The sequence below is a fragment of the Flavobacterium sp. genome, assembly GCF_031422135.1.
Classification (GTDB): Bacteria; Bacteroidota; Bacteroidia; order Flavobacteriales; family Flavobacteriaceae; genus Flavobacterium.
In genome coordinates, this window is sequence record NZ_JANOQD010000116.1 from 1 (window position 1) to 52,148 (window position 52,148).

At 32.4% G+C, this 52,148-nt stretch carries 42 protein-coding genes, 1 tRNA gene and 1 pseudogene; 28 read left to right on the top strand and 16 right to left on the bottom strand.

Annotated features, from left to right (window positions below):
- The 4 genes from RMO70_RS15000 to RMO70_RS15015 form a co-directional block, all read left to right on the top strand.
- The coding region (locus tag RMO70_RS15000; protein ID WP_409025096.1) for a DUF6705 family protein at window positions 1–294 on the top strand (294 nt) is incomplete at its 5' end.
- Between the two features lie 96 nt (window positions 295–390).
- A complete protein-coding gene (locus RMO70_RS15005; protein ID WP_310557255.1) occupies window positions 391–1,014 on the top strand; it encodes a DUF6705 family protein in 624 nt (207 codons plus the stop codon).
- Between the two features lie 149 nt (window positions 1,015–1,163).
- Window positions 1,164–1,382: a hypothetical protein gene (locus RMO70_RS15010; protein ID WP_310557256.1), complete on the top strand. Its 219-nt coding sequence runs from the start codon at window positions 1,164–1,166 to the stop codon at window positions 1,380–1,382.
- The gene (locus RMO70_RS15015) at window positions 1,366–1,806 is read left to right on the top strand and encodes a hypothetical protein (RefSeq protein WP_310557257.1); all 441 of its coding nucleotides are present in this window, start codon (window positions 1,366–1,368) and stop codon (window positions 1,804–1,806) included. Before RMO70_RS15010 ends, RMO70_RS15015 begins: the two co-directional genes overlap by 17 nt.
- Window positions 1,807–1,996: 190 nt before the next feature.
- Here the strand turns inward: RMO70_RS15015 and RMO70_RS15020 are convergent, their stop codons facing one another.
- Window positions 1,997–2,794 carry a DUF2797 domain-containing protein gene (locus RMO70_RS15020; protein WP_310557258.1) on the bottom strand — a complete coding sequence of 266 codons (798 nt, stop codon included), beginning with the start codon at window positions 2,792–2,794 and terminating at the stop codon, window positions 1,997–1,999.
- Between the two features lie 135 nt (window positions 2,795–2,929).
- Here RMO70_RS15020 and RMO70_RS15025 point away from each other — a divergent pair, with 135 nt between their 5' ends.
- From RMO70_RS15025 to RMO70_RS15040, 4 genes are all read left to right on the top strand, one after another.
- Window positions 2,930–4,447: a GH3 auxin-responsive promoter family protein gene (locus tag RMO70_RS15025; protein ID WP_310557259.1), complete on the top strand. Its 1,518-nt coding sequence runs from the start codon at window positions 2,930–2,932 to the stop codon at window positions 4,445–4,447.
- Window positions 4,448–4,537: 90 nt separating this feature from the next.
- A complete protein-coding gene (locus tag RMO70_RS15030; RefSeq protein ID WP_310557260.1) occupies window positions 4,538–6,727 on the top strand; it encodes an outer membrane beta-barrel family protein in 2,190 nt (729 codons plus the stop codon).
- A 215-nt stretch (window positions 6,728–6,942) separates the two neighbouring features.
- Window positions 6,943–7,473: an ankyrin repeat domain-containing protein gene (locus RMO70_RS15035; RefSeq protein ID WP_310557261.1), complete on the top strand. Its 531-nt coding sequence runs from the start codon at window positions 6,943–6,945 to the stop codon at window positions 7,471–7,473.
- A 1-nt stretch (window position 7,474) separates the two neighbouring features.
- Window positions 7,475–8,257: a T9SS type A sorting domain-containing protein gene (locus tag RMO70_RS15040; RefSeq protein ID WP_310557262.1), complete on the top strand. Its 783-nt coding sequence runs from the start codon at window positions 7,475–7,477 to the stop codon at window positions 8,255–8,257.
- 77 nt (window positions 8,258–8,334) lie between these two features.
- Here RMO70_RS15040 and polA read toward each other — a convergent pair whose 3' ends face one another.
- Window positions 8,335–11,181, bottom strand: a complete 2,847-nt coding sequence (gene polA / locus RMO70_RS15045) for a DNA polymerase I (protein ID WP_310557263.1) — start codon at window positions 11,179–11,181, stop codon at window positions 8,335–8,337.
- 124 nt (window positions 11,182–11,305) lie between these two features.
- On the opposite strand from polA, the gene RMO70_RS15050 reads away from it, so the two are divergent.
- Window positions 11,306–12,544, top strand: a complete 1,239-nt coding sequence (locus RMO70_RS15050) for a metallophosphoesterase (RefSeq protein WP_310557264.1) — start codon at window positions 11,306–11,308, stop codon at window positions 12,542–12,544.
- 49 nt (window positions 12,545–12,593) lie between these two features.
- The gene (locus RMO70_RS15055; RefSeq protein ID WP_310557265.1) at window positions 12,594–12,890 is read left to right on the top strand and encodes a thioredoxin family protein; all 297 of its coding nucleotides are present in this window, start codon (window positions 12,594–12,596) and stop codon (window positions 12,888–12,890) included.
- 21 nt (window positions 12,891–12,911) lie between these two features.
- On the opposite strand, the gene RMO70_RS15060 is transcribed toward RMO70_RS15055, so the two are convergent.
- Together RMO70_RS15060 and RMO70_RS15065 are read right to left on the bottom strand one after the other, a co-directional pair.
- Window positions 12,912–13,562 carry a polysaccharide deacetylase family protein gene (locus tag RMO70_RS15060; protein WP_310557266.1) on the bottom strand — a complete coding sequence of 217 codons (651 nt, stop codon included), beginning with the start codon at window positions 13,560–13,562 and terminating at the stop codon, window positions 12,912–12,914.
- 74 nt (window positions 13,563–13,636) lie between these two features.
- Window positions 13,637–16,837, bottom strand: a complete 3,201-nt coding sequence (locus tag RMO70_RS15065; RefSeq protein WP_310557267.1) for a DUF2723 domain-containing protein — start codon at window positions 16,835–16,837, stop codon at window positions 13,637–13,639.
- Between the two features lie 144 nt (window positions 16,838–16,981).
- Between RMO70_RS15065 and RMO70_RS15070 the strand changes: the two genes are divergently transcribed.
- Window positions 16,982–17,052: transfer RNA gene (locus RMO70_RS15070), tRNA-Gln, on the top strand.
- Window positions 17,053–17,092: 40 nt separating this feature from the next.
- On the opposite strand, the gene fbp is transcribed toward RMO70_RS15070, so the two are convergent.
- A complete protein-coding gene (gene fbp / locus RMO70_RS15075; protein WP_310557268.1) occupies window positions 17,093–18,100 on the bottom strand; it encodes a class 1 fructose-bisphosphatase in 1,008 nt (335 codons plus the stop codon).
- 118 nt (window positions 18,101–18,218) lie between these two features.
- On the opposite strand from fbp, the gene RMO70_RS15080 reads away from it, so the two are divergent.
- The 11 genes from RMO70_RS15080 (at window position 18,219) to RMO70_RS15130 (ending at window position 28,845) form a co-directional block, all read left to right on the top strand.
- Window positions 18,219–19,046: a M48 family metalloprotease gene (locus RMO70_RS15080; protein WP_310557269.1), complete on the top strand. Its 828-nt coding sequence runs from the start codon at window positions 18,219–18,221 to the stop codon at window positions 19,044–19,046.
- 6 nt (window positions 19,047–19,052) lie between these two features.
- Window positions 19,053–19,523: a GNAT family N-acetyltransferase gene (locus RMO70_RS15085; protein WP_310557270.1), complete on the top strand. Its 471-nt coding sequence runs from the start codon at window positions 19,053–19,055 to the stop codon at window positions 19,521–19,523.
- Between the two features lie 100 nt (window positions 19,524–19,623).
- Entirely contained in the window at window positions 19,624–20,877 is a 1,254-nt protein-coding gene (locus RMO70_RS15090; RefSeq protein ID WP_310557271.1) for an aspartate kinase, read from the top strand.
- A 327-nt stretch (window positions 20,878–21,204) separates the two neighbouring features.
- Window positions 21,205–21,576: a helix-turn-helix domain-containing protein gene (locus RMO70_RS15095; RefSeq protein ID WP_310557272.1), complete on the top strand. Its 372-nt coding sequence runs from the start codon at window positions 21,205–21,207 to the stop codon at window positions 21,574–21,576.
- 10 nt (window positions 21,577–21,586) lie between these two features.
- The gene (locus RMO70_RS15100) at window positions 21,587–21,838 is read left to right on the top strand and encodes a hypothetical protein (protein WP_310557273.1); all 252 of its coding nucleotides are present in this window, start codon (window positions 21,587–21,589) and stop codon (window positions 21,836–21,838) included.
- Window positions 21,838–22,116 carry a type II toxin-antitoxin system RelE/ParE family toxin gene (locus RMO70_RS15105; protein WP_310557274.1) on the top strand — a complete coding sequence of 93 codons (279 nt, stop codon included), beginning with the start codon at window positions 21,838–21,840 and terminating at the stop codon, window positions 22,114–22,116. Before RMO70_RS15100 ends, RMO70_RS15105 begins: the two co-directional genes overlap by 1 nt.
- Before the next feature lie 681 nt (window positions 22,117–22,797).
- Window positions 22,798–23,013 carry a helix-turn-helix domain-containing protein gene (locus RMO70_RS15110; protein ID WP_310557275.1) on the top strand — a complete coding sequence of 72 codons (216 nt, stop codon included), beginning with the start codon at window positions 22,798–22,800 and terminating at the stop codon, window positions 23,011–23,013.
- A 465-nt stretch (window positions 23,014–23,478) separates the two neighbouring features.
- Complete coding sequence (locus RMO70_RS15115) at window positions 23,479–23,781, top strand: hypothetical protein (RefSeq protein WP_310557276.1); 303 nt, start codon at window positions 23,479–23,481, stop codon at window positions 23,779–23,781.
- A gap of 231 nt (window positions 23,782–24,012) precedes the next feature.
- On the top strand, window positions 24,013–27,417 hold the full coding sequence (locus RMO70_RS15120; protein ID WP_310557277.1) for a hypothetical protein: 3,405 nt from the start codon (window positions 24,013–24,015) through the stop codon (window positions 27,415–27,417).
- A gap of 59 nt (window positions 27,418–27,476) precedes the next feature.
- Window positions 27,477–28,184 carry a hypothetical protein gene (locus RMO70_RS15125; RefSeq protein ID WP_310557278.1) on the top strand — a complete coding sequence of 236 codons (708 nt, stop codon included), beginning with the start codon at window positions 27,477–27,479 and terminating at the stop codon, window positions 28,182–28,184.
- A gap of 34 nt (window positions 28,185–28,218) precedes the next feature.
- Complete coding sequence (locus RMO70_RS15130) at window positions 28,219–28,845, top strand: hypothetical protein (protein ID WP_310557279.1); 627 nt, start codon at window positions 28,219–28,221, stop codon at window positions 28,843–28,845.
- Window positions 28,846–28,993: 148 nt separating this feature from the next.
- Here RMO70_RS15130 and RMO70_RS15135 read toward each other — a convergent pair whose 3' ends face one another.
- From RMO70_RS15135 to rplM, 7 genes are all read right to left on the bottom strand, one after another.
- Window positions 28,994–29,857: a hypothetical protein gene (locus RMO70_RS15135; RefSeq protein ID WP_310557280.1), complete on the bottom strand. Its 864-nt coding sequence runs from the start codon at window positions 29,855–29,857 to the stop codon at window positions 28,994–28,996.
- Window positions 29,858–29,890: 33 nt separating this feature from the next.
- Window positions 29,891–31,147: an MFS transporter gene (locus RMO70_RS15140; RefSeq protein WP_310557281.1), complete on the bottom strand. Its 1,257-nt coding sequence runs from the start codon at window positions 31,145–31,147 to the stop codon at window positions 29,891–29,893.
- An 83-nt stretch (window positions 31,148–31,230) separates the two neighbouring features.
- On the bottom strand, window positions 31,231–32,310 hold the full coding sequence (locus tag RMO70_RS15145) for an exopolyphosphatase (RefSeq protein ID WP_310557282.1): 1,080 nt from the start codon (window positions 32,308–32,310) through the stop codon (window positions 31,231–31,233).
- 302 nt (window positions 32,311–32,612) lie between these two features.
- Window positions 32,613–33,437 (bottom strand): translation elongation factor Ts, encoded by an 825-nt coding sequence (tsf, locus tag RMO70_RS15150; protein WP_310557283.1) that lies wholly within the window; start codon window positions 33,435–33,437, stop codon window positions 32,613–32,615.
- A 110-nt stretch (window positions 33,438–33,547) separates the two neighbouring features.
- Window positions 33,548–34,351 (bottom strand): 30S ribosomal protein S2, encoded by an 804-nt coding sequence (rpsB, locus tag RMO70_RS15155; protein WP_310557284.1) that lies wholly within the window; start codon window positions 34,349–34,351, stop codon window positions 33,548–33,550.
- A 249-nt stretch (window positions 34,352–34,600) separates the two neighbouring features.
- Window positions 34,601–34,987 (bottom strand): 30S ribosomal protein S9, encoded by a 387-nt coding sequence (gene rpsI, locus RMO70_RS15160; RefSeq protein WP_310557285.1) that lies wholly within the window; start codon window positions 34,985–34,987, stop codon window positions 34,601–34,603.
- Window positions 34,987–35,442: a 50S ribosomal protein L13 gene (gene rplM / locus RMO70_RS15165; protein ID WP_310557286.1), complete on the bottom strand. Its 456-nt coding sequence runs from the start codon at window positions 35,440–35,442 to the stop codon at window positions 34,987–34,989. Before rplM ends, rpsI begins: the two co-directional genes overlap by 1 nt.
- Before the next feature lie 300 nt (window positions 35,443–35,742).
- On the opposite strand from rplM, the gene RMO70_RS15170 reads away from it, so the two are divergent.
- Window positions 35,743–36,783: a LacI family DNA-binding transcriptional regulator gene (locus RMO70_RS15170; RefSeq protein ID WP_310557295.1), complete on the top strand. Its 1,041-nt coding sequence runs from the start codon at window positions 35,743–35,745 to the stop codon at window positions 36,781–36,783.
- Between the two features lie 153 nt (window positions 36,784–36,936).
- Here the strand turns inward: RMO70_RS15170 and RMO70_RS15175 are convergent, their stop codons facing one another.
- The 4 genes from RMO70_RS15175 to RMO70_RS15190 all read right to left on the bottom strand — a co-directional run bounded on the left by RMO70_RS15175 (window position 36,937) and on the right by RMO70_RS15190 (window position 45,672).
- A complete protein-coding gene (locus RMO70_RS15175) occupies window positions 36,937–39,849 on the bottom strand; it encodes an alpha-amylase family glycosyl hydrolase (protein ID WP_310557287.1) in 2,913 nt (970 codons plus the stop codon).
- Window positions 39,850–39,911: 62 nt separating this feature from the next.
- Window positions 39,912–40,988 carry a SusE domain-containing protein gene (locus RMO70_RS15180; RefSeq protein ID WP_310557288.1) on the bottom strand — a complete coding sequence of 359 codons (1,077 nt, stop codon included), beginning with the start codon at window positions 40,986–40,988 and terminating at the stop codon, window positions 39,912–39,914.
- Window positions 40,989–41,008: 20 nt separating this feature from the next.
- The gene (locus tag RMO70_RS15185) at window positions 41,009–42,571 is read right to left on the bottom strand and encodes a RagB/SusD family nutrient uptake outer membrane protein (protein ID WP_310557289.1); all 1,563 of its coding nucleotides are present in this window, start codon (window positions 42,569–42,571) and stop codon (window positions 41,009–41,011) included.
- Window positions 42,572–42,582: 11 nt separating this feature from the next.
- A complete protein-coding gene (locus tag RMO70_RS15190; RefSeq protein WP_310557290.1) occupies window positions 42,583–45,672 on the bottom strand; it encodes a SusC/RagA family TonB-linked outer membrane protein in 3,090 nt (1,029 codons plus the stop codon).
- Between the two features lie 225 nt (window positions 45,673–45,897).
- Here RMO70_RS15190 and RMO70_RS15195 point away from each other — a divergent pair, with 225 nt between their 5' ends.
- The 5 genes and pseudogenes from RMO70_RS15195 to RMO70_RS15215 form a co-directional block, all read left to right on the top strand.
- Window positions 45,898–46,917, top strand: coding sequence for a LacI family DNA-binding transcriptional regulator (locus RMO70_RS15195; RefSeq protein ID WP_310557291.1), 1,020 nt, complete (start codon window positions 45,898–45,900; stop codon window positions 46,915–46,917).
- 207 nt (window positions 46,918–47,124) lie between these two features.
- A complete protein-coding gene (locus RMO70_RS15200; protein WP_310557292.1) occupies window positions 47,125–48,483 on the top strand; it encodes an MFS transporter in 1,359 nt (452 codons plus the stop codon).
- 5 nt (window positions 48,484–48,488) lie between these two features.
- Entirely contained in the window at window positions 48,489–49,145 is a 657-nt protein-coding gene (pgmB, locus tag RMO70_RS15205) for a beta-phosphoglucomutase (RefSeq protein WP_310557293.1), read from the top strand.
- 123 nt (window positions 49,146–49,268) lie between these two features.
- Window positions 49,269–51,572, top strand: coding sequence for a glycoside hydrolase family 65 protein (locus RMO70_RS15210; protein ID WP_310557294.1), 2,304 nt, complete (start codon window positions 49,269–49,271; stop codon window positions 51,570–51,572).
- A gap of 54 nt (window positions 51,573–51,626) precedes the next feature.
- A pseudogene (locus RMO70_RS15215) lies at window positions 51,627–52,148 on the top strand (glycosyl hydrolase); the annotation flags it as partial.

Sequence of the window (52,148 nt, forward strand, 5' to 3'; positions counted from 1 at the left end):
GAACACGGTATAGTTGGAAATAGCATCTTAAAAAGCACCAGTAAGCCTCCTTGCCCTGACTGTAGTATGAATGAAAAAAGACTTAGACTGAGCATTTCACAAGGTTCAGCATATGGTGTTCTTGTTGTTAGAAAAATTGTCAATAATGGACAAGAGGCTATTAAAATTCACATACGGCAAACAAGTAATAATATTACAACATCTCGTGATTCACCAACTCAAATTAATGGTTTGGTATCAACTCCTAGTTATTTAAGTATTCCTAGTGGATACTATATTTTGATAAAACAGTAAATAGAGCTTCTAAACAAGGTAAAAAGCAGTTTTAGAGTACTCCAAAACTGCTTCTATTGATTATATTATAAAATTGTGTACTCAAAACTAAAAGATATGAAAAACTTATTAAAATACCTTATTGTATTAATTTATGCATCTTGCGTTGCCCAAACACCCATAGTCAATATTAAAGATAAAAATGGCACAAGAGTAGATGGAGCCTATTATAAAGACGTAGACAATTTACTCAATCCGTTTGAAGGGGAATATATCTATTCTGAAGGAGGGAAATATTTAAAAATTGTTTTGCAAAAAAAAATTCTTACTAACCACGGGAACTATTATGAAGATTTAATGATTGGAGAATATGAGTACAAAGAAAATAATATTACAAAAGTGAATACGCTTAACAAACTAACTGAAAACTTTCTTTATAAGCGGATGCATAGCATAAATGGAAATAGTATCTTAAAAAGCAGCAATAAACCACCATGTCCTGATTGTGGCGTTGATGAAAAAAGGCTTAGACTCGGTATTCTAGAAGGCGCAGCCTATGGTGATATTGTGATTAGAAAAATTGTTCATAACGGTCAGGACGCTATAAAACTATTCATACGTCAAACCAGTAATAACGTAATGTCATCTCGTAATTCAGGATTAGTTCTAATTAATGGTACGGTATTAACTCCAAGTTATTTGAGTATTCCTGCTGGATACTATATTTTGATAAAACAGTAAAAGTTTTCAAGGAAAATACAAAAGCAGTTTTAGAGTGATTTAAAACTGCTTTTTTTGCTCGTATTTCAGTGTTAATACTGAATGTAAGTAAAAAGTTAAGGCTGAATTTTCAAAACTACAATTTTATACACAACTATAAATTACTATATATGAAATATATTCTGTTAGTTACTTTATTCCATTTTATCAATAACATTTCTGCGCAAAACATTCAAGTTGGAAAAAATTTTCAAAGCCAAAGAGATGACTTTGAAAAGGCTGAAAAACATCTTAAAAATTCTGACGAATTGGAAGCTTTGTATTTTTATCATTATGTTTATTCAATACATCTGAATACTGAAATTGAATCTATTGCAAAAAAAAATTGATTCGCTTCTACCTTTAATTCAAAAAAAAGAAATTCAAAAATGGAAAGGAAAATGGAAGCTTGAGCAACTTAGAACAAATCATTTTGATTATAAGTGCATTGAAATAATGGAAAATAAAATTTTGTTTTATGATAAAAGCGATCTTGATATTCCTTCAAGAATCGAAGACATTAAATTTGTAGCCTATAATCCTCTTGAATTTATTAGATATCCTTTTACGTTGGTATTTAAAAACAAAGAGGTTTGGGAGTTTGGTGCTGAAAAAGTAAAATTTGAAATAAGACTTTTCCCATATTTAAAATCTAGCTCAGATGGCAGAATATACTTATCAATAGACCATAGAGGAATTATGAAAGACCCTGTTAAACGAAAGGAAGCTTTAGCTCGAGAAATTAGGACTTACTATGCACTTGAAGAAAAATAAAATAAATAATGAGGTTTATAATGAATCCTTAAGTATCTTAAAAAGAATATATATCGAAAACAGTGATATATATTCATAAATTATGTAATGATAAAAACCTATTATAGGTGAAAGGGAAAATAGAAATTGAGCCTTTTTATAATCTAACGCCATAATTTTAGCATATTGTAGGAACAATCTAAAACTAATTTCACCCCAAACCAATTCGCACCACATATCCTTCAAAAGTTCTGACATTAAAAACGGTTCCGTCTTCAAAAATCAAATATTGTCCTTTTATACCTGAGAGTTTGCCTGAATAATTTGGCAATTTATCAAGGTTTAAGCTTGTTACTTTTTTTGGATAGTGCAAAACTGGGAAATACAATTGTGTTACTTCATTTTTATTAATATCATAAAATTCTTGCACTTCTTTTGGAATCAAGTATTTTAAACTAGCGCGTTCTTTGACTAAATCAGATTCAGGGACTTCATTCTTAAGCATTTTTTGCCAGTTGGTTTTGTCAGCATAATGATTTTTGAGTGCTACTTCGGTAATTCCAGCAAGATAACGGTTTGGGACTTCAACAATAGGAATCGCTTGAACAGCACCTTGGTCAATCCAGCGTGTAGGAACTTGTGAACCACGTGTTACCCCTACTTTTATCTCGCTTGACAATGCCAAATAGACAATGTGTGGTTGCAATTGCACTCGTTTTTCATAGTCTAAATCACGATCTTCAATATCCAAATGCGCTGTACTCAATTCAGGTTTCATAATCCAATCACCAGCTGATGCACTTCCCATAAAACAATCATAACAAAAACCTTGACGAAAAATCTTCTTCTTTTTCTTGCAATTCAAACATTGGTAACCCATAAACTGAATTTCAATAGTTTTACCCAACAATTGATTTACATTCAAAAAATCAGTTTCAAAAATCAAGTAGTATTGAATAGGATTGCCTATTTCAGTTTGCATTTTGGTTAAAACACCTTCATATATCATTTGGGAATTGAGATTTAAGCGTTAGGATTTTTAAATTTTTTGATTACTTTTGATAACGATGTAAAGTTATGGATTTGAATGCAATTTTTTCAAATCAAATGACGACTATCTAAAATTTAATATTTTTAATCAAAAATGTCATTACCAATAATTAATTCGATTGCCTCTTGGGTTTTGAAACAGCGCATTCATCAAATTGAGCTGTTTTTAAAATATCCAAATGAAGTACAAGAAGAATTGTTGATGGGTTTGATGAAATCAGCTGAAAATACCATTTTAGGGAAAGAATATGAGTTTGAATCTATAAAATCCTACCAGACTTTTAAGGAACGAATACCCATTTCGACTTATGAAGATATAGAACCATTTATTGAACGAACCCGAAAAGGTGAGCAACATGTGTTTTGGAACGAACCTATAAAGTGGTTTGCAAAATCTAGTGGAACTACCAATGCTAAAAGCAAATACATTCCTGTAAGCAATTCAGCATTAGACAATTGTCACTACAAAGGAAGCAAAGATTTGTTGTGTATGTATTTGAACAACAATGAAAATTCGCAACTCTTTACGGGCAAAAGTTTACGTCTAGGTGGAAGCAAGCAATTGTACGAAGACAACAATTCTTTTTTTGGAGATTTGTCTGCAATTCTAATAGATAATTTACCTTTTTGGGCAGAATATAGTAGCACACCGAGCAATAAAACATCGTTGATGAGCGAATGGGAAACCAAGCTTTTAGCCATCATAAACGAAACTAAAATCGAAAACGTGACTAGTTTTGCTGGTGTGCCTTCATGGATGTTAGTTTTATTAAACAAAGTGCTAGAAGAAACGAGTAACCATAATTTATTTGAAGTCTGGCCTAACCTTGAAGTTTATTTTCACGGTGGTGTGAGTTTTGATCCTTATAGAGAACAATATAAAAAAATACTACCCAGTTCAGATTTTAAATATTACGAAATTTATAATGCTTCCGAAGGATTTTTTGCCATTCAAGATCTGAATAATTCAAATGATTTATTGTTAATGTTGGATTATGGAATTTTTTATGAATTTATTCCAATGGACGTTTTTGGAACTGAAAATCAAAAGTCAATCCGATTGTCAGAAGTCGAATTGAATAAAAATTATGCCATTGTTATAACTACAAATTCTGGGTTGTGGCGTTATTTAATTGGTGATACGGTTCGTTTTACATCCTTGAATCCGTATCGAATTCGGGTTACGGGTAGAACCAAACATCACATTAATGTTTTTGGTGAAGAATTGATGGTTGAAAACACAGACAAAGCCATTGCAAAAACCTGTAAAATCACCAATGCGGAAGTTATTGATTATACTGTTGCGCCAGTATTTATGAAAGACAAAGACAAAGGAGGTCACGAATGGATTATAGAATTCAGAAAGCAACCCGATAACATAGCTCATTTTACCAAAACACTAGACGAATCCATTCAAGCCATAAATTCTGATTATGAAGCCAAACGTTATAATAATATGACTTTAAATCAGTTGACTATAAATGTAGCAAGAAACAATCTTTTCTATGATTGGCTTAAAGAAAATGACAAACTGGGTGGACAACACAAAATTCCAAGATTGTCAAATAATCGAGATTATTTAGAGCAATTATTGTCTATTCAAAACGGATAATTTTAAAGATAATAAAAATCGTGTAAAATAAATTGTAACATTTTTTGATTCGATGAGTCTTACTAAAAATCATCATAATCAAGAATTAAAATGAAATCACTTTTTTTAACGGTATCACTTCTAGTGACATTCTTTTCTTTTGCACAAGAAAATCAAAACATCAAAACCGAACAAGATACTGTTAAGTCAAAAATCAATTCGCTCGACGAAGTAGCTATTTATGGTAAAAGAAAGCAATTTCTAAAAGTAGAGTCTGACAAAACTACAGTCAACGTTAAAGACAATGCAATGCTAAACAGTGGAAGTAGTCTCGATGCAGTAAAAAGATTGCCAGGAGTAATCACTTCGCCAACAGGAGGCTTGAGTTTAAATGGTAAGAATGTTCGAATTTATATTGACGGTTCGCCAAGTACTTTAACGGGTGAAGATTTGCAAAATTACCTGTCTAGTTTGCCAGCAAATGCAATCGAAAAAGTAGAGTTGATATACAATCCTGGCGCTTCATTTGATGCCAATTCTAGTGGTTCGGTAATCAATATTGTAACCAGTTCAAAACGGTTAAAAGGAGTTAATGCCAGTTTTAATATGAATTATAATTTTAATAAATACCAAAAACCAAGTCCGCAAATTTTATTAAACGGAAAAGAAAAATCATTTTCTTGGCAAACAATGTTGGGATACAATTATATTGAAAGCGAGGAACGATCTATAAACAGTCAAAACTTTACTTTTTTTAATCCCATTAAAAGTTTAAAACAGGATAATTTCAGAGTCGATACCGATAGAAATTTATACTTCAGAGCAGGAACAAATTTTAAGATTAGCACTAAGTCGAATGTATTGTTCAATTACAATTTAACATCAAGTAACGATAGAAGCGATTTTAGCTCCGCAGTTACAGGCGACATTCCAGATTTTAATAATTCGGGAGTTTCTAAAACCAAAAGTAAAAACAACGAAATCAGTTTGCAGTACAAGACGAAACTGGATACTTTAGGCAGAACATTTGATATGGTGGCGTTTACAAATATTTACGAGCGCAATCCAAACAATAGATCGAACGGTACTGGAAATTCGTTTAATAATTCCACCATTGATTTTGGGTTATTGAATTATTATTTGAAATATGATTTTAATTTTCCATTCAAAAAAATGGATTTATCTATCAATACAGGAGGAAAATACAACACCATTCAAGTCAATAACAACGGGAATTATTTTTCAGACCTATCAAATAGTGCCACAACTTTCGATTATACAGAAAATAATCTAGCGTTTTATGTCGAAGCCAGAAAGAAAATTAAAAAGTTAAACTTAACTGCAGGATTGCGTTTTGAAGATTTTAAAGTAAATCGGGAAGCCCAAACAACAGGAAATCCAAATGATAAAATCAAGTATAACAATGCTAATTTTTTTCCAAATGTGAGTGCGCTTTATGAAATAACAGATAAAATTAATGCAAGTGCTTCCTATTCTAAAAAAATCCAACAACCAAGTTATAGTTCGATAGATCCTAATAACGGCTCGAACAATCAATTCAATGCGGCTATAGGAAACATAAATTTGAAACCTACTTTTTTTGATAATTTTGAAGTAAAACTCTCCGCGTTTGATTTTGTGCAACTTGGTGCAAATTATACTGTTGGGAAAGACGATAGTCGTTTTATATTTAATGCAAAAGACAATGAATTTATAAGCAATCAAACCACACAAGGATTTGATAAAATTAAAACATTTAGTGCTTTTTTCTCTTTCCCGTTACCATTGGATTATTTCTTACAAAGCAAGGAAGAGTTTAACAAACGAATGAATACTATTGATAAAATGAATTATATATTTTTTAATATCAATTATGTAAAATCCAGTATTGATGGGTTTGTCTTGCCATACGGGAACAAAGCAATTACTAACTATAGTGCACAATCTCAAATCATATTGCCTTGGGGAATAACCAACACAATGGTTTATTTTATATTGCCTAGAGGAACTTGGGAGATTTATAAAATTGAAAAACCAATTCAGGAATTTGACATTTCGTTCAATAAAAATTTGATGGATAAAAAACTAAAATTGGGGCTTCACGTTTTTGATGTTTTTAACAAAAATGAAATAAATGCTTTAATAGCAGGAAACAATTTAGATACTAGATTTTATCAAAAACGCGATTCTAGAACTTTCAGAATTTCGTTAACCTACAATTTTGGTAACTTAAAACTCGAAAAAGACAACACAAAAATCGATACGGATAAGGTCAAAAGCGGTGGTGGTTTGATTAAATAAAAGGGGATTTATGACCAACTATAGAAACTATTGATGGTAAAATACATCGAAAGAAATTAATCAAAAACTAAATTTTTAAAGGCTAATCGTAATAGGTTGGTCTTTTTGTTTTGACAGTGTATAAAACTTTGATTATCACGTATTTTTCCAATAATATTTTTTTTATTATTAAAAAAAAACTGTACTTTTACATTTTACATTTTACATTTTAAATTATGAATTATAAATATTGTTTGATTGTTTTTTTATTATTTCTAAATTGTATCCATTCACAAGAAATAAGTAAAAATATTTATGATATAGCTAGAAAAGGCTCTGTTGCAGAAGCAAAAGAATTAATTGTAGCAAATCCAAAGATAGTACTTGAAGCAAACAAAGATGGTTTTACCGCACTAGTGTTAGCCACCTATAGAGGCAATAATGAAGTAGCAAAACTGCTTATCGAGAGCGGAGCGGATATTAATAGTTCTAGCAGTATGGGTTCGCCATTAATGGCAGCGGTGGTTAAAGGAAATAATGAAATTGCAAAAATTTTATTAGAAAAAAAAGCCAATCCAAACCTTGCTGATGCTAATGGAATGACCGCCTTGATATATGCAGTTCAATTTCAAAATGTAGAAATTTTAGATTTACTTTTAAAATATAATGCAAATAAATCTCATAAAGACAAACAAGGAAAAACAGCTTTTGAATACGCTGCTTTTTCTGGAAATGAAAAAATTATTAATAAACTAAAACTAAACTAAAATGAAAAAAATTATTTTATTATTATTAAGTTCAATTAGTTGTTTTGCACAGCAAAAGACAACAGGAGATATAACATTGACTCAAAATTTGGGGGTTATAGCTAATTTTACACTTAACAATTCTACCTCAAAAGTCACGTTAATATTGAAAGGACCTTCTGATAGATGGTTTGGTATGGGAATTGGAGTAAGTGCTGGTTTTGGAATGGCTGCACCTAATGATGTTGTAGTTTTTTCTGATGTTACTTCACCTAAACTTACAGATAGAAATTTTATTGGCTTTACACAACCTGCAATTGATGTAACACAAAATTGGACAATAGTTTCAAATTTAATTCAGGGCTCGGTAAGAACTTTGACATTAACTAGAGATTTATCTACAGGCGACTCTAACGATTATCAAATGCCTTATGCTACCACAAACTCCATAAGTATTGCTTGTGTTAGACCTTCTTCGGCTACTCAAACAGTTGCTCCTCACGGTGGTACAGCTAATGTAGGTTATGCTGCTAACGTATCTTTTTCTACACTAGGCGTAGAAGATTTTTCTTTAAATGCCTCATCAGTATACCCAAATCCGTCTTCTGGGGATTTTACAGTAAGTACTAAAACGGCACTGAATGAAATTAACGTGTATTCACACACAGGAGCATTTGTTCAAACAATTAAAGTAAACAATGCTACTAAAACAAATGTAAAAGTAGACGGTTTGCAAACTGGCATATACTTATTGGAACTAAAAAATGAAACTGATAAATCTTGGAAAAAAATTATTGTTGAATAAATAAGATAATTTTTTGTATTAAAAAAGTGCTATGTAATGTAGCACTTTTTTTGTTTTTAATTATTTTTTGTCGTTTTCTAATGCGCTTCCAACCAATTTTTTCCAATTCCAATTTCTACATCCAACGGAACATCCATTTTAAAGGCATTTTCCATTTCGTGTTTAATCATAGGTTGAATTTTTTCTAATTCAGAGTTGTGAACATCAAAAACCAATTCATCATGCACTTGCAAAAGCATTTTTGATTTCCATCCCGAACCGTCGGGATTCTTAGAGATTAGTTTTTTATGAATGTTAATCATCGCAATTTTAATAATATCGGCAGCCGAGCCTTGAATTGGTGCGTTTACGGCATTTCGTTCTGCACCACTTTTAACCATCATATTGGCTGAATTAATGTCTTTCAAATAACGGCGACGCCCTAAAACCGTTTGAACATAACCGTTTTCTCTAGCAAAATCGACCTGTCCTGACATATAAGCTTTCAGTTTAGGATAACTAGCATAATAGGCATCGATCAATTCAGCACTTTCTTTTCGAGAAAGCGATGTTTGATTGCTTAATCCAAATGCTGAAACACCATAAATAATCCCAAAATTCACCGTTTTGGCATTGCTTCGTTGTTCCTTGGTAACTTCGTTCAAGGGCACATTGAATACTTTTGCAGCCGTCGATTTGTGAATGTCTTCGTTGTTTTGAAATGCTGCAATCATAGTTGACTCGCCAGAAAGTGCTGCAATAATTCGTAATTCTATTTGCGAATAATCCGCAGAAACTAAGGTGTGATTTTCATCACGAGCAATAAATGCTTTTCGGATTAATCGTCCTCGTTCGGTTCGAATTGGAATGTTTTGCAAGTTGGGATTATTAGAGCTCAAACGTCCAGTTGCGGCCACAGTTTGCATATAATCAGTATGAACACGTCCCGTTTTTGAATCGACTTGGTTTGGTAATGCGTCAATGTAAGTGCTTTGCAATTTTACCATTTGTCGCCATTCTAGAATGTCTTTTACAATTGGATTGTCTTTTTCTAGATAACTTAGAATTTCTTCGCCAGTGGCATATTGCCCCGTTTTGGTCTTCTTTTGTTTGGCTCCGCCAATTTTTAATTTGTCAAATAATATGTCGCCCAATTGTTTTGGTGAGGCTAAATTGAATTTCTCGCCAGCCGTTTCGTATATTTTTTGCTCTAAAGCATTGCTTTCTAATGCCATTTCAACTGACATTGCTTTCAAAAATGGAACGTCAAGATTAATTCCTTCTAATTCCATTGCGGCCAAAACTGGAATCAGTGGAATTTCGATTTCATCAAACAATTTTTTGGTTTCGGCTTTGTCAAGAATTGGACTGAAATTTTGCTTTAATTGATATGTGATATCAGCATCTTCGGCAGCATATTCTTTGATTTCTTCCAACGCAACATCACGCATTGATTTTTGATTCTTACCTTTTTTGCCAATTAAATCTTCAATCGATTTTGGAGAATATTTTAAATAGGTTTCTGACAAAACATCCATATTGTGACGCATATCTGGATTGATGAGATAATGTGCAATCATCGTATCAAATAATTTTCCTTTGATTTGAATTCCGTAATGTGATAGAATTTTCAAATCATATTTTATATTCTGACCAATTTTTTCGATGCTTTCGTTTTCAAAAAACGGTTTGAATTTATCGACTAAAACTTGTGTTTCTTCTTGATTTTCGGGAAACGGAACATAGAATGCTTTTCCTTTTTCGTAAGAAAATGACATTCCAACTAATTCAGCATTTAAAGCATCGATTCCAGTAGTTTCGGTGTCAAAACACACCGAAGTTTGGTTTTGTAAGTTTTGCAACAACAATTTTAAACCCAGTTCTCCTTGAATTGTTTGATAGGAATGCTCTGTGTTTTCAAGAGTTGCATAGTTTGAATTCAATTTTACTTCGCCGCTTACTTCGTCAGAAAAACCAAATAAATCGAATTGTTCATCATTGGTTTTTTTGGCTACAACTTTTTTAGCATTGGTTGTTGTTTCTTGAGTTTCTTCAACAGCATTTGGATTATATAATTTATCAAACTGGGTTTTCATTTGTCGAAACTCTAATTCTACAAATAAAGCATCTGTTTTTTCAATATCTGGAGTTGACAATTCATAATCTTTTTCATTGAAAGTTACTGGGCAATCGAGTAGGATAGTGGCTAGTTTTTTAGATAGAATTCCTTTGTCCTTATTTGCTTCGATCTTCTCTTTCATTGCGCCTTTTAGCTTGTCGGTATTGGCTAAAAGATTTTCCATTGAACCAAATTCTTTCAATAATTTTTTGGCCGTTACTTCACCAACGCCTGGTAATCCTGGAATATTATCGGCTGCATCGCCCATCATCCCTAGAAAATCGATAACTTGCTCTGGTCGTTCAATTTCGAAACGTGCCAAAACTTCTGGAACACCCCAAATTTCTATTCCATTGCCCATTCTGGCGGGTTTGTACATAAAAATATTTTCGGAAACCAACTGTGCAAAATCTTTATCAGGTGTAACCATAAAAACCTGATAATTTTCTTTTTCGGCTTGTTTTGCAATGGTTCCAATTAAGTCATCGGCTTCAAAACCTGCCACTTCAATAATGGGAATGTGCATGGCTCTAAGAATTTCTTGAATATATGGAACGGCGATTTTTATGGCTTCGGGTGTTTCATCCCGATGCGCTTTGTATTCTTGGTACATTTCGTATCGATAGGTGCTTCCGCCTTTGTCAAATGCCACCGCCAAATGATCTGGTTTGTCTCGTTTTATTACGTCCATCAAGGCATTCATAAATCCCATAATGGCAGAAGTATCCATTCCAGTAGACGTGATTCTTGGGTTTTTTATAAAAGCAAAATAACCGCGAAATATTAGGGCGTAAGCATCGAGAAGGTAAAGGCGTTTTTGTGACATTTTAAATTAATTTTGACGTAAAAATAAACATTCTAATACGAACAATTTATATTTAAGTTAAAATTTGATTAACACTATTTATTTACCACAAGTTTCTTCGTTATTTTGTGTAAAATTTTATAAAATGATTTTTAGATTTCTAATTCTTTGTTTGCTGATTTTATTTGTGGAGTTCTATGCTTTTCAAGCCATAAGAACAGTTGTTAAAACGAAATGGATCGTGTTCCTTTACATTGTAGTAAGTTTTGTTGTGGTAGTTTATGTTCTTTATTCCGTTATGCAATACGATCGAACCGTGGGACAAACCCAAAAAAGTTTGTTTACAATGGGTATTCTGCTACTTACTTTACTACCTAAATTAGTCATAACCTTTGTATTGTTTAGCGAAGATATTTTCCGTATTGGATCAGGAGTTATTAATTTTTTTATTAATAAGAATGAGATACGAACTGCTTTTTTACCATCCAGAAGAAAATTTGTTTCGCAAATAGGATTGGGTTTGGCGTCAATACCTTTTTTATCTTTAATATATGGAATTGCCATTGGTAAATACAATTTTAAGGTCATCAAACAAAACATATTTTTCGCTGATTTACCAGATGCTTTTGATGATTTCACAATCACACACATTTCAGACATTCACAGTGGAAGTTTTGATAATTCGGAGAAGATAAATTATGCTATTGATTTAATTAACGAACAAAAATCAGACATTTTACTGTTTACAGGCGATATTGTGAATGCTAAAGCAGAGGAAATGCATCCTTGGATTGAAACCTTTAATCGAATTGAAAAACCTGCTTTTGGAAAATTTTCTGTTTTAGGAAACCACGATTATGGAGCTTATTTAGAATGGAAATCAGAGAAAGCTAGAGCGCAAAATTTTATTGACATTAAAGATCTGCACCGTCAAATTGATTTTAAATTATTATTGAACGAAAATGTAAAAATCAAAAAAGGTCAAGATGAAATTGCACTTGTTGGTGTTGAGAATTGGGGAAAACATTTTGGGCAAATGGGGGATGTCATAAAAGCCACAGATGGAATTGAAGCAAAAGATTTTAAAATATTAATGAGTCACGATCCTAGTCATTGGGAAGAAGAAGTGAAACATCACGACAAAAACATCCAATTGACATTAAGTGGACATACGCATGGAATGCAATTTGGGATAGAAATTCCAGGGTGGTTCAAGTGGAGCTTAGCTCAATATGCCTACACTCAATGGGCTGGTTTGTATGAAAATATGGGTCGATATATTTATGTAAATCGTGGTTTTGGTTTCCACGCTTATCCTGGAAGAGTGGGGATTATGCCTGAAATAACTGTAATTCGACTAAAAAAGGGACAAAATGTGGCTTAATATGTCAAAAACACTATATTTGTATCACAAAGTTTAATACTATTTCACTATGTCAAAATTTGGAGAGCTTATAAGTGCACAAGTTCCAGTTCTAATCGATTTTTACACCGATTGGAATGAGTCTTCACAATCGATGCACCCAGTTATTAAAGATGTGGCTGCAGCACTTGGAGACAAAGCTAAAGTAATTAAAATCGATGTTGATAAAAATCAAGAATTAGCAGAGGCACTTCGCATCAAAGGTTTGCCTACATTAATGATTTACAAAGATGGTCAAATGATGTGGAGACAATCTGGAGAGCTAGATGCAAATTCAATTATATCTTTAGTACAAGAGCAAATTTAATTTTTTATTTCCTCAGATAATTTAGGGTATCACATCAAAAGAAAAGCCTTTTTTCTTTAGTATTTCAATCACTTTAGGTAAAGCGTACTTTAGATTTTCAGCTGCTTTTATACTATCGTGAAATACAATTATGCTTCCCGAACTTACTTTTTTAGTTGCATTTTCAATACATTTTTCAGGCGAAATAGTTTGGTCGAAATCGGCTGAAAGAACATCCCACATAATAATTTTGTATCCTAATTTTCGTAATTGTCTAGATTGCTTTGCTTTTATTTTGCCGTAAGGCGGACGGAAAATTCTAGATTTTATAGTTAAAATTTCAGATTTCAGATTTAGAATCTGCTTTTGGCACAATTCAACATTTTGTATGTAGTCGGCTGTTGTGGTTTTCCAACCATTTGTGTGATTGAACGTATGATTTCCTATCGAATGTCCTTCTGAGATTACTTTTTTGAAAATTTTAGGATGCTTTTCTACGTTTTTGCCAATACAGAAAAAGGTAGCTTTACTATTGTTTTCTTTCAAAATTTCTAAAACCCATTCTGTAATTTCTGGAGTTGGACCATCGTCAAAAGTAAGGTATATTTTATTCTCTGAATTTGGAATGTCCCAAACTTGATTGCTAAACAATCGTTTGATGATTTTTGGAGTTTTTATCCAGTAGAATTTCATGCTACAAAAATAGGGCTTTCTAAATTAAATTTCGAAAGCCCTATCTAAAATATTAAGTCTAAATTCTAAAATCACTATTCCATATCTCTACCAAAACGTTCAAAACGCTTGTTGTAACTATTGAAAATTGCTTTTTGCTCGTTGTAGAAAGTATCGTCTTTATGGTCTTTCATAACCATTAATAAACTTCGGTATCTTTCTACATCAGTTAATAAATCTACAGCTAAATCATCTTGATTACTTGATTTCAAGGAACTGTAATATTTCAAATTGTCTTGGTACTTTGCTGCTAATTGTTTTAATAATTTTCGAGCATTTTCTTTTTCGCCTATTTTGTAATATCCAGATGCAAAAGGCTCTACCATAGTATAAAATTCATAATAATCCAAAGGCATTTTTGTTAATGCAAGTTCAATTATTTTTTTAGCCTTATCGTTTTTGCCTTCAATAATGAGTTGATTCATCAATCGGGTCAAGTTGGTTCTGTATGAAATGCTGTTTTTACGAGTTTCTGGATCGTGGTATATTTTAGTGCTTTCTCCATTGCCCCAATCCCATTTCATTACAATTCCATACATCACATCAGAATCGATTCTGCCCATATCAAATGCAGATTCGTCTTTGTTAATAGGTGTTTTTATTGGAACTAATCTATAAATCATACCATCCAGTTGTAAGAAATCTTTCATCCAGATGTAATCTTCATCTGCGAAAGCTCCCGGAGAAAAATAAATAGGACGTTTCCAGTTGTTGTTTCTCACGATATCAAGCATCATCAATCTGTTTTTGTATAATGCATCGCCTTTTATATCAATATCTATATAAGGTACAATTGAATCGTTGTATTTTGGACTTACGACTTTATTCGCAATTACAGCATTTCTATCTACTTGCAATCTCACTTTATTGGTTGGATAAAATTGAATTTTTTGTCCGTTTTTCATTTCTACCAATGTTCTTTCGTCATCACTGGATACAAAATTCATAAATTCATTAATATCTAAACGGTCTTTGGTTTTTTCGTCAAAAACGAGGTAATCCCGTTTTCCATCCACATAATCTTTGTGTGTAAACGAAATGGGAACAGGTTCAGATTCGTACGCTTTTGCTTTCATTTGGTCAATGTACCAATCGGTCATTAATAGGCTAGTGTTCACAATTCGAACATCGGTTCTGTATCCTTCTATTTCTTGTAGGTACCACATTGGGAAAGTGTCATTATCTCCTATTGTAAATAAAATGGCATTTTTCTTGCAAGAATCTAAATAGGCTTTCGCCGAAGCAACCGCAGTTCGTTTTCCAGAGCGATCGTGGTCGTCCCAGTTTTGAGAAGCCATTAAAACGGGCGCAGCTAATAAACAAAATCCAATGGCTATTGGTGCTGCTATTTTAGGCTGGATGTATTTTTTTATAAAATCGAAAATAGCATAAACGCCTATTCCAATCCAAATGGCAAATACATAAAACGAACCAACTAAAGCATAATCGCGTTCACGAGGTTCAAATGGGCGTTCGTTCAAATAAATTTTTAAAGCAATTCCTGTAAATAGGAACAAAGCGAGGAGTACATAAAAGCTTTTTAAATCTTTTTTTGCATGAAAGAAAAATCCAATAAGTCCTATAATGAAAGGCAAAAAGAAATAGGTATTTCTTCCTTTGTTGTTTTTCATATCCTGCGAAAGATTGTCTTGTGATCCCAATCGTATTTCATCAAGCATATTGATTCCGCTGAGCCAGTTTCCTTCAGTTAGTCCATATTCACCTTGCTTGTCGTTTTGTCTTCCTACAAAGTTCCACATTAAATAACGCCAGTACATATATCCAAATTGATATTGAAACATAAATCCAATATTATCAGCGGTTGATGGTTTTTCAACAATCAAATAATCGCCATAAGATTTCAGGAACGAATCGTAGTCTTCAATTTCTAATTTTCCAGAATTATAGTCAGTTCTGAATTCAGAAACAATATCAGTAAGTTCTTTTTCTTCGGAATATTCAGGATTTACAGTAAAGTTTAGTGGATTAGTAAACTTCATATAATTTTCGGCATGTTCTGTACTCCACATTCTTGGCAAAATAGCTTTGTGATTGTCGTCCGTATTTTGTCCTGCATTTATGTAGTTGTTTACAATCACATATTCCCCAGTTTTGTAATCTCTCTCGTAATTTGGTTTTTCATCAATGTAAGGATTATCTTCGTCTAATCCAGCATACGCATCAGAAAATTGTGGACCATAAAACAAAGGGTTTACACCGTATTGCTCTCTATTGTAATACGCTAAAACTTCACGGGCATCAGATGGTTTATTTTCGTTGATAACCGTATTGGCGTTGGCACGAATAGGCAACATCATCCAAGTGGAGAAACCAATCAAAATGAATAAGACGCATAATAATAAGGTGTTGTAAAAAACTTTTCCTTTTTCTCGAGTGTGTTTTAATCCAAAATAAAAAGCAGCAATAATAAGTAAAGTAACCAGTATTGTGCCTGAATCAAAAGGTAGTCCTAAACTGTTAACCATAAATACTTCGGCTGTACCAAAGAAAGTCATAGTCCAAGGCAATAGCAACTTGAATATAAAAAGCAAAACAGCTACTACGACTATGTTTGCAATGATGAAACTTTTAAGTGTAATGTTTTTATAGTTTTTAAAATAATATAAAAAACCAATGGAAGGTATAGTTAATAACGCCATAAAATGCACTCCAAAAGACAACCCTATTACTAGTGATATAATAAGCAACCACTTATTGCCTCTTTCAGTATGCATTTCCTCTTCCCAGCGTAATCCCAACCAAAAAAGTAAGGCAATAAATAAAGATGCCATAGCGTACACTTCAGCTTCAACAGCGTTAAACCAAAAACTATCTGAAAAAGTATAGGCTAAAGAACCCACAAATGAACTTCCTAAGATGACAATAGCATTAGTTTTATTAATCTCTGCAAAACCAGAAACTATCTTACGTAAGATCATTGATGTAGACCAAAACATAAACAAGATGGTAAAAGCACTCGAAAACACAGACATCATATTTACCATTAAGGCAATATGTTGTTTGTCCAAGGCAAACATTGCAAAAAAAGCTCCAATCATTTGGTATAATGGAGCGCCTGGTGGATGTCCCACTTCAAGTTTGGCCGCTGTTGCGATATATTCACCACAATCCCAGAAACTCATAGTAGGCTCGACAGTCAATGAATAAACCACAAGCGCAACAAAAAAAGCAAACCAACCAAGGGTTGTATTCCATTTATTAAAATTGAAAGACATATAATTTTAAGGTATTTAATTACAATACAAAGAAACTATTTTTTTGGGTAAACGAAAGAGAAAAATAAAATTTTAATTTTTTTAGTCATAAAACTTGCAGAAAATAAAATTTGTAGTAAATTTGCACTCGCAATAAAGAATTATTGGTCTATGGTGTAATGGTAACACAACTGTTTTTGGTGCAGTCTTTCAAGGTTCGAGTCCTTGTAGACCAACAAAAAAGCTCTCATAAAATGAGAGCTTTTTTTATATAATCTATTTTGCTTTTTCCATAAATTCCTCTGCTTTTTTTACCATATTGTAGCTTCCACAGAAGAATGGTACACGTTGATGCAATTCCGTAGGCTTAATTTCCATAATTCTTTTGAATCCGTCAGATGCTTTTCCGCCAGCTTGTTCTGCAATGAATGCCATTGGGTTGCATTCATAGAGTAAACGCAATTTTCCATTAGGTGATTTCATACTTGTTGGATAAATATAAATACCTCCTTTAATCATGTTACGATGAAAATCAGAAACCAAACTACCAATATATCTTGAAGTATAAGGTCTGTCGCCTTCTTCGAGTTGGCAATATTTGATGTAATCTTTAACCCCTTGCGGAAAATGAACATAATTTCCTTCATTCATAGAATAAATTGTACCATCTTTCGAGAATTGCATGTTCGGGTGCGAGAGATAAAAAGTCCCAATAGCAGGATTTAATGTAAAACCGTTCACGCCGTGCCCAGTTGTATAAACTAACATTGTCGAAGTGCCATATATTACATAACCCGCCGCAACTTGCTGAGTGCCAGGCTGCAAAAAATCTTCAATAGTAACAGGAGTTCCAACAGGAGTAATTCTTCTATAAACCGAAAAAATGGTTCCAACAGAAACATTAACATCAATATTAGAGGAACCATCAAGTGGATCCATTAGAACTACATATTTGTTGTTGTGATTATTGTCTGAACCAGCTACAGTAATAAAATCATCGTTTTCTTCCGATGCAATTCCGCAAACAATTTCACGGTTTATTAAAGTTTGTATAAAAACTTCATTGGCATACACGTCTAATTTTTGTTGGTCTTCTCCTTGGATATTCTGATCCCCAGCGGCACCAACGATATCCACCAAGCCTGCTTTGTTTACCTTGTAATTAACTACTTTAGCAGCCAATCGAATAGAGTTTATAATTCGAGATAATTCCCCTGAAGAATATTGAAAAGCGTTTTGATTTTCGATGATAAATTCACCAAGAGTTTTGTTGCGTGATTCCATTTATATAACGTTGTAGTTGTTTTGGCAAATATCGTTTTTAATTTAATATGAACAAACAAAAAGGGTATTACAAAAAAGTTATTTATATTTGTTCCCAACAATTAAAAAAATGATACTTATGAGAACAAAGTCAATATTAATGGGGATTTTACTGGCGTCAATTGTTTCGACTTCTTCAAATGCACAACTTAAACTAGGAGATAAAGCTATTGGAGCATTAGGTAAAGGAGTTAAAGGATTTACATTTAGTGATGAAGAAGCCGCTTCGATGGCAAAAGCCGCAGTAGATCAAATGGATAAAGAAAATCCTGTTGCTGGTGCTAAAGATAAATATGCCATTCGATTGAACAAATTATTTGGTAAACATAAAAGTGATAACGGTCTGGCTTTAAATTTTAAAGTATATCTGGTAAAAGATGTGAATGCTTTTGCTTGTGCTGATGGAAGCGTTCGTGTTTTTGCAGGATTGATGGACATTATGGACGACAACGAAATTTTAGCTGTGATAGGACATGAAATAGGTCACGTTGCGAATCATGATACCAGAGATGCAATAAAAGCAGCATACAAAAAAGAAGCTTTGATGGATGCTGCAGCTTCACAATCAGATAAAGTGGCGTCGGCAAGTGAAAGCACTTTAGGAAAACTAGGTAATGCAATGATTGATAGCAAACACTCTAGAAAGCAAGAATCAGATGCTGACTTATATTCTTACGATTTTATGAAACGCAATGGTTATGATGTGAATGCAGTAGAATCAGCCTTTACTATTTTAGCTAAAATGAGCGAAGGAGCAGAAGCTTCAGTTCTAGATAGAATGATGAGTTCACATCCAGATGCTAAAGACAGAGCTGAAAAATCAAGAAAACGTGCCGAAAAAGACGGACTGTATAAAGAATATGTAAAAAAAGTAGCTAAACCTGCTGCAAAAAAGAAAAAGAAATAATCTATAATGATTGTCAGAAAAGGAAATCAGAAGGATATGCCAGCTGTTTTAGATTTAATAAAAGAGCTGGCAATTTTTGAAAAAGAACCTAATGCAGTTGTAGTCACTGTTGATGATTTGATACGTGATGGGTTTAAAGAAAATCCGCTATTTTATACTTTTATAGCAGAAGTAAATTCCGAAATTATAGGAATAGCATTGTATTATTATCGCTATTCCACTTGGAAAGGCAAAACCATTCATCTAGAAGACTTAATTGTAAAAGAGACTATGCGTGGAACGGGTGCTGGATATGCATTGTACTCTGAAATTATAAAACAAGGCAAAAAAGACAATGTTCGCCGCATTGAATGGGCAGTTCTAGACTGGAATCAAAACGCCATTGATTTCTACGAAAAATCGGGAGCCAAAGTTTTAAAAGATTGGTATCAAGTGCAAATGGATGAGTTCGGTATTGATGAGTTTTTAAACAAATAATAATTATAAAAATCGAATTTCATAGCGCAAAGAGCAAATAATCATCAAAAATTGTGATTTATTTATTCTTTGTAATATGAAATTTGGAACTTTAAAAAAAATGAGAATTTTTAAATTTGGTGGTGCATCAATTAAAGATGCAGCGGGTGTCAAAAATGTGTTTGACGTTTTACAAAAAGTAGGTTACGAAGAAGTTTTACTTGTGGTTTCGGCAATGGGAAAAACAACCAATGCACTCGAATTAGTAATCAAGAATTATTTTGACAAATCAAACGAGCTGTTTGCTTCGATTCAAGAAGTCAAAAAATACCATAACGAAATTTTACTTGATTTGTTTGCTGATGAGAATCACGAAGTATATTTTGATGTAAACAATCATTTTGCCGATTTCGAGTATTTTATCAGAAGCAATAAATCACCAAATTATAACTTTGTTTACGATCAAATTGTGAGTTTTGGCGAATTGATTTCGACGACTATTTTAAGTCATTATATGAACTATTCTGGTGTAAATTCACAATGGTTAGACGTTCGTAATTATATAAAAACAGATACTAATTATCGTGATGCTGAGGTAAATTGGGAAGTTACTCAAAAAAATATTTCTAAAATAGCTAAGAGAAAATCATTATTTGTCACACAAGGATTTGTAGGTTCAGACGAAAATGGATTTACCACTACACTTGGTCGTGAAGGTTCAGATTATACTGCCGCCATTTTTGCCTATTGCCTCAATGCAGAGAGTGTGACCATCTGGAAAGATGTTCCTGGCGTGATGAATGCTGATCCACGCTATTTTGAAAATGCTACTTTACTAAACCAAATTTCGTATCGTGAAGCGATTGAATTGGCATTTTATGGTGCCAGTGTGATTCACCCGAAGACATTACAGCCTTTGCAAAAAAAAGAAATTCCATTGTATGTGAAATCTTTTATAAATCCGCTTTTGGCAGGTACAAGCGTTTCAAAAGGAGAAGATTTGGAGCCAAAACTACCTTGTTTTATTGTCAAAAAAGACCAATTATTGCTATCGCTTTCGTCCATAGATTTTTCGTTTATTATGGAAGAAAACATTAGTGAAATATTCAATTTACTGCATCAGTATAAACTTAAAGTGAGTTTAATTCAAAATTCAGCGATTAGTTTTTCAGTTTGTATTGAAGACAAGTTTGATAATTTTAATGAATTAAAAAAAGTATTGTCCAAAAAATTTAAAGTTTCTTTTAACGAAAATGTATCGTTGTATACCATCAGACATTTTGACGAAAAAGCAGCGCAAATGGTTGAAAAAAATAAAAATGTATTGTTAAGACAAATCAGTCGCGAAACAATGCAAATTATAACCAAAGAGTAGTTTTTAACAAATTTTAGTTCAGATTAAAGGACGTGTTTTTTATCATAGAATGCGCTATCGTTCGCGAGAATGTTTGTCATATTCGAGCGATCGGGTTTATTTAAAAAAACAAAACCACAACTTTTTATGATTGTAGTTTTGTTTCTTCACTTTGTGCTATTCTTCTTCTCTTTGTGGGCACGGAATGCAATTCCGCGCTATCGTTCGCGAGAATGTTTTGTCATATCCGAGCGATCGGGGGATGTTTAATTTTCCTTTTTTATATTTTTATTGCTTATTTTTTCCTTTTTGACTAATTTTGTACAGTAACCACAATATTATACTTCAATGGATATAGGAAAGAACATAAAGAAAATTAGGGAACAGAAAGGAATGATGCAGAAAGAAATAGCTTCAATAGCTAATATGCAAGCTTCTAATTATTCTAAAATAGAAAGTGGTCAAAGAGATATTTCTGTAGAAGCCTTGGATAAAATATCCAAACTATTTGGAATGACTGTTGATGAGATTATATATTTTGAAGACAAAAAAACGCCAAAACCTATAACTGTAGAAGACAAAACAGTCAACGAAAAGATACATTTAATTTCTCAATTGGAAGAAGAAGACAAACATGCTGTTTATCGTATTATCGACGGAATGCTTACCAAAAGTAAGTTTCAAAATTTCTTTGAGCAAAATTTACAAACTACTAAATAATTATAACGCTATGGCTACTATAACCGCTTCACAGCTTAATCAAAAAATAAAATCGCTTCCTATAAATCTTTTGTATGAAGTAGATAAATATATCGAGTTTTTAGCTTTTAAATCTTCTCATTCTGATTGGGCGGAAGAATTGTCCGAACAACAAATTTCACTCATCGAAAAAGGCAAAAAAGATATTGAAGAAAACAGAGTAATGTCACACACAGAAGCCAAAGAAAAAATAAAGAATTACATTAAAAACAAATCGCTTTAATGGAAATTATTTGGACTGATACTGCCCTAGAAACTTATCTTAAAGTAATCGATTATTTATTTGATTATTGGACTATAAAAGAAATAGAAACTTTCGAACTTGATGTTGACCAACTTATTGAAAGAATCTCTTCCTTTAACCAAATTTGTCCAGAATCTAAACTATTTAGTTATAGAAAATGTGTGATTGATGAGCATAATTCGCTAGTATATCATACTGTAAACAATAAATTATTACTCGTTACTTTTTTAGATAACCGTAGCCAACATTCTTATTAAGTTTTACTTTAAAACAACAAAAGCAACAATTTTACTTGTTGCTTTTTCTTTTTTATTCGCTACAAAGTCGGGAGACTTTGCAGAGCTACCCGTTTTTATGGAACACTTCGAACAGCTGGGGTCGGGAGACCATCGCAGAGCTTCCCGCTATTTATGGAACACTTCGATCAGCTGGGATGTCTTTCTTGTTTTTTAGCACAACTATTATTGTTAATTTAGCGTGCAAATGTAATTATTTTTTTAAGACTTAAATATTTTATTTTATTTTGAAAATTGTTTTTTTTAAAACAGCTGGGAATAGCTATTTATAAACCGCCAAAAGTTTTTTACTAGTCTAGTTGGCTTTTTTGTCCACTTTTCTTTCACGTTCTAAAAATCTCACCACGAATTTGCTTCGCCAGTAACACTTTCAGGCTCTAGTCACGAATTTTCACAAATGTATTCGTGCTAATTTGTGCAATCTGGGTTATAAAATCAAGTTTTATAACCTTGCAGACTGAAAGTCTGCAAAACCAAATCTATATACTTTCAGTTCTTAGTGTTTTAGTTAATAAAAAATACGGCGTAATTTTTGTGATTAAATTTTTGTGACAGAATTATTTGTCACAATAAAAATGTCACAAATGTTGTGATAAAATTTGTAATAGTATAAAAAAGTCACAATTGTAACAAACTAACTTGATGATAAACGACAATATAAAAGAAATCTTGGGAATGAAACAAGAAGATATGGCGATGCTCCTTCAAATTAATCGCAGTCAATGGGCGATGTATACCACTGGTAAACGTGATTTGCCAGTTGCTGCAAAATTGAAGTTGGCTGAAATATTGGGTTTTTTGCAACAAAAAGACAATGCGGTATACAAAAATTTTGAGCACCAAAAAACGAAGATTTAAAAGTAACACAGTTTTTAGAATCGGAACAACTGTTGAATGCCAAGCTGCAAATTTTTTTTTAACAAAAAATTAAAACGATTGAGAAGAAATATGAAACTGCTGTAACCGCTTTACAATTTATTCGTTTTCTAGAAAGCAATGTTCAAAAACAAACCAAAGAATACCAACTTTTGCTACAAACGATAAAATTAAATGCCGAAACTGAAATGGATGAAAATGGTTTAGCTGTTCAAACCCAACTTCAATTTAAATATAAAAGGCTTCAGTTGGAAGAAAAATTGCTGAATAAAAAAATTCAAAGGCAAGGATAACGCTACGGCTAATGATTTAGTGTTTTTTTTAACTAACAATTGTGTTTTCTTCCTACAAATAGTTAAACTTATTTTAAAAATTATTTTTGGAGGAGATTTCGGCATTTGGTTTGCGATGTGATTTGTAATATTAATCTTCAAAATATTTAAAATTATGGCGTATTTAGTAAACGGAATAACACAAGTAGCAGATTGCGATGTGTTATTGACTTGGGCACAAAAAGAGAAAGCGGAATTGAGTTTCAAAAAGCTTTCAGAAGATCGTTTGACTACTAAATTTGAGACTTCGGCTGTCGAGATTCAAGCAATTTTGCAAGGTGTACTTGCGGAATTATCGGCAATAGACACTGTAATAGCGGTCTTGCCAGAAGGTCCAACTAAAGTCAGCGAACTAAAAAGAAAAGTAAAACTAGAGTATAAAAAATTCTTGCTCGAAAATCGCAAAGAAAGTTATTGAGCGGTGGCATTGTTGCGAAAAGAGCTTGATTTTGAACGTATTAACAATGAACTGGAAGAAGTTGATGGTTTCATAACCGAAATTACAGCTCACAAAGCCACTCTGTAATACATTGTTTTTCTAAAAAAAGGGTTGTCCTAAAATGGGCAACCTTGTTTTTGTAAATTGTAACCAAGGTGCATTTTTGAAAATTATAAATACTACTTTTACCATTTGAGAGTTATAGTATTTATGTGGAGACAATTATTTTTTATAATTATTTTTTGCAGTGTTTCTGGGGTTTACGCTCAAGAAATCAAAACGCCCTATTTATCAAAAAAAATTCTAGTTTCTCGTGATACCATTCAAATAGATAGTTTGAGTATTAATGCTAGTTTTTTTAAAATTCAAGATATAAAGGGAAATGCTATTGACACAACATTCTATAAAGTAAATTTTCAGAAAGGGCTCCTAGTTTTTAAAAAAGATTTTCAAACTTCGGACACACTTGTAGTACGGTATTTAAAATTCCCAGAATTTTTGACTAAAGAATATACAGTTTATGATAAAAGCAGAGTTGTTAGTTCTGCTTCAGGGAATTTATATAAAACGACTTCAAATGGGGTCAAAAAATTCATTCCTTTTGAGGGATTGACTACCACTGGAAGTATTTCAAGAGGAATATCGATTGGAAATAATCAAAACGCTTCTGTCAACTCTAATTTAGATTTGCAAATTACGGGAAAACTGTCAGACAAAGTTAGCCTTCGTGCTTCTATTCAGGACAGTAATATTCCCTTACAAGAAGGAGGATATTCCCAAAAATTAGACGAATTTGATCAAATTTTTATAGAGTTATTTAGCGATAAATGGAGTGTGCGAGGTGGGGATTTATTTCTTGAAAATAGAAAATCACGATTTTTAAATTTTAATAAAAAAGTACAAGGACTAGCCACTCAATTTACTTTTGGAAAACCAGAAAACAAAACAGAAATATATGCTTCCGGAGCACTAGTTCGCGGGCAATATGCAAAAAGTAATTTTGTAGGGCAAGAAGGAAACCAAGGGCCTTATAAATTACAGGGGCCTAATGGGGAATTATTCATTCTAGTTATTTCGGGTTCAGAGCGTGTTTTTGTAAACGGTATTTTGCTAACTCGTGGCGAAAACAATCAGTATACTATTGATTACAATGCGGGCGAAATTACCTTTACATCGCTTTATCCTATTACTTCAGAAATGAGAATTGTGATTGAATACCAATATTCTGATAGAAATTATTCAAGATTTGTGACCTATGGTGGTGCAAATCACGAGCAAGAAAAATGGAGTTTAGGAGGTTACATCTATTCTGAAAACGATGTCAAAAATCAACCGTTGCAGCAAAGTTTATCTACCGAAAGAGCCTTAATTTTGGCTTCTGCTGGTGACAATCAAGACTTGATGAATACCACTTCGGCAGTACTAGATACCTATTCTGAAAATAAAATTTTGTATAAAAAAGTACTAGTTAGTGGACAAGAAGTATTTGAATTTTCATCACTCGCTACTGATATCCTATTTAATGTAAAATTCAGTTTTGCTGGTACTAATTTAGGAAATTATGTGGTGTCAAGCACAAATGCAAATGGTAGGGTTTTTATGTATGTTGCGCCAATAGCTGGTATTTTGCAAGGAAATTATGAGCCTAGAATTAAGCTTGTGGCGCCAACAAAGTTACAAATTGCTACCGTTTTAGGAAAATACAATCCTAGCGAGAAAACTGGGATTGATTTTGAATTGGGGATGAGTAACAATGACAAAAATTTGTTTTCAGGAATAGATGATAATGATAATCAAGGCATTGCTGGAAAACTAAATCTTAAACAACGATTGCTTTCAAAAAAATGGCAAATAGATGCTTTTGGAAATTATCAATTTGTAAACAAAAATTTCAGAACTATCGAGCGATTGTTTTCGATTGAATTTGATAGAGATTGGAATTTAACGACCGTTTCATCTGGGAATCAAAGTTATATTACTACAGGTTTGTCTTTTACTTTGCCTGAAAAATCAAATTGGAGGTATCAATTTGAAAACCTTGATTTTACGGATAGCTTTTCAGGAAACAGACAGGTTATTTCAGGTTATTTTAAAAATAAAAATTGGTTTTTTTCAAACGAGGGAAGTGCTTTAAACAGTGATGGTAGTTTGTCCTCATCAAAGTTTATGAGAAATCATGCACAAGTGAAATATAATTTTAAAAAAAGCTGGATCGGTAATAGCATTCGTTTTGAAGATAATCAAGAAAATATTAAAGCAACAAGACAGTTATCTAGTTTAAGCCAACGTTTCAAAGAGTTTGGAGCTTTTCTAGGACGAGGAGATTCCACCAAGGTATTTGTGGAAATTGGATATTTGAATCGGACTAATGATAGTTTGCAAATCAATAAAATTCAAAGAGTAAACCAATCCAATTCCTATTATTTAAAATCAAAATTAATTCAAACGGACAAAAGTGATTTGTCTGTTTTTGTAAATTATAGGAATTTAAAATTTCAAGATCCTACTCGCAAAACGGAACCTTCATTAAACTCACGATTGTTGTATAATTCAGTTTTTTTAAATCAGTTAATTCAATCTACAACGGCCTACGAAACGTTGTCGGGAACAATTCCGCAACAAGAATTTAGTTTTTTAGAAGTGGAGCCAGGAAAAGGAATTTTTACTTGGAATGATTATAACGCTAATGGAATTCAGGAAATTCAAGAGTTTGAAATTGCACCATTTCCAGATCAGGCAAAATATGTAAAAATATTTTTGCCCAATCAAATTTTTATCAAAACGCATCAAAATAAATTTTCCCAATCGCTTGTTTTAAATCCATTGCAATGGCAAAATGAAAAAGGATTCAAAAAAGCACTATCTTATTTTTACAATCAAACCTCGTATTTGATTGAAAGAAAAATAAAACGAGAACAAGATAATTTTGATTTGAATCCTTTTTCGAGTTCAAATCAGGATTTATTAGGACTAAATTCAAATGTACGAAATGCGTTATTTTACAATCGAGGAAAACAGAAACATTCCGTAACTTATACGTTTGTATCCAATAAACTCAAAATTCTGCAATCTTCGGACGAACAAGAAAGTGAGAATACTTCACATCAGTTGCAATACAATCATCTTTTTAGGCAAAGCTGGTTGGTTTCATTTTCTGGAAAAAAACTCGAATCTAGAATAAATTCAAAAAATTATGCAAGTAGAAATTTTCAGATAAATGGAAATCAATTGGAACAAAAAATTTCGTATTTGTTTTCAAAGAATATCAGTTTAGACGTTTTTTACGAATTTCAAAACAAGAAAAATAAGTTAGGTGATTTAGAATCTTTAAAACAACATAAACTGGGTACTTCATTTAATTTTGCTAGCGAAAAAAAGTTGACTTTTAATGGCGAATTCTCCTATTTTGACAATAAATTTATTGGTAACGAATTTTCGCCTGTAGCCTTTCAGTTGCTGGAAGGATTACAAGCTGGTAAAAACTCCACTTGGCGGTTGTTGATTCAAAAAAATCTGACACAGTTTTTAGATATAAATGTCAATTATCAAGGAAGAAAAAGCGAAAAATCACAAACTATTCACACTGGGAATGTGCAATTAAGAGCCTATTTTTAAATTTTGGTGCGATTTTTGAAAAAAAAATATTATTTTTGGTTTAGTTTAAAAAAATAATTTTGATAATGAAAAAAACACTTATTCTATTTGTAATACTTTTTTATTCAATCAATTACTATGCTCAAGGTAGATCTACAGCATATAAAAACGATTCTAGATCTGAAATTGAAAAAGAAGCAGACAGAATAGCTAATCAAGAGAAAGAACAAACTAGACAAGCTAAAGAAGACTCAAAAGCCGAAGAAAAAAGGATTAAAGCGGAAATTAAAGCAGAAAAAAGGAGATTAAAAGAAGAAAAGAAGAAAGCAAAACAAGAGAATTTGAATTTAAATAATGCGGAAATAACTCCAGTTATTGAAAAAAAAGCAGAGGTAGTTATTCTTAGATCTTCAGAAGAAACTGTTTTACCTGAAATCAAAAAAGCACTTCCTAGGAAAAAGGAGGTTGTGAAAAAGCCTAAAGCTAAAATCACAACGGATAAAAATAAAGTTGCTTCAAAACCCGTAAAAACTCCTGAAAACAATTCAGCAACCAAAATTGCTGTTAGCCCTAAAACCATTATTGAAAAATCGCCAACGGAACAGAATAATGTAGTGGTAAATAAACTTTCTAAAAAAGAGGAAAAACCTATCATGAATAGCCGAGTGATTGCAAATAAAGCGACAGCTAAAACTAATGAAAAAAAGCCCGAAAGAAAGATATATATAGGAGCCAGAGGTAGTAAATATTATTTAAATTCTGACGGAAGTAAAACCTATGTAAAATAATCGAATCCCAATAATTAACTTAACAAACAATGCTATGAAAAAAACCCTATTACTATGTATAATTTTTATTTTTTCAAATAATTTTTATGCTCAAGAAACTACATCAAAAACTAGTAAATCAAAAACTGAAAAATCTAGTGCATCCAAAGAAAAAGCAGAAGCTAAAAAAGCGGCTTTAAAAAAGGAAAAAGCAGAAGCAAAGAAAGCTAACGCTAAAGAAAAAGCTGAAGTAAAGAAAACGACGGCTAAAGAAACCTCAACTAAGCCTAAAAAAGAAACTAAAACTACCAAAACTAAAAAAGCAGATGCGGTTGCTGTAGAAAAAGTGACTAAACCAAAAAAAGAAACTAAAACTGCTAAATCAAAAAAAGCAGATGAAGCTGTAGTTGAAAAAGCGGCCAAACCAAAAAGTGAAACTAAAACTGCCAAATCTAAAAAAGTGGATGCAGCTGAAGTAGAAAAGGGGACTAAACCAAAAAGTGTAACTAAAACTACCACAAAAAAGGAAAGAGTTTCTAACGAAAAAGCAAATCCAAATTCAAAAGATAAAGTTGCTGGAGAATACAAAGGAAGAAAAGTATATGCAGGACCAAGAGGAGGGAAGTACTATATCAATAAAAATGGTAATAAAACCTATATTGATGAGGAACAAGTTGAATAGCGCCATTTAGGATAGTGTTCTTATTGAATTATTCATTAATATAAAACGGGGCTTGTAAGCCCCGTTTTATATATGTATTGTTTATCACTTTTATGGAATAGTGTTCATTTTGAACTTGCACACTTTATGGAATACTACCTAAATAAATTTACAATAAAGTAAAAGAGGTATGTAAAACAACTTTTGATTTGTCAAATACATTCACATAAAACAAGCCTTTTTCTAGATTTTCAACAGCTAATTCTTTCTCAATTGAAATTGTTTTGTTTATGTATTTTACATCAGTAGCAAAACTATATGTTAGATTGTCTTTGCCAAATTGTTCTGTTTTTTTACTGCCAAGAACATTGTTTTTACTATCGATAATTTGGATAAGTAGCTTGTTGTTTGAGGCTTTAACAAGATTGTTTTGAGCTATAGAAAAACTTATTTTTAGGACATCAGTTTTACGTGCTTTTTCGGTTTCTATTTTGTCTCCAGAGTTTTTTAATTTGTATGCTGATGCTTTAATATTATAGTAATATAAATTTGAAGCTGATGAAATCTTGTTAGATAAAATCTTGTTTGAATTTAACAAGGTGTCATTTACAACTCTTTGATTGTCCAATGCTAAAGCTGTACTATCTGATTTTTTTTTATAATAATCCAATTCTTTTAATAGACTGCTAATTCTAAAATTTATATTGTCTGCGCCTTTTTTGTATTGGGTAATTTGTGTTTTGTTTAGGTTATTATTTTTAATTTTTGAAATTAGATTTTTTACTTTTTCCTTTTCCAAATCCAGTTGATTCGATATTGCAGATTTACTACTCAATGCAACTTCTATAAAAAGCTTTGATTTTTCTAAATCTTTTAGCAGTGTTAATTTTTCTTCTCTTAGTGATACAATAATGTTTTTAGAGCGATCTGACATTTTATAAATATAAAACATACTTCCTAAAAGACAAATCGTTAGCAAAATGATTATAATTTTGAAACTTTGATTGTTATTGCTTGCGATTTTTTTTGGCATAATTTTATTTTAAGTAGGAAGTTTTTTGAGTTGTTAGCTAATATTTACTTTTTTTAAATCTTTATTATGGGATTCAATCCTAATATTTTTATCTAATTTATAGTACATCCAAATCCCAATTAAACCTATTATCACCATAAATAACCAGTTGGAAAAATAGCTAAAATGGTCTATTATTGTAAAACTAATTTTAGGACTCAGTATTTGAGCAGCACTAAAACTCATAGCATAATGCGCCATATATTGTCCTTCTTTTCCTTTGATTGCCCTGGAGAGTGCAAATATATTCGAGAATGAAAAAAGGAGTATTTGTCCTGCGGTTATTAGTGCAATGCTGATTATTAAGATAACAATTGATTTTGAGAAAAGTATACATAAAAATCCACTTGCCATAAACACAGAGCCTAACAATATTATTTTTGTGGATTCAATGTTTTTCTTTTCCAAGAAGCCAATCATAGGCATTTCAAAAAGGAATATAATTAAACCGTTTAATGATAATATAAGCCCAATTTGCAATTGTGTTAGATTTAATTTTTGGCTATTATACAAAGGGATTGTGGTAAACAATTGAAAGAATAAAAAAGCAGTTAAAAAACTAGCAAACAAGAAAAGTATATAATTAGTATCAGTTGAAATTTTTTCTTTAATTAGGAGTTTTGCAGCTCTATTTCGATATACTTTTTTTCTAGCTTGATAAAATTTACTTTCATCAATGAGTAACATAAATACTGAAATAGCAACTAAGCAGCTTATTCCATCTATCCAAAATAATAAATCGTAATTGTTTTTTTGAATTAATAATCCAGCTAAAACAGGACCGGATATAATTCCAAGATTAGCGGCTAATCTCACAAGTGTTAATGCTCTAGTTCTGTTGTCTTTTTTAGAGAAATTTAAAACGGCTACATACATTGCAGGTTTGTACATATCAGCTATTGCTGTGATTATGAATAAACCAATACATACTTCTGTAAAATCATACAAAAACATTATGGCAATTATACCAAAACCAGTCAGTAATAGACTGCAAAGCATAACAGTATAAAATCCTATTCGGTCTGTTAATTTGCCTCCAATCCAATTTCCAAATAGCGAACCGAAGCCAATAGAAGCCATCATCCAGCCTATTTCTGTAAAATTAAAAGAAAAATTTTCGTTTAAATAACTTGTTAAAAAGGGCATGACCATTGCGCCAGTCCTATTGATATAGGTTATCAGGGTTAGAACCCAAATTTCTTTCGAGAAGCCTTTAAAGCTATTGAAGTAGGTATTTATATAACTTTTCACGTATCTAATTTTTAGTAATAAAACAGTATGGGGGAATATTGTTTTATTATAATCTTTACTAAAGAAATAATTCTTTTATTGGTTTAGTAAACTTTTTTAACTTTTTTAGATCGATCTGCAATATAAGACACCAACCATGCAATTTGCCCTTCTTTAGCAAAATATAATTTTTTATCATTAATGGAAGGAATTGCCTCTAAACATACAAGCAGAAGAGTACTTGCGGAAATTAGATATTTTTGAGAATATGTTTTCAAAACACGTTCCACATCTTTGTCAGTTTTGGCTAATTCTTCGAATTTTTTAAAGTTATTTTTTAAGATGGCATCATAGTAAATAACATCCTCCAACTTAAATTCGCTAAAATTTTCTTTAGCCACACCGTTATAAAGGGTGTAAAATGCCCAAACAGCACCTCCAGACATAAAAACTTTTTCTTTTTCCAATGCTACCGGACTAGTTCCGTACATCTTGTTGATTTGATCTCTCAATACAGGTAAGAAACCAAAAGATTTGGTGTTAAATTCTGATAAGCTAGTTCCGGTTGTAACCTTATTTACCGCTTCTGTCAAAGTTACTGTGCCATAATTTAAGCTCAAAGGGAAGAACACAAAATTATCATTATTGTATACATCAACATAACCGCCTTTTGTGTTTCCACCACCTATGTCCAACACCATTGATTTTAAGTAATCTACAGGTGGAATGCATCCTTTTAAAAGCATTTTGCCTTCGGTTTGAACATCTATAAATTCTAATTCCTTATTGGTTGCTTGTTTGACTTTGTCAATTAATTGCTGAGTGTTTTTTGCCATAGCAACCCCAGACGAACCTACGATAAAAATATTGCTATCTGGAATATTAAACTCTGTTTTAATTTTGTTAAGATTTGACAAAACTACTTCAGATGCTCTATCCATATCAGCTTTTGCAAGATTACCATCAATAGATATTCCTTTAGCAATCCCAACATTTTCGGTCCAAAAGGATTTAATTACGTAGTTTCCTTTTTTAATATTTATAACATCTAAAACAGACATTTTAATTCCTTTACTCCCAATTTCTATTCCAGCATAAAGATTTGCTTGTGCTAAAGATTTGATGGGTAAAAATACTATTATTAGTAACAGTAAGGTTTTAAGTAGGTTGAAATTTGATTTCATAGTTTTAATTTAAATATTAATGCTAATTAACATGCGGAAAAAATTATATTGGGGCAAATACAATCTTTTTTTAAATTGTTGATAAGGATCAATTCTATTTTTATCTAAGTATTTGTTTTTGTTAAAAAAAACATAAAATTTAGCCAACAAATGTATAATTTTGAAACTATATATCCAACAAAATGTTAATTTAAATTTTGTGTCGTTATTTGAGTATATGAAAATAGATTAAAAAAATATCCCGGTTCAAAATTTTTGAATCGGGATATTTATATAGAATAGTTAAAATAGTTTAGAAAGAATTATCCTAAAGCGGCTCTTTTAAAACCTGTAACAACTAAATTAGCGTCAACTGATTTTGCATAAGCAGCAACACTCATTGAGCTATCTTTGATGTAATCTTGGTTCACCAAAGTGTTGTCTTTAAAGAAACGTCCTAATTTTCCTTTGGCAATGTTTTCAATCATAGCTTCTGGTTTGCCTTCTTGACGAAGTAAATCTTTTGCAATTTCGATTTCTTTAGCAATAACCTCTGCATCAACTCCAGCTTCGTCTAAAGCAATTGGGTTCATCGCTGCTGCTTGCATTGAAATATTTCTTGCAACTTCTTCTGCATCAGCAATATTTGCTGAAAGTGCTGTAAGTGTAGCAATTTTGTTTCCTGAGTGAATATAAGATCCAACGAAAGCACCTTCTAATTTCTCGAAAGTTCTAATCTCTAATTTTTCTCCAATAACTCCAGTTTGCTCGATTAATTTATCAGCAACAGTAATTCCGTGAAAATCAGATGCTAAAAATTCTTCTTTAGTATTGAAATTTAATGCTAAATTAGCCATTTCAGTAGCCATTTTAACAAAATTCTCATTCATACCTACGAAGTCAGTTTCACAGTTTAATGTAATAACTACTCCAGCAGTTTTTGAATCATTTACCACGGCGATTGCAGCTCCTTCAGTAGATTCTCTATCAGAACGATTTGCGGCTACTTTTTGTCCTTTTTTACGTAGGTTTTCAATAGCTAAATCAAAATCTCCGTCAGATTCTACTAATGCTTTTTTACAATCCATCATTCCAGCTCCTGTGATGGTTCTTAATTTATTTACGTCTGCAGCAGTAATTGTTGCCATTTTTATATTTAATTTAAGTTTATTATTTTTTTAAAAGAAATTACGAATTACGAATTACGAATTACGTGTTAAGAGTAATTCATAAATTCATAATTCGTAATTATTTTGATTTACTCTTCTGTTTTAGCAGCTTCAGCTACAATTGCAGCTTCTTCGGCTTTTGTGTCAGCAACTTCTACTTCAGCAACAACTTCTTCAGTTGTAGCATCAGCATCTTTATCTGAAGTTCTGTTTGCAAGACCATCGATAACGGCAGCAGTTACATAAGATAAAACTTTGTCAATTGATTTAGAAGCATCATCATTTGCAGGGATTACATACTCAACTAGACGTGGATCTGAATTGGTATCAACCATTGCAAAAACTGGAATGTTTAATTTTTGAGCTTCTTTTATTGCGATGTGCTCAGCTTTGATATCTACTACAAATAATGCAGCTGGTAATCTTGACATATCAGAAATAGAACCTAAATTCTTTTCTAATTTTGCACGTAAACGATCAACTTGTAAACGTTCTTTTTTAGACAAAGTCATAAAAGTACCGTCTTTTTTCATTCTATCGATAGTTGCCATTTTTTTAACAGCTTTACGAATAGTAACGAAATTTGTCAACATACCACCAGGCCATCTTTCAGTGATGTAGGGCATATTTGCAGCGGCAGCTTTTTCAGCTACAATGTCTTTTGCTTGTTTTTTGGTAGCTACGAAAAGTATTTTTCTACCTGATGCTGCAATTTTTTTCATGGCTTCACTAGCCTCTTCAATTTTTGCAGCTGTTTTATATAGATTGATAATGTGAATTCCATTACGCTCCATATAGATGTAAGGAGCCATATTTGGATCCCATTTTCTAGTCATGTGTCCGAAGTGAACACCTGCTTCTAGTAATTCTTTTACTTCTACTTTATTTGCCATTTTGTAATAGTTTACGTTCTGTTGTATTAGCAATGTTTTTTTTCAATTTTTCAATTTTTCGATTTTTCAATTTTTCAATTTTTTCAAATCTAAAAATCTAGTAATCGGGTAATCTAATAATCATTAAAATCATTTAGATGCTAAACTAATTCCTACCTCGGTAGGAGAGCAACAATAACTTAGTTTTTTAATAAATAAATACACTTCGATTATGCACATAGTGCTACAAACGATGTTTTCTTTTTTAGATTAACGTTTAGAGAATTGGAATCTCTTACGAGCTTTCTTCTGTCCGAATTTTTTACGTTCCACCATTCTTGGGTCTCTCGTCAATAATCCTTCAGGTTTCAAGATGGCTCTGTTTCCTTCTCCAACTTCACACATTACTCTAGCTAAAGCCATACGTACAGCTTCTGCTTGTCCTGTGCTTCCGCCTCCATAAACATTTACTTTTACGTCAAAGTTTCCAACATTTTCTGTCAATGACATTGGTTGTAATACTTTGTATTGTAAAGTAGCTGTTGGGAAGTACGTTGCAAATGCTTTTTTGTTTACAGTGATTACTCCTGTTCCTTCTGAAACATAAACACGTGCAACAGCGGTTTTTCTTCTACCAATTTTGTGAATAGTCGCCATTATTTTAAATCGTTTAAGTTAACTGTTCTTGGTTTTTGAGCGCCTTGTTTGTGCTCTGACCCAACAACAACATTTAGATTTCTAAAAAGTTCAGCTCCTAATTTGTTTTTAGGTAACATACCTTTTACTGCTTTTTCTACTAAAAGAGCAGGGTTTTTTGATTGCAATACTTTTGCAGTCAAACTTCTTTGTCCTCCTGGGTAACCTGTGTGACGGATATACGTTTTCTCGTCAAGTTTGTTACCTGTAAGGTTGATTTTTTCTGAGTTGATAACAATTACGTTATCTCCACAGTCCACGTGCGGTGTATAACTTGGCTTGTATTTACCTCTTAAAATCATTGCGACTTTAGAAGATAAACGACCTAAGTTATGACCATCAGCATCTACAACAATCCACTCTTTTGTAACAGTGGCTTTGCTTGCTGACATTGTCTTGTAGCTTAATGCGTCCATAATATTATTTTAATTAAACATTCCATTCCCAATAAAGGGAGTGCAAAAGTACAATTATTTATTTACAATGCAAATAGCATTGCGAAAATTCTTTTTTTGTTGCTTATCAGATATTTACAAAAGGTTAAAAGTGGTGTGCTAATGCTCATAAAAGCCCTATTTTTTTGAGAAATGAGTAATAATAATATATTGATTTGAAATGTATTTGTATAAAAAACTCTTATCTTTTGTTTTTAAATTATTAAGTCTGATTTCGTTTTGCGGTTTATTTTGTTATTTTTACATTATATATATGTATTGATGAAATCTAAACTGACTTTAAAACAAATTGCTCTTGAACTTGGAGTCTCTGTTTCTACAGTATCAAAAGCTTTAAATGATAGTGCTGAGATTAGTGATCCCACTAGAATTAGAATCAAAGAGTTTGCTAAACTTAAAAATTACAAACCAAATAGTCTCGCTAAAAATTTAAAGTACCAACGTACTAACACCATAGGTGTTATTATACCTAATATATTGAATCCATTTTTTGCAAAAGTATTTAGTGGTATCGAGAAAGAAGCAAATAAGAATGGTTTTAATGTGATTACATGTATTTCAAATGAGTCGTTTGAAAAAGAAAAACAAGCTATTGATTTATTGAGTAATGGTACTGTTGATGGTTTTATTGTTTCTGTAGCTGAAGAAACAGAATTAAATAAAGTGACTTCTCACTTTAAGGAAACTATTTCTGAGGGAATTCCTATTGTTATGTTTGATAGGATTTCAGATTTTGTTAACTGTGATAAAGTTATTGTTGACGATTTAGAATCTTCATTTGAAGCCATAAATTATTTAATAAAAACGGGCTGTAAAAATATCGCATTGCTTTCTTGCATTGATAATTTAAGTGTAGGAAAATTACGTGCTGATGGTTATTTAAGAGCGTTAATGGAAAATAACATTCCTATTAATGAAAATTTTATAATTAGAAGAAATTTCACAGATGACTTTGATGATGCGTTAAAAAAGTTAATAGACGCTAAAGGTATAGATGCTGTTTTTGCAATTGACGAGCATTCTTCCACAATGGCTATGAAGATGGCTATACAAAACGGATATGCTATCCCTGAAGATATTTCAATTATTGGTTTTGCAGATGGCGTTTGGTCTCGAAGGTTGACTCCTAGCTTGTCTACAATTAGTCAGCATGGACCAGAAATTGGACAAGAAGCTGCTCGATTATTGATCTCAAAAATTAAGAATAAAAAGATGGATGATGATTATGAGTATAAAACCGTTGTCATTAAAACCGAATTACGACAACGGGACTCTACTAAGAAATTGACTAGTCTTAAATAAGCTGTATCGATTATTTGGGATTAGCCTATTGGATTTTTGTTAAAATAAATTTCTAATGTAAAAGCAAAAAAGAGGGAGTTAAACAAAAAAAGCAATAAAAAAGGCGTTGCAATTGCAACGCCTTCCTTCTTTAAAATAACTAATCTCGAAAACTTATTCTTTAACTAACTTTGTTGTAGTTTGACGTTTATTGTCGTCATTAATTCTAACCAAATATATTCCTGTATTCAAATCATCGATTAAAAAAACATGACTGGTTTCAAAATTCCCTTTGAACGTTTTAACGAGTTGACCAGTTAAATTATACACCTCAACATTTGAAGCTGAATTAGACAATACAAATTTATCATTTGCAGGATTTGGATACAATGTAATTGATTTTGCAAGTTCAAAATCGTTTGTGGCTAATGTTGTTGCCAACTGATTTCCATATACTCTAAATTCCCCAGCTGGAATATTTATAACTGTTGCTGTATTTGTAACATTTATAGATGTGTTATCCATCAAATTATACCAAGTTCCCGTATATGGGAAATCTGGTTTTACATTTAATGCCGCTACAGAAAAATTAGCTAATACCACTACATTTCTAAGAGAATTCGCTGGTAATGAATTGTCGTAAATATACATTCGTTGTTTGACTCCTGTAGTTGCTGGAGATACTACATCTGGAATAATATCATAATTACCCTCAAAGACAGGCTCGTTAATTTTCAAAGCATTCATTTTTGCCCAAGTCGAATATAAACTAAATCTGTTTGCGTCTAGAAGCCAATTGTTAACCCATTGCGGTTGCGGTTTTTTATCCAATTTACAATCCCCAGGCGCTGGATCTGTAGGGAAGTTTGTTGTTCCGTTGTTGCACGTAAAAATAGAAGATTCCCAACCTAACGCACCAAAGTGCCATATCATTTTAGGCCCAGGAACTAGAATATGCATTGCTCCCATAGCTTTCATTCTTGATAAAGCTACATTTAACAATCTAGCATTATGACCTGCAGTATTTCCTTCGGTCAAATTTTTGTACATTACTCGTTCTTCGTCATGACTTTCTGCATATCCGACTAATCGTTTTGCTGTAAAACCATGGCTAGAATGCCCAACTCTTTTAACATCATCAACGAAACCTTTGGTTAAAGTTGCATAGTTGTCCGTCATTTTACCCCACATCATTATTCCTTTAGGTATTCCATCAACTTCACCTGTCAAACGATAATTTGCCCATTTTTGCTCTTCACTATCAGTACCTAAATGTTCAAAAATAGTGTAATGAGTTGGGTCAAGCGACCAACCATAATCAGCATAGTCTTTTAAGATTGGAACTCGATCTGTTGGCTCTCCATTAGTACAACCATCATCGCCAGAGGTGCAATTTTGTGTAAATCCTTTTGTTAAATCCCAACGAAAACCATCAATCTTATATTCTTCGATCCAATGTTTTACGACTCTTTTTACATAATTTTTAGTTAATGCTGATGTATGATTAAAATCTGAACCCACACTATAACTATGTCTAGCCACTGTATTAAAATAAGGATTATCTGAAGCAGGATCGCCCCAACCATCATTGTCTGGATCGTTCATCCACATTCTATTCATAGGGTTACGACCAAAAGCATGATTCAGGGCAACATCAAGAATAACTGCTATTCCATTAGTATGACACAAATCAACAAATTCTTTGAACTTATTAGAAGTTCCATAAAATTTATCTAAAGCCAAATGAAATGAAGTATTATAACCCCAGCTTTCGTTTCCTTCAAATTCCATAACTGGCATTAATTGAATGGCATTCACTTTCAAGTTTTTGAAATAGGAAATTTTATCAATTAAGTCTTGGAAATTTCTGTCAGAATCAAAATCTCTTACTAAAGCTTCATAAATAATAAGATCTTCTTTTTTGGGTTTTGCAAAACTGGAATTTATCCAGGAATATGGAGTTTGACCTGTTTGCAAAACGGTAACTTCTCTATCTTGACCCGCAGGATATAAAGGTAAATTTGGATATGTAGTTGCAGGAATAAAAGGATCATCAAAGGGAGAAAGAACTAATGTTGAATATGGATCAGCTGTTTTTACTAAAGATGGTGAATTAGCTATTGGTGTAGTATCTACTACCCAATATTGATATAAATTATTAACTCCAGATGTAAGCCCCATTAATTCCAACCAAAATTTTCCCGAAGCAGGGTCTTTTTTCATTGAATAACTTGTTCCTGGTTGCCAATTGTTAAAACTTCCTGCTACATAAACAAAGTCTTTTCCTGGTGCATCAAGTACCAAAGTAGCTTTTGTAACATCACCAGAGTTATAATTAATTCCATCTATCATTCCAGAAGGCATAGCCGCATTTACGGTTCCTGGATTAACTATAACATTAAATTTTTTAATTTTTGTAACTCCACTTTGCGTTACCTGTAATTCATACGTTTGATTTGAACTTATTGAAGTGTGATTGTATGCATAGGATGCAACACCATTTACATTGTTAAGTAATACTCCATTTGCATACAAATTATAATCTGAATTACCATTTGTACTATTGGCAGCAATAGATAAACTACCTCCAGAAGTAATAATAGTTGAAGAGTTTACATTAGGACTAGTTAGATTTACTTGAAACAATCCTACGTCCAAAAGCGTGTCTTGAGATTTTTTATCCCCTGTTCCATCTTTAGCTTTAACTAGAAAGCCTATTCTTCCAATGGGTGCTCCACCTGGTCTATTGTAAAATACATTCGGTGTAAAAGTTATAGAATACGTATCTGAACCTGAATTGTATGTTAATCTATTTGCTTCATTTGAATTTGTCCAAGAACCATTAGTAGGACAATCAAGAATACTTCCAGGAGCATTATTAACATCGAAAGACCAAGACCATAAGTAAAGTGCATTCCCAACAATACCTGCGGTAGTTTCGTTAAAACTATTCCCATTTATGGTTATTGTTATAGATGTTGTTTCCTCGAATGTAAGAGGAGACACACTATTTGTAACAACAAAAGGAGATTGCCCAAAAGAAATCATTGATGTGAATAGCAATGCAATTAGTGTAATATTTTTCATAATAGTTATTTATGAGAAAAAAGGGCTTCGATAAAGAAGCCCTTTTTCAATTATTAAATAAGTTATTGAAGTGTTACGGAGTAAGTGTATGCTCTAGGATTACTTAAATCAAGGATGACATTATAAGTTCCTGCCGCACCAACAGATAAGTCTGGTCCGCCAAAATCCATCGAACTGTCACCATTATTATCTGCACCTAGATTTAATGCCCAAGCATTGTTAGCTCTAAACTTGTAAGGTCCAGCAGTCATCACTACTACACCAGTCCATTTTTTAGAAGTTGCATTGTAAGTAAGTGAAGTACTATTATCCCAGCCTCCAGGAGTAGCAGCTCCAATAATACCCCAACTTGCAGGCTCTTGAGAGTATTTTAAACCGTTCGGGTTTGCAGCAGTTACTGCACCAGTATTGGCTTTTACATAATAATATCCAGCTGGAGCATTACAGTCCACTTCGTCTGTTGCAACTAATGTTCCAGCAAAAGAGCCATCATCTCCATAATCTGTATTCCCCCATTCAAAAGCTCCAGTAGCATTCGCTACTACAAATTTGTATCCGCCATCTAACCATAAAAAACCCTCAAAATCAGTTTCTCCAAAAGCAGAAGCAGAAAGTCTTGGGGCAGTTGGAGGAGTCCAACCTTGGTGATTTCCAGCTACAGCTATTTGAGGCAAATCAGTAGTATACGGAGTGATAGAAATCGTAATTTTATCAGAAATTGACTCCATCGTATTCGAAGCTCCTAATGATGCTTTGATTCTAATATCCATATCATTTTCAGTAAAAGGCAGTAGTCCAATTTCGTCTGCTAAACCATTCAATTGTTCTACTGACCATGTAATTTGTCTTGCTGTTGTAGTTCCCGCAACTATTGGAGCAGCGAATTCTGTTCCTCCTTTAGCAACTTCAATAACATAATTCACTTCCGTTTGTAAAGAATATCTAGCATGATTCCAAACTATGGTTAATGCTGGATTTGTTGGGTTTAGAGGGTTAAGTTCTAAACTGGCTCCTTGTTCAGGTGATACTATAAGCGCTTTTTCACTTGGCTGTACCACTACATTATTATCATCTACATTACAAGCGGTGAAACCGAAAAGTAATGCAAAAATTGATGCGATTTTTATTCTTGTTTTCATTTTTTCTAAAGTTTTATTTATTAATAACCTGGGTTTTGTGTCAAATTAGGGTTAGCTTGTAAAGCAGTTGTTGGTATTGGAAACAATTTGTAATTAGAAGAAATTGATGCTCCTTCTAATACGCCGCCTTTCCAAGGCCATAAATAACTAGCTCCTGTGAATTTTCCAAAACGAATAAGATCTGTACGTCTGTGTCCTTCTAAATTAAGCTCTCTTGCTCTTTCGTCTAGTATAAAGTCTAAAGTTAAATCTGCAACATCAATAACTGTGGCGCTTGCTCTTGTTCTTACGTTATTCACATAAGTTACTGCTTGAGGCAATGTTGCACCTGAAGCACCACGAATTGCACATTCAGCATACATTAAATAAACATCTGCAAGACGGTATAATGGAAAATCAGTTCCAGAAAAATCGGTCTGTGTAAGTGGTCCAACAGCATTTGAATTTCTAAACTTAACTGACGGATATCCATTAGTCCATTCTTTATAATCGGTCATCTCAAATGTATGACCTGCTGTCCAAAATAGTTGTGCTCTCACATCCGGTGAAGCTGTTAAAGCCGCAGCTGAATTTCCAAATAATCCAAACCAAGCTTTTGTTGCTCTATGACCAGCCCAGTTTTGATTGGTACCGTAGTTGCCTGGCGTCATAGTTGCAGTACTTAAATTACCATTTACTATATAAGTAGTATTTCCAAAACTTTGACTTGTTATTGGATCTGCCAACAAAGGAAAAATTACTTCTTGTGAGGTATTATTATCTCCTGAAAAGTTAGCTACAAAGTTTGAATTTAAAGAATAACCACCTTCTGTAATCACTTTATTAATAAAAATAGTAGCATCATTATATCTTGGCGTTCCAGTATAAACTTCAGCGTTTAAATACAACTTAGCCAATAACATTCTAACAACAGATTTATTTGCTCTACCATAAGTATTTGTAGCTCCAATTTTAGCTTCTACATCTAATAATTCTGATTCAACAAAGTTAAACATCTCAATTCTAGAAGCTTGTTTAACTGGGACTGTGGTATTAAAATTTGATTCGTTAATTAAAACTCCTTTACCAAAACAATCAATAACATAATAATAAGCTAACGAACGTATAAAACGCAACTCACTTACAACTTGAACTTCATTTGGCGTGTCAACTGTCTCGTTCAAGATTTTAATTAAGTTCGTAGCTTGCGGAATCGTATAATAAGCTCTATCAAACAGATATCTAAAAAATTTATTATTACTATTCCACCCCGATGTTGTAGTTAACTGATCTAAACCATCATCACCCCAACGGTTTTTCATTCCATCTGCTGTAAAATCTTGTAAATTTACAATTCCTCTAAGGAACGCAGTTTCTCCTGCATCAGGTCCTGTTATATCAGAACTTGCAGGTCCGTTTGCACCAGATAATGCAAATGTCCCATACAATTTAGACAATAAACCAGTTACAGCATTTGGGTCTTTGGCAAGCAAATTCTCCAAAGAACTCTCTACAACTGGCTTAGTATCCAAATCATTCAAACAAGATGTAAATAGTAAACCTACTACACCTAAACTAAATAATTTAATTTTTAAATTTTTCATTTTTTTATATGTTAAAAGTTAACATTTAATCCAAAACTATATACTTTAGGTCTTGGATAAAATTTATCGTCAATTCCACCAAAATTTTCCGGATCCTGTCCAGAATATTTTGTTATTAAGAATAGGTTATTAGCCGCTACATAAAAGCGTACAGATCCATTCTTAATCATATTGTTTGCTTTATATCCTAATGACAATGCTTCACATCGAATAAAACTTGCATCTTCTAAAAAGTGGTCTGATAATGGAACATTTCCAATATTATCATTAAATAATTTTGGTCCTGATAAAACATTTGTTAAGTGATCATTACTTGTAGGAATAGCTTGCTGTGTATTACCTGCAACCATATCTCTTGTGTTATACATTAACCCTCCTACTTGCCCTCTAAAGCTAGCATTTAAGTCAAAATTTTTGTAATTAACCGAAGTACCAAAACCTAAAGTCCAGTTTGGACGAATAGCTTCATAATATCTATCTTCATTAGTAATTGCGTTATCCCCATTACGATCAACATAAGCACCTTCAATAGGATTACCAGTAGCATCATAAATTTGTTGGAAAACATGAGCAGAATAGGGTTGAAATCCAACAGCATTCTCTGCTAATTTAGTTCCTGTTCCGTTAGGTATAGAAGACGAATTATCGACAAATCCCTTTACACCTGGTCCTAAATCAGTAATTTCATTATAACTATAAGCTACATTTCCGTTAAACTCTACATTCCAATTTTCAGATTGAATTGGACGTATATTTAGTGAAGTCTCAATACCTCTTCCTTCCATTACTCCAACATTCCTAATAAAATCATTGGTTAATCCTTGTCCCGTTGGCAAAGGAACTTTAGCAAGTAAGTCTGTCGTTTTGTTTTTAAATACATCTATTGAACCTGAGATCAATCTGTTTTTGAATAATTCAAAATCCAAACCTATATTATAGGTAGTTGTTTTTTCCCAAGTAAGTTCTTTATTAAAAGGTAGTGCAGAATAGTTTATTTGACCAGGCAAGTATTGGCTATTTACATTTCCAACAACAAATAATGGTATCGATGGATAATAATTTAGACCATCAATAGACGAAATATCTTGTTGTCCCGTTTTACCCCAGCCTATGCGTAGTTTTAAATCAGATACAAATCCCGATTCTTTCAGAAATGATTCTTCTTTTATTTTCCATGCAAAAGCAGCAGAGGGAAAATAACCCCATACATTGCCTTCATTTCTAAAATAAGATGAAGCATCTGCTCTAAATGAAGCTGTAAACAAATATTTTCCAGCTAAATCTATATTTGTTCTTCCAAAAAATGATTGCATATTTAAATTTTCGTAATAACGTTCAAATGGAACCGTTGGCTTAACTACCTCTCTTAATCCAGTAGCATTATTGTATTGATAAGAGAGTTTATTTCCATCTCTTAAGAAATTCTGATAGGTATAACCACCTTGAACATCAAACTTTTTGATAAACCCTGTTAGTTCTTTAGTGTATACCAAATAAGCATCCATAGTTTGATTGGAAATCGTTTGACGCTCTCTATAATTTACTCCAGGATTTACTACGCCACCAGTACCAACAGTTCTGTAGGTTTGAATTGCATTTTCACCAAAAACTTCTTGAATATTTGATTCCGAACTCTCAAGGCCTAAATTCAAAACTGCTCTCAAATCAGATAAGAAAAACATTTTATAGTCAAACTCTATGTTTCCTAAAAATTTACGAATATTTTCAGGACGTCTTCTTTGTTCTAAAATTGCTAAAGGATTATCAGGGCCTACTTTGATATTACTATACATTTGCGTTATGGGATCATATGCAAATGATTGATAAAATCCATTAAAAATATTGTTTTTAGTAGCTCCATAAACAGGTTTTGTTGGGTCAAAATTTATTGCATTAGCAATTGCTCCATCTTGGTCAATTGCATTTTTTTCAGAATACAATCCCTTGGCATTCAAATCTATTTTTAAATGATTGTTTAACAACATTGGAGTTAATTTTAACGACGCTGTATATCTTTCAAAATCATTTGTTCTAACAATCCCTTCTGTTTTAGTATGACCAAGGGAAACTCTAAACGGGATTTTATTAAGCAAACTAGCTCTTGCACTAAAATTATTATCTGTTGTTACAGAAGTTCTGTAAATAACGTCTTGCCAATCGGTATTAGACAATATTCTTCCTTCAATTTCAGGAGTATTTACATTATCCTCTGCAGCATCATTTATTGGCGTTGTTAGCGGATTATCAATACCTAATAAATAAGTTTTTGTTGGGAAATTTTGTTTAATAAAATTAGTAAATTCATTTGCGTTCATAACATTTATCCTATCACTGATACTACCTACAGCCACAATACTAGAAAAATTAAATTCTGGCTTACCAGAGGTCCCTTTTTTAGTAGTAATTATGATTACACCATTAGATGCTCTAGATCCATAAATAGCTGTAGCTGAAGCATCTTTCAATATACTAAAAGAATCAATATCATTTGGATTAATTAACGAAAGTGGATTTCCGTTACCAGCAGCATTTTTAGTATCAATAGGCACTCCATCAATCACAATCAATGGACTGTTTTGAGCTGACAATGAAGCACCGCCACGAATACGAATGTTTGGAGCAGAGTCCGGTGCACCACCCGCATTAGTAATTCTAACACCGGGCGCTTTACCCACTAATAATTGATCCACAGAAACCACAGACCCTCTGTTGAATTGTTTTGAAGTAATCAAGTCTACTGAACCCGTAGCATCCTTCTTTTTGACACTACCATATCCAATTACAACAACTTCTTCCAGTTTTGAAGAATCTTCTTGTAAAAGCACGACAACATTTTGCTGTCCAGTATAGGTTAAAGAGTATTCCTTGTATCCGAGATAAGAAAATAAAACTACATCACCTTTGTTTATTTTTGATAAAGAGAATCTACCATCGAAATTGGAAGAAACACCATTATTTGTCCCTTTGACAAGCACATTTACTCCAGGCAAAGATTGTCCGGAATTTTTGTCTGTCACTATTCCGTCTAACTTGCTCTGAGCAAGCAAACTAGCGGGGAACATTAGCAATAAAAATAGGTACTTTTTACACAATGTTTTCATAGAGTTTGTTTAGGTTAAAATTTAATTTTTTTAGTGTATAATTTTACTTCGAATATTAAATTTACTTAAATTATCTGTTAAATTACATAGACAATTATTAAATACCTCACGAAAACGTTTGCGTGTTGAAAACTTTTCTAAAAACGCACTATTTTAGGTCTAAAATTGCCAATACTAAAAATAAAATCTATCTTTATTTTTGAATATATATTTATCATATTTATAATGAAAAGAAAAGTAACTCTCAAACAAATTGCAAAAGAATTAGATGTCTCTATTTCAACCGTTTCAAAAGCGCTAAGAAACAGCTCTGAAATAAGTGAGGATACTCGAATAAAAGTGCAAGCTTTTGCAAAGCTATACAACTACAGACCTAACAATATTGCATTAAGTTTGAAAAACCGAAGAACAAAAACAATTGGCATCATTATCCCTGAAATTATTCATCATTTTTTTGCCACTGTAATTGGAGGGATTGAGCAGTTAGCAAATGAAAATGGGTATAGCGTAATTGTTTGCCTATCTAATGAATCTTTTGACAAAGAAGTTATAAATATGGAAATGCTTGCAAATGGAAGTATCGATGGTTTCATAATGTCATTATCTAAAGAAACGCAGCAAAAAAAGGACTTTCATCATATTGTAGAAGTAACCAGTCAAGGTATGCCAGTGGTTATGTTTGACAGAGTTACAAATGATATTTTTTGCGATAAGGTCATTATTGATGATAAATCAGCCGCTTTTGATGCAGTGGATTATCTCATTAAAAGGGGAAATAAAAAAATAGGTTTGATTACAACCATCGATTATGTAAGTGTAGGAAAGTTAAGAACCGATGGGTATGTATATGCTTTACAACAAAACGACATTCTATTTGACGAAAGCCTAATTCTTAAAATTGAAGATATTGATAATTGTGCTGAAGAAATCAAACAATATGTAGCCGAAAATGAATTAGATGCTATTTTTGCTGTAAATGAATTATTTGCTGTAACCGCTATTAAAATGGTACATTTAATTGGCAAAAACGTCCCGAATGACCTGTCAGTTATTGGTTTTACGGATGGAATAATTTCAAAATATTCTACACCTTCTATTACAACAGTAAATCAAAACGGTTTTCTGATGGGGCAAAAAGCGGCAAAATTACTTATTGACAGACTTGAAGATGAGGATGAAGAAGAAGAATTTTACACTACTGAAATTATAGAGACTGAATTAGTAGAAAGAGAATCTACTCGATAGCACATTATATTATAAAGAAAAAGGATGCTTTTTTAGAAAACTACAACGTTTTAGTATAATTTTTTAGAAAATTTCTAATATCTAAATTCTAATATCTAAATTGTTTATATATATTTACACCTATCAAAACGTATATTTTACTTCGAAAATAAACTATGTTTTGATAAGCATCTCGCTTATCGTATTATAAATCATTAAATTACGATAATGGAAAAGCGTAAATTAGGTTTCTGGGAAATTTGGAATATGAGTTTCGGTTTCTTAGGAATACAATTCGGTTTTGCTCTGCAAGGCGGTTTTATGTCTAGAATTTTTCAAACTCTTGGAGCAAGTAAAGATGACATTCCTGCTCTTTGGATAGCAGCACCTTTAACTGGGTTGTTGGTACAGCCTATTATTGGATATTTGAGTGATAATACTTGGCATCCAAAATACGGAAGAAGAAAACCCTATTTCTTAATAGGTGCAATTCTTAGTTCCTTTGCCTTGTTTTTTGTTCCTTATTCTTCAACATTGTGGATGGCCGCTGGTTTTTTATGGATTTTAGATGCATCCATAAATATTTCTATGGAGCCTTTTAGAGCATTAGTCGCCGATAAACTTCCTGAACAACAACGTTCTTATGGTTTTGTTCTACAAACCTTGATTATAGGTATTGGAACGTGGGTTGCATCAAACTTACCTTGGCTTGTTGAAAAAATGGGATTTACACAAGAAGCACCTGCGGGTGTTGTTCCTGAATATGTAAAAATTGCCTTTGGAATTGGGGCTTTAGTCTTTTTAATTAGTATTTTATATACCGTTTTAACAACTAGAGAATATCCACCAAAAGATTTAGAAGAATTTAAAAAACATAGAAAAGAAAATAATTTTTTCAAAGATTTAAAATTATCTTTTAGCACAATGACTCCTACAATGATGAAATTAGGAGTAATTCAGTTTTTTAGCTGGTTTGCTTTTTTTACTATGTGGAGTATGGCAACACCTGCTTTGACAGAGTTTGTATTTAATGCTCCAGCACCTGATAAAAATGCTTTTGATTTAACTATTGCCACACAGGAAGCTGTTTTTAATACAGCTAACAAATTATACCAAACAGCTGCTGATGGTGTTGGTTCAGCAATGGGGTTATATGGCTTATCGTCAATGGCATTTGCACTGATATTAACATTTTATGCAGCCAAAGCAAGAGTTAACAGAAAATACATTCATATGTTTTCTTTAGTCGCTGGCGGAATTGGTTTCTTAATTATGGGAATTTTACCAAATCCAACTTATTTGAATATTTCATTTTTATTGATAGGTTTATCATGGGGAAGTATTTTATCTATGCCGTATGCAATGTTGTCAAGTTCTGTTGATGAAAACCGAATGGGAATGATGATGGGATTGTTCAATATGTTTATTGTAATTCCTCAAATTATAGCAGCACTCGGTGGGGTGGTTATATTATCAAAACTATTTGGAACATCAGCAATAGCACCAATGCTTTTAGCTGGAGTTTCATTAATCATTGCGGGATTGTGTAATTTTTTGATAACAGAAGAAAAAGCAATAAAAGGATAAAAATAATGAATAAAAAAGCATTCATATTCGACCTAGACGGTGTTATTGTGGATACCGCAAAATACCATTTTTTGGCTTGGCAAAAACTCGCCGATGAAATTGGAGTCGAGTTTACTCCAGAACACAACGAAGAACTGAAAGGCGTGAGCCGAGTGCGTTCGCTCGAAATCATATTAGGATTAGGCAATATTCAAGCTTCGCAAGAAGACAAAAACCGATGGCTCCATCAAAAAAATGTAGATTACCTCGCTTATATCGAAAAAATGGATGAATCCGAAATTCTTCCAGCAGTTTATGAAACATTAGAATTTATAAAAGAAAAAAATCAATTCATCGCACTAGGTTCTGCCAGTAAAAATGCCAGACCTATTTTGGAAAAAGTAAAATTATTACATTTTTTCGACGCCATTGTTGATGGAAACGATGTAACCAATGCAAAACCAGACCCAGAAGTTTTTCTTCAAGCAGCAAAACTGTTAGGGGTAAGCAACGAAAATTCCATTGTTTTTGAAGATTCATTAGCAGGAATCAAAGCTGCGAATATTGCCAATATGTTAAGCATAGGAATTGGTGAAGAAAGTATTTTAAAAGAAGCACAATTCTGTTTTCCAAACTTTTTGCATATGGATAGCAGTTTTATAGAAACATTGATTAAAAAATAAATAATTGAAGAAATTTGAGAATGAGTACGTTAGACAATTTTTCAAAAATATTAAATAAAAGTATTTTAAAATTTGTAATAATCTCATTTTCTAATTGAAAAATTATCTAATTAAAAAGAAAGAATGAATCAAGATTATATAAAACCAGACAACTGGTCGATCATAGAAGAAGGATTTGATACGGATAGCGTAAAATCGTCCGAAAGTCTTTTCAGTATTGGAAACGGTGCTATGGGGCAACGTGCCAATTTTGAAGAGCAATATTCTGCCGAAACCTTTCAAGGAAGCTACATTGCAGGAATTTATTATCCAGACAAAACCAAAGTAGGTTGGTGGAAAAATGGCTATCCAGAATATTTTGCCAAAGTTTTAAATGCTCCAAATTGGATTGGAATTGACATCGAAATTAATGGTGAAAATCTAGATTTAAACACTTGCGTGAAGGTGAAAAACTTCCGCCGTGAGCTTAATATGAAAGAAGGTTGGTACCATCGTTCGTTTGAAGCGATTTTGCAAAATGGAACCGAAGTTTTGGTTAATGTGCGTCGTTTTCTTTCTTTAGATTTAGACGAAGTAGGTGTTATTAATTATGAAATCACACCACTTAATAAGGAAGCTAAAATAGTTTTCAAACCTTATATTGATGCTGGCGTTCACAACGAAGATGCAAACTGGGAAGAAAAATTTTGGGAAATTCAAAATCTAAATCATACCGAAAACCAAGCATTTGTAACAGCAAGGACATTCAAAACTCATTTTGTTGCCACAACTTTTATGCAAAATTCTATTTTGTTGAATGGTAAAAACAAAAAAGATATACCTTTAAAGGTAGAAAATAATAATGAAAAAATACAATTTTCTTATGAAATCAATATTTTAAAAGAAGAAGTTGCTACTATTCAAAAAATAGGAGGTTACACGGTTTCATTAAACCACGAAAACACACTTTTGGCAGCGCAAAATGTAATTGCCAAAGCATTAAAAATAGGCTATGATCAATTATTACAAGATCAAATAAATGCTTGGGCAAAAATTTGGGAAATGTCAGACATCACTATCGATGGCGATGTGAAAGCACAACAAGGAATTCGTTTTAACATTTTTCAATTAAATCAAACCTATTTAGGAAAAGATTCTAGATTGAATATTGGTCCAAAAGGTTTCACCGGCGAAAAATACGGCGGTTCCACCTATTGGGATACCGAAGCCTACTGCATTCCGTTTTATATGGCAACCAAAGACCAACAAGTAGCCAGAAATTTATTGACGTATCGTTACAATCAATTGGATAAAGCTATTGAAAATGCCGAAAAACTAGGTTTCAAAAATGGAGCAGCTTTGTATCCGATGGTCACGATGAATGGGGAAGAATGCCATAACGAATGGGAAATTACTTTCGAAGAAATTCATAGAAATGGAGCCATTGCTTTCGCCATTTTCAACTATTACCGATTTACAGACGATTACAGTTACATTCCTGAAAAAGGACTAGAAGTTTTAATAGGAATTGCTCGTTTTTGGCATCAAAGAGCCAATTATTCTACCAAAAGAGAACAGTATGTAATTTTGGGAGTTACTGGTCCGAATGAATACGAAAACAACGTAAACAACAATTTCTACACCAATTATATTGCAAAATGGTGTATTCATTATACTTTAGAACAAATTCAAAAAGTAGAAAAAGAATATCCTCAAGATTTTACTCGTATTATGAATAAAGTAAAATTATCTTCTTCTGAAATGTCAGAAATGAAGAAAGTAGCAGATAATATGTACTTTCCCTATTCCAAAGAACACTATGTTTATTTGCAACAAGACGGATTTTTGGACAAAGATTTAGTGAAAGTAGCCGATTTAGACAAATCGCAACGACCTATTAATCAAAAATGGTCTTGGGATAGAATTTTGCGTTCGCCATATATCAAACAAGCCGATGTTTTACAAGGATTTTACTTCTTTGAAGATCATTTTTCAAAAGAGGAATTAGAACGTCATTTCGATTTTTATGAACCATTTACCGTTCACGAAAGTTCATTATCGCCTTGTGTACATTCTATACAAGCTGCTGTTTTAGACAAAATGGATATGGCATATACTTTTTATTTAAGAACTTCCCGATTGGATTTGGACGATTATAACAAAGAAGTTGAAGAGGGTTGTCATATTACCAGTATGGCTGGAACTTGGATGAGTATTGTGGAAGGTTTTGGTGGAATGAGAGTCAAAAACAATGCCTTACATTTCTCTCCAAAAATTCCAAAAGAATGGGATAGTTATTCGTTTAAAATCAACTTTAGAAATCAAGTTTTAAAAGTATCTATAAACAAAAACAAAACCCAATTTTCATTGGAAGGCAATTCTGGTATTAGTGTTTTTGTAAATGATAAAAAAGTTGTGGTTGAACCGAATAGTTTTGTAACGGTGTAAATAATACAACCCTTTCAGAGCTTCAAACTCTGAAAGGGTTTTTAAATTTTAAAAATGAAAAATTTTTTAATTTTCTTTCTAATTTCAACGTTTTCATTTGCACAAAATGCAAACAGAAAATACATTTCGCATACAAACACAAAAGAAGGTTTGCAAGTTGTTGTTTCTGATGGCACTTATTATTTGCATTTCAAAAATGATTTTATTTGCGAAAATACATTTATCCCCAAAAACGAAGTTTTTAATACTAATTCTCACGCTGTAATTTTAAATTCAAAAATTGCGACAACCAATAATGAAACTAAACAATATTATCAAATAAATGCCAAAAATTTCTCCATTAAAATAAATTACAATCCTTTTCAAATAGAATATTTAAAAAACGGAAAAATCATTATTTCCGAAAAACTAGGCTACATCAAAAAAGATTCCACTGAAGTTTTAGAATTTAATCTCGACACAAAAGAAACACTTTATGGTGGTGGAGCAAGAGTTTTAGGAATGAATAGACGTGGAAATCGATTGCAATTGTACAATCGTGCACATTACGGATATGAGTCCAAAGCAGAACTGATG

What these genes read in the sequence shown, in the direction of transcription:
- RMO70_RS15060 (WP_310557266.1), bottom strand. Translation starts at nt 13,562, where the DNA reads ATGAAATTCTACTGGATAAAAACTCCAAAAATCATCAAACGATTGTTT.
- fbp (WP_310557268.1), bottom strand. Translation starts at nt 18,100, where the DNA reads ATGGAATCACGCAACAAAACTCTTGGTGAATTTATCATCGAAAATCAA.
- polA (WP_310557263.1), bottom strand. Translation starts at nt 11,181, where the DNA reads ATGTCACAAAAACGCCTTTACCTTCTCGATGCTTACGCCCTAATATTT.
- RMO70_RS15030 (WP_310557260.1), top strand. Translation starts at nt 4,538, where the DNA reads ATGAAATCACTTTTTTTAACGGTATCACTTCTAGTGACATTCTTTTCT.
- RMO70_RS15135 (WP_310557280.1), bottom strand. Translation starts at nt 29,857, where the DNA reads ATGCCAAAAAAAATCGCAAGCAATAACAATCAAAGTTTCAAAATTATA.
- RMO70_RS15145 (WP_310557282.1), bottom strand. Translation starts at nt 32,310, where the DNA reads ATGAAATCAAATTTCAACCTACTTAAAACCTTACTGTTACTAATAATA.
- RMO70_RS15005 (WP_310557255.1), top strand. Translation starts at nt 391, where the DNA reads ATGAAAAACTTATTAAAATACCTTATTGTATTAATTTATGCATCTTGC.
- rpsB (WP_310557284.1), bottom strand. Translation starts at nt 34,351, where the DNA reads ATGGCAAATAAAGTAGAAGTAAAAGAATTACTAGAAGCAGGTGTTCAC.
- RMO70_RS15055 (WP_310557265.1), top strand. Translation starts at nt 12,594, where the DNA reads ATGTCAAAATTTGGAGAGCTTATAAGTGCACAAGTTCCAGTTCTAATC.
- RMO70_RS15025 (WP_310557259.1), top strand. Translation starts at nt 2,930, where the DNA reads ATGTCATTACCAATAATTAATTCGATTGCCTCTTGGGTTTTGAAACAG.
- RMO70_RS15130 (WP_310557279.1), top strand. Translation starts at nt 28,219, where the DNA reads ATGAAAAAAACCCTATTACTATGTATAATTTTTATTTTTTCAAATAAT.
- RMO70_RS15195 (WP_310557291.1), top strand. Translation starts at nt 45,898, where the DNA reads ATGAAAAGAAAAGTAACTCTCAAACAAATTGCAAAAGAATTAGATGTC.
- RMO70_RS15065 (WP_310557267.1), bottom strand. Translation starts at nt 16,837, where the DNA reads ATGTCTTTCAATTTTAATAAATGGAATACAACCCTTGGTTGGTTTGCT.
- RMO70_RS15100 (WP_310557273.1), top strand. Translation starts at nt 21,587, where the DNA reads ATGGCTACTATAACCGCTTCACAGCTTAATCAAAAAATAAAATCGCTT.
- rpsI (WP_310557285.1), bottom strand. Translation starts at nt 34,987, where the DNA reads ATGGCGACTATTCACAAAATTGGTAGAAGAAAAACCGCTGTTGCACGT.
- RMO70_RS15020 (WP_310557258.1), bottom strand. Translation starts at nt 2,794, where the DNA reads ATGATATATGAAGGTGTTTTAACCAAAATGCAAACTGAAATAGGCAAT.
- RMO70_RS15090 (WP_310557271.1), top strand. Translation starts at nt 19,624, where the DNA reads ATGAGAATTTTTAAATTTGGTGGTGCATCAATTAAAGATGCAGCGGGT.
- RMO70_RS15080 (WP_310557269.1), top strand. Translation starts at nt 18,219, where the DNA reads ATGAGAACAAAGTCAATATTAATGGGGATTTTACTGGCGTCAATTGTT.
- RMO70_RS15210 (WP_310557294.1), top strand. Translation starts at nt 49,269, where the DNA reads ATGAATCAAGATTATATAAAACCAGACAACTGGTCGATCATAGAAGAA.
- pgmB (WP_310557293.1), top strand. Translation starts at nt 48,489, where the DNA reads ATGAATAAAAAAGCATTCATATTCGACCTAGACGGTGTTATTGTGGAT.
- RMO70_RS15185 (WP_310557289.1), bottom strand. Translation starts at nt 42,571, where the DNA reads ATGAAAAATTTAAAAATTAAATTATTTAGTTTAGGTGTAGTAGGTTTA.
- RMO70_RS15085 (WP_310557270.1), top strand. Translation starts at nt 19,053, where the DNA reads ATGATTGTCAGAAAAGGAAATCAGAAGGATATGCCAGCTGTTTTAGAT.
- RMO70_RS15120 (WP_310557277.1), top strand. Translation starts at nt 24,013, where the DNA reads ATGTGGAGACAATTATTTTTTATAATTATTTTTTGCAGTGTTTCTGGG.
- RMO70_RS15010 (WP_310557256.1), top strand. Translation starts at nt 1,164, where the DNA reads ATGAAATATATTCTGTTAGTTACTTTATTCCATTTTATCAATAACATT.
- rplM (WP_310557286.1), bottom strand. Translation starts at nt 35,442, where the DNA reads ATGGACGCATTAAGCTACAAGACAATGTCAGCAAGCAAAGCCACTGTT.
- RMO70_RS15180 (WP_310557288.1), bottom strand. Translation starts at nt 40,988, where the DNA reads ATGAAAACAAGAATAAAAATCGCATCAATTTTTGCATTACTTTTCGGT.
- RMO70_RS15170 (WP_310557295.1), top strand. Translation starts at nt 35,743, where the DNA reads ATGAAATCTAAACTGACTTTAAAACAAATTGCTCTTGAACTTGGAGTC.
- RMO70_RS15115 (WP_310557276.1), top strand. Translation starts at nt 23,479, where the DNA reads ATGGCGTATTTAGTAAACGGAATAACACAAGTAGCAGATTGCGATGTG.
- RMO70_RS15050 (WP_310557264.1), top strand. Translation starts at nt 11,306, where the DNA reads ATGATTTTTAGATTTCTAATTCTTTGTTTGCTGATTTTATTTGTGGAG.
- RMO70_RS15190 (WP_310557290.1), bottom strand. Translation starts at nt 45,672, where the DNA reads ATGAAAACATTGTGTAAAAAGTACCTATTTTTATTGCTAATGTTCCCC.
- RMO70_RS15110 (WP_310557275.1), top strand. Translation starts at nt 22,798, where the DNA reads ATGATAAACGACAATATAAAAGAAATCTTGGGAATGAAACAAGAAGAT.
- RMO70_RS15105 (WP_310557274.1), top strand. Translation starts at nt 21,838, where the DNA reads ATGGAAATTATTTGGACTGATACTGCCCTAGAAACTTATCTTAAAGTA.
- tsf (WP_310557283.1), bottom strand. Translation starts at nt 33,437, where the DNA reads ATGGCAACAATTACTGCTGCAGACGTAAATAAATTAAGAACCATCACA.
- RMO70_RS15175 (WP_310557287.1), bottom strand. Translation starts at nt 39,849, where the DNA reads ATGAAAAATATTACACTAATTGCATTGCTATTCACATCAATGATTTCT.
- RMO70_RS15040 (WP_310557262.1), top strand. Translation starts at nt 7,475, where the DNA reads ATGAAAAAAATTATTTTATTATTATTAAGTTCAATTAGTTGTTTTGCA.
- RMO70_RS15095 (WP_310557272.1), top strand. Translation starts at nt 21,205, where the DNA reads ATGGATATAGGAAAGAACATAAAGAAAATTAGGGAACAGAAAGGAATG.
- RMO70_RS15200 (WP_310557292.1), top strand. Translation starts at nt 47,125, where the DNA reads ATGGAAAAGCGTAAATTAGGTTTCTGGGAAATTTGGAATATGAGTTTC.
- RMO70_RS15035 (WP_310557261.1), top strand. Translation starts at nt 6,943, where the DNA reads ATGAATTATAAATATTGTTTGATTGTTTTTTTATTATTTCTAAATTGT.